Raw genomic sequence first — 57,671 nt, forward strand, 5'->3', positions numbered from 1 at the left:
AGAGCCAGAGCCAGAGCCAGAGCCAGAGCCAGAGCCAGCAGCTAAGGCTGGTTTCTTTGCTCGATTAAAGCAAGGACTCACTAAAACACGCCAAAATATTGGTGGTGGAATATTTACTTTATTCAGTGGCAAAAAAATTGATGACGAGTTATTTGAAGAACTTGAAACACATTTACTGTTAGCTGATGTGGGTATTGAAACGACCACAAAAATTATTAAATCACTTACAGAAAGTGCATCACGTAAACAGCTTAAAAATGCTGAAGCTTTGTATGATTTACTCAAAGAAGAGTTAAAGAAAATTATTGAGCCAGCAAGTGTGCCGTTAGAGATTAATAATGATTCAGGTCCTTTTGTTATCTTAATGGTCGGTGTTAATGGGGTTGGAAAAACCACCACTATTGGTAAATTAGCGAAAAAATTTCAAGCTGAAGGTAAATCGGTCATGCTAGCGGCCGGTGACACGTTTAGAGCAGCGGCGGTTGAGCAATTACAAGTGTGGGGCGAGCGCAACGATATTCCTGTTATTGCCCAGCATACTGGCGCAGACAGTGCTTCTGTTATTTTTGATGCGATTAGTGCCGCAAAAGCCCGTGGTGTTGATGTACTCATTGCCGATACGGCTGGCCGGCTGCAGAACAAAAGTCACTTAATGGATGAATTGAAAAAAGTTGTCCGTGTTATGAAAAAGATTGATGATAAAGCACCTCATGAAGTGATGTTAACTTTAGATGCAGGTACTGGACAGAATGCGTTAAGCCAAACAAAATTATTTAATGAAGCGGTTGGTTTGACGGGACTAACATTAACCAAGCTTGATGGTACGGCTAAAGGTGGTGTTGTGTTTGCTATTGCCGATAAAAATGCGATTCCTATCCGCTATTTAGGCGTCGGTGAAGGCATTGATGATTTACGTCCGTTTAACGGTGAAGATTTTATTGATGCATTATTCACCCAAGATAGCTAAGATTTACGGTATAGTTTTGATGCCCGACTACACTATGTGAATAATAACAAAAATAAGAGTATGGCCATTTTATGATCCACTTTAACAATGTCAGTAAAACCTATCCCGGTGGCTTTCTAGCACTTAAAAATGTTAGTTTTGAATTGGCTGCGGGGGAAATGGCATTTTTAACCGGACATTCAGGAGCGGGGAAAAGTACACTATTAAAGCTAATGAGCTTAATGGAAAAGCCGACCAGTGGTAAAATCCAAATTAACGGTAATGAAATATCAAATATAAAGTATAAAGATATTCCTTATGCTCGCCGAAAAATAGGAATGATTTTTCAAAACCATAATCTATTAATGGACAGAACTATTTTCGATAATGTTGCATTACCTTTAGTCATTGAAGGGTATAGCCACAAGGAAACCCGAAAACGCGTGGAAGCAGCGCTAGATAAAGTCCACTTGAGCGATAAATTACGTTGTTTTCCTAATATGTTGTCAGGTGGAGAGCAGCAGCGAGTTGGCATTGCTAGAGCATTAGTGAATAAACCATTAATCTTGCTTGCTGATGAGCCAACCGGAAACTTAGATCCTAAGCTTTCCTTGGATATTATTCGCTTGTTTGAAGAATTTAATGATTTTGGCGTTACCGTACTCATAGCTACGCATGATCTGGGGCTAATTGCTAGAATGAAATATAGAACGCTGACGCTTAAGCAAGGTTCAATGATCACCGATGGTATCGTTGAAGGTTTACAAGTTAGGCATGAAAACAATGAATAAACCTACCCGTTTTGGCCAACCTTCGCAGAAATTAAATTTTGCAGCAAAAATAACAGATAGATTAATTCGACATGTTCAACAAGCCGTAGGTAGTTTAGGCGATTTATGGCGTACTCCTTTCACCTCAATAATGACGGTTTTGGTTTTAGGTATCAGTTTAACCTTACCGGCTACGTTACATCTATTTGTCAAAAATGCTAAAGCCATCAGTGAACAGTGGGATACCGCCTCAGAAATCAGTTTGTTTTTGAAATTGTCAGTGACTGACAAAGCGGCACAAAACTTAGTTCATCGAATTGAACTTTATCCTGAGGTTGCCAAAGTTACTTACATCTCGGCAGAGCAGGCTTTACAAGAGTTTAAAACCTTATCTGGTTTTGGACAGGCGCTAGAATATTTAGATAAAAATCCCTTGCCAGCAACACTGTTAGTGACCCCAACAACGCGTGCTAGTCAAACACAGGCGGCTGGAGAGTTATTATTGAAGCTAGAAAAAGAACGAGAGGTTCAGCAAGGAAAATTAGACCTAGAATGGCTTTCTCGATTAGAAGCTATTGCTAAACTTATTGAAGATATCGTGGTAGGTATCGGTGCATTACTGTGTTTGTCTGTGGTGCTCATTATTGGCAACACTATACGCTTGGCTATTTTAAATCAAAAAGATGCGATTGCTGTGATGAAACTTGTCGGCGCGACGGATAGCTTTATTCAGCGTCCTTTTTTATATGCGGGCCTTTGGTATGGTATTTTGGGGGGTGTGGTCTCTTGGTTATGTGTGGCTCTGCTCGCTAAATATTTATCGGGAGCTCTCTCTGAATTAACCCATTTATATCAGAGTAACTTTATTATTAGTGGTTTAAGCTTTTCAGAAGCGATGACACTGATATTATTTGCCGTTATACTCGGTTTATCAGGAAGTTATATTTCAGTGCGTAAGCATATTCGTGCCATAGAGCCTACCGCTGATTAATAAAGCCGACTAAATGTCGATTTAAGTTCCACAGGCGATCATTTCGTCTGCCCATGACAGTGAGTCTTTATAAGCTTGAAAACAAAGTTCACTCTCTAAGGTAATTCTCTTAGCAATTTCTTCACCCTCTGCCCATAAGCCTTGTTCAATGTTTTTTACTAATGACAAGTAATCTCCAAGGTCACACTGCTCGCTTCTTAATGCCGATTTTATGCCTTGATGAATAGGTAATACACCTAATATATATTCTAATTCATGGTCTAAAATACCATCGATTAACGATAATATACCGGTGAGAAAAGCTTTAGGCGGATTTTCACTTTCAAAGCGGCAAAGGGCTATTTTTTCACAAAACTTAGCTCGTGCTAAAGAAAGACGCATAATTTCTGGATTTTTATCTGAGCTTAAATCTGACAGCGCAAGCAACGCAATAAATTTTTTCAGTTCAACTTGTCCTATATAAGCAAGAGCATGTTTTAACGAGGTTATTTCCTGGCTACTACCATAGGTAGGACTATTGATAAAACGCAGTAATTTATAGGTTAAGCCGGGGTCAACGGCAAAAATTTCACTGATTTTGTTAATGTTTAACTCTACTTGGCTTGCTTGGCTGATCAGTTCGAGGATGTTTTGTTTTGCCGTGGTAATTTTTCGCTGTTTTAGCATTTCTGGTTTTGCAAAAAAATAACCTTGAAAAAGTGTAAATCCCAGCATTTTTAATCGTTCAAATTGTTGTGAAGTTTCTACTTTTTCAGCTAATAGTGTTACGTTTAGTCCGGCAAGTTTTCTGACCAGCTTGCTAATTTCTAGAATAGAAAATTGTAGGACATCAATTTTGATAATGTCTATGATGGGGTAAAATGGTGCCCACTTTTCATCAAAATCAAAATCGTCTAAGGCTAATTTATAACCCTTCTCATGAAGTGACTGGCAAGCAGCTAATAGCTCAGGGGTTACCGGAACGTCTTCTAAAATTTCTAATACCACGTTTTTGGGATCAAGGAAGCTTGGGAAGTGAAAAATCAAGGTATCAGCATGAAAGTTAATATATGCGGGTAGATCACCAGTGACTTGCTCTATGCCTAAGCTTAAATGGTTATTAGTTAGTATGTTAGATGTTGCTTGGTTAGGATCAATATCAGGAAAACTGTTACTTTTACCATCGCGAAAAAGCAATTCATAGGCAACAACATTTTGTTTAATATCTAAGATGGGTTGACGAGCAACATATGAGTACAAATTATGACCCTCTAAAATTCATTTATAAGTTACTTAAATACAATTTATAAGTTACTTAAATACATAAAGTAATAGCCACATCCTTGTTAAATTACATCTTGACACAAAAGCTAAGTTATTGTTTTGTAAGTTTTAAGTGTTTTCTGATGCTTTTATGTTAACAAATGAACACAAAAAAAGCAGATAAATTTACTAGACTGAGTTGTTTCGTCTTGTGTTGTAAGGTAATGTGTGATGCGTTGCTCGCCTACACGGTCGATGTATGCTATTATAGCGAGCTAGAAAGTTAAAAATTATTTAAGAGTTATTAAAGAGCAATAAAGAGGGGTTTTTAAAATGAGTAAACCGATACAATCAATGGCGCTAACAGTTCCACGTAGCGGTAGTATTGAATCTTACATGCAGTCTGCTTATGGCATTCCTATGCTTACTGCACAGCGTGAGAATGAACTCGCCACTCGTTTATATTCAGAAAATGATTTACAAGCGGCACAAGAGCTTATTATGTCGCATTTACGTTTTGTTATTCATGTAGCAAAAGGTTATGCAGGTTATGGTTTACCTCAAGCTGATTTAATTCAAGAAGGTAACGTTGGTTTAATGAAAGCTGTTAAGCGTTTTAACCCGGAAGTGGGTGTACGCTTAGTGTCGTTTGCTGTTCATTGGATAAAAGCTGAGATTCATGAGTTTGTGTTACGTAATTGGCGTATTGTTAAAGTGGCAACAACCAAGGCACAACGTAAATTGTTTTTTAACCTTCGTAAAAACAAAAAACGTTTAGGTTGGTTCAGTAATGACGAAATTAATAATGTTGCAGAGACTCTAGGTGTTACGCCTAAAGATGTTTTAGAGATGGAATCTAGAATGAGTAATCAAGATCAGGCTTTTGAGCTGTCGTCTGACGATGTTGATAATTCTGCTGGTGGAGGTTACTCTCCAGCCTTATATCTTGAAGATCATCAGTCAGATCTCGCTGTTCAGGTTGAAGATGAAGATCACTCTTCTCATGCTAATAAGCGTTTATCTAATGCCTTGGTCATTCTTGATGAACGCAGCCAAGATATTATAAGAACCCGTTGGTTAACTGAAGATAAAACGACGTTACAAGATTTAGCTAACAAGTATCATATTTCTGCAGAGCGTGTCAGACAGTTAGAAAAAAATGCCCTTAATAAACTTAAAGGCTCAATGGCTGCTTAGTTATTGGATCATGTCTGTACCAACAAAAAAACCGATTTACGTCGGTTTTTTTATGTCTGCTTTTTGTAGACTTTCTCTTTTGAGCACTGATACTAGCTTGCTTATGTTAATCATTAACGGTCTTTTGTCCCTTTTTGGTAAACGTGCGCAACTCGTCAATTATAGTGTACAAAAAATAGACATATACTGTATTGATCTTATCAATTCAAATAAGGTACTAGCCAAGTGATATTAATTTGGTAGACTAACCGCTTAAAAATAATACTAATAACTAACTATGGAATCGCCTTGACGGAATTAAAGGCAAAGGAAGACATTCTGGCATTACGTCAGCTTCCCAAATTAAAGTCTCTACTTAAAAAGTATCGGCAGGTTAAAACCATGCAGTCGGGTTTGTTGCAGTTGTCTGAATTGGCAAGCACAGTTACCGATATGGCAGCCTTTTATGCTGAGCTTAAAACGGTGATTAAAACATTATTAATTACCGATAGTTTTCACATCACCCTGATCAATTCAAAAAATAATCTTGAGCTTGCTCATTGTCACAACCCCGAAGAAATTCGTTTACATGATCATTTAAAAGTTGCTGATTGGCGAAAATGCTTAACAGGTATGGTTTTTGAAAATGAAAAGCCGATGCATTGCTCTGCTAAAGAGCGTTTCGCATTAGCAAAATCAGGCGATATTTTTCTTTATGGTTCATCCTGTGTTGATTGGCTTGGTGTTCCGCTTAGACGTGGCAATCAGGTTATTGGTGTTCTGGCATTACAAAGTTACGATGATAAACTTTACTTTGATGAATATGATTGTCAGTTGCTTGAATTTATTGCCTTGCATTTAGTGACCGCTATTGATCGTGTACGTAGTCGTGAATTATTAGAAGAAAGTATTTTACTGCGTACTGAAACGCTAACCGAAATGAATAAGCAGTTACAAGTTGAAATTGCTGAGCGTAAGAAAGCGGTAAAAATGCATAAAGCCTTATTATCAATTTCAGAAATTACGGCTAATTCACAAGATATTGATTGCTTCTATCGAGCTATCCATCAAGAAATTAATACTCTATTACCCGCAAAGAACTTATATATTGCTCTGTTAGATACGGGTGATAACAAAGATAACTCTATCGTGACTTTTCCCTATTATGACGATGAAAATGTGCATACACCTTTGCCTCGAATGTTAGGTTTTGGGCTGACAGAATTAGCGATAAATGCTGTTGCACCGACATTGATCACCGAAGGTAAAGTCTTTTATTTATCTGAGCAAGGTGAAATAACGAGTGAACCGCTGACGATAGATTATCCTAAAAATAAGATGCCACAAGCATGGCTTGCTGCACCATTGATGGAAGATGGCAAGATATTCGGCATATTAGCTATTCAGCATTACCAAGATTCGCAAGCCTATCAACAGAGTGACCTAACCTTAATACGCTTTATTAGCCAGCACGTTGATACCGCTATCTTACGTAAGCGTTCGCAAGCAGAAATAAAAAAACACCATGAAAAATTAGAAAATACGGTTAATCAACGTACCCAAGAGCTACAAGCGAGTAATTTAAATTTGCGTATGCAAATTGATGAGAGACGAAAAGCAGAAGCGCAACTTTACTATGAAGCACACCATGACGGCCTAACAAAACTGCCCAATAGAGCGATGTTTTCAGACCGATTGAGCTACTCATTACGACATTTGAAGCGTCATCCCGATCAACGCTTTGCCGTGTTATTTATCGATTTAGATCGCTTTAAAATGATTAACGATACATTGGGACACCATGCTGGAGATGAGTTTCTTATTGAGATAGCACTAAGATTACAAGACTGTGTCAGAGATAATGATATTTTAGCGCGTTTAGGGGGAGATGAATTTGTTATTTTGCTTGATTCACTACAATGTCAAGATGATATTGAAGAAGTGGCCTCACGCATTATTACCGCTGTTGCCAAACCTTTCAGTTTAGGTGGTCATACACTTTACTCGAATGCCAGTATAGGTATTGCGCAATGTAGCAGTCATTATAAGGATTCTCATGAAATTTTACGTGATGCTGATGCCGCTATGTATCAAGCGAAAAACTTAGGTCGTGGTCGTTATGTCTTTTTTGATGAAAGCATGCGAGAACAACTTATGGCAAGTATGACTTTAGAGCAAGAATTACGCGTTGCCATTACCAAGAGTCAATTTGAACTGCATTATCAGCAAATATCCAACTTAACGTTAACAAATACCATTGGTTTTGAAGCTTTATTACGTTGGCAGCATCCAACTAAAGGCTTACTAACGCCAAGTGAATTTTTATATATGGCCGAAGAAACCGGCATGATATTAGACATCGAAGCTTGGGTTATTAAAGAAGTTAGTCAACAATTAAAAAGCTGGCAACAAAATACCGAGTATTTTAATGCTTTTATTGGTATTAACTTATCAGGACGTCACTTAGTTCAAGCGAATCAGCTCAATAAGCTGATCAAGCAAATTAAAGACGCAGGTATAGAGCCTCATCGTTTAATTCTTGAATTTAATGAATCTGCATTTGCTCAACAAAGTGAATTAGCCCTGAAGAACTTACGTCGATTAAAAGAATTTGGGGTTAAACTCGCTCTAGATGATTACGGCGCGGGTTCATCGTCATTAAATTTCTTACACAACTACCCGTTTGAATTTATCAAATTAGACAGAAGTTTTGTTCGTACGCTAAATACTAATAATAAAAATTTATCGTTAGTTAAGGCTTTGCATGATTTGGGCAGTAACTTTGGCTACCATTTAGTCGCTGAAGGAATCGAGTCAGAGGAAATGTTGAAAAAGTTACAGAACGCCGGTTGTGAATTTGGTCAGGGCTTTCATATTAGTCGACCGATAAAAATGCCACGTATAATAACCGAAAGTGAGGTTATAGTTAAAGTTAGCGCCTAATTTTTCGTCAACAATTAATTATATTTTACTAAAAAAACCTTCTATGCGTAATGCAATTCCGGGTGTGGTGGTGTAATTATCCTCTTTTGACCACTCTAAAAATGGTTCTACTTCAAAAAACAACCATTTTTCTAGTGCATTGAATCGATAACGATAACTCAGCGTATATCTGTCGGTAAAAAAACCATATTGACCATTACGCTCACCTTCAACTTGTAAACCAACAACGGAGGCCGTTGTTGAATCTAATTGATTTAATTGATAAAAGCCGTGTTTCCATCGAATGCCACTAAATGATTCAGAGCCGCGAATAGTATAATTGATCCTATATTGTGATTTTTCATTATATTGATAATTATATTCAAGAAATAACTTAGCTCCAAGACCGTCGCCTAAAAAGTAATAGGTTGAAGGTTCAACTTTAAAACCATGCTTTTCATTGAAGGTATACAACTTGCGCTTACGTATTTTTACAAAAATATCGCCGCCTGAAATTCCTAATCGAGTATCAACTAAGCTATCGCTCTTCTTTTTAACCACATAACGTAAGGCAGCGGCGAAGCTTTCTTCATTTATTTCTGGGCGAGTACCAATACCATCGAGGGGTAACTGGCCGTCTTCAACGTCATCTTCATCGGAAAGAATCAAGCTCATCTTATCTTTAAAGTGAGGTAACTTTACTTTTAATCGAAAACGAGAGTCAAGCTCCGCCAAATGACGTGCTTTGGGTATCCAGCCAAAACGTATTTTGGCTGTTGCTTTGGGTTCAATTTGTTGGCTATCTATATCGGTAAAAAAACTATCGAACCAAGTCGCTGATTGATAAACGGAATTAGCGATGGTGTCGTGTACCTCTTGCCCCCAGTCATCGGACACAAGTGTGGGTACAACATGCCTTTGTGGATGTTTGATAGGTTTTACTATTTGCTTTTCAGTGTCACTGTCCATGTTTTGATCTTGTTTAGCATTACTCTGAAAAGTAGTGAAAGTAATGCTGATCATCAACAAGCAACTCAGATAAATAAGGTGCTTTTTCTGCAAAGTTTGTCCTATCGCATTATTTTGTCTATCAAAGGATGATTTTTCATTTTAAAACTTTATAATGAATCCATTCTAAATAATAGGGGTTTATCATGGGAAATATGGGTATTTGGCAATTATTAATTGTTGCGGTTATTATAGTGTTGTTATTTGGCACAAAAAAATTACGTAATCTAGGTGGCGATTTAGGCTCTGCGGTTAAAGGTTTTAAAAATGCTATGACAGATAGTAACGCTAAAAAGGAAGAAGAAAGTGCAGAAAATATTGCTGATAAGTCTGTTACTACCGACACCGAAGATAAAGTAAAAACAAAAGAAAAAGATCAGGCGTAAGCGATGTTTGATATTGGCTTTTGGGAGCTGTCGCTGATTGCGATAATAGGTATGATCGTTTTAGGTCCAGAACGTTTACCTGTTGCTATTAGAACGGTGCGCGGTTGGATAAGTGGTGTTCGTAAATTTAGTGATAGTGTAAAAACCGAGCTTACCGAAGAATTACGCATACAAGAATTACATGCTAATTTGAAAAAAGCTGAACAAGCGGATATGAAAAATCTATCACCTGAGATTGCTGAATCATTAAAAACATTACAAGAAGCTGCTGAGATGGTCAATCGTCCTTATCAACTCGATAAAGAGCCTGAAAAAGTTGACTCACAAAGTATTGTCTCAGAAAATATTGGAAAAAATGATAAGGTGACTGAAGAAGCAGCAGTCACTGCTAACCTTTCATCTTCACAAGAAAATAAAAAGTAACACCATGAATCCATCTCCAGCAAGTAGTTATACTTTATTTGATCATTTACTCGAATTACGCAGCCGATTGTTGAACGTTGTGGTGGGCGTTTTGGTTGTCTTTTTAGGCTTATTCTATTTCGCTAATGAAATTTATGAATATGTTTCCAAACCCTTAATGGAAACCTTACCTGAAGGGGGGCAAATGATCGCAACCGATGTTGCCTCTTCTTTCTTTGCTCCTTTTAAATTAACCATGGTACTTTCTATTTTTATTGCCATGCCCTTTATTCTTTATCAAATTTGGGCCTTTGTTGCGCCTGGCTTATACAAGAATGAAAAACGCTTAGTTATTCCACTGATGTTCGGCAGCACCTTGCTATTTTATGGTGGTATTGCTTTTGTCTATTATGTGGTTTTCCCAATAATTTTTGCTTTTTTTACTTCTGTAGCTCCTGAAGGGGTAAATATTGCCACCGACATTACCAGTTATTTAGATTTTGTTCTAAAATTATTCTTTGCCTTTGGGATTGTTTTTGAAATACCCATTGTTATTATTTTACTGTGTTGGACCGGTTTTACCGATCCCGACAGTTTGCGTGCAAAAAGACCCTATGTTGTTGTTGGTGCGTTTGTGGTTGGCATGTTGTTAACACCGCCTGATATTATTTCACAAACATTATTGGCCGTACCCATGCTGTTATTATTTGAATTAGGCGTTTTTATAGCGTCTATTTACCAGAAAAAAAACGAATCTGAAGAAGCTTAGTTTGATGAAACTGGATAGCTAATGATCGATATTGGCGTTAATTTAACAAATACTCGTTTTGATAAAGACCGTGATGAATTAATCGCGCGGGCTAAATCTGCTGGTATCAGGGCTATGTTGGTTACCGGAACTAATATCTCTGAAAGTCATAAAGCTTTACAATTATCTGCACAATATCCTGATTATCTTTATACCACAGCGGGTATACATCCCCATGATGCCGATAATGTCAGTGATAACTATTTAGATGACATTCGATTATTAGCTAAAAATAAAGCGGTAAAAGCGATTGGTGAATGTGGTTTAGATTTTAACCGTAATTTTTCTACGCCAAAGCAACAAGAAAAAGTGTTTGCTGAACAAATATCATTAGCTGCAGAACTTCAATTACCACTTTTTTTACATCAACGGGATGCTTTCCCTGTCTGGTTTCAATTACTATCTCCTTACTTAACCGCTGTGCCCGCTATGGTTTCTCATTGCTTTACCGGTAATGAAAATGAGTTAAATCAATGCTTATCAGCTGGTATGTATATTGGTATTACCGGATGGGTGTGTGACGAACGTCGTGGAGAACCATTACAAGCGCTTATTCCATCAATCCCATTAGATAGGTTAATGATTGAAACAGATGCGCCATATTTAACACCTAGAAGCATTAAGCCTAAACCCAAAAGCAGTCGCAATGAACCAAGCTATTTACCTTACGTCATAGAAAAGCTCGCCCAATTGTACCAATGCCATAGCGACGACATTATTAATGCCACCAGTGAAAATGCGCGAAAAGTTTTCAACTTAGGTGAGCGTTAATGATCTCACTCTTTAATCGGTCAACTTCTTACCTTTTTATTGTTGCAATATTAGTGGTGATTTTATCGATAATTCAGTTAGTTGTGCAATTTTCATCGCTGACCTTATTGTTATTAATTATGGCTCTCTTTATGGCGTTGTTAGTCTTTTCACAAGAAAAAAACACTAAAAACGCTCTTGCTAGCAATGCAACAGATCAGCACGTTGAAAATGAAGTTCAAGATAACGATGAGCTTGAAAGTAAAGTACAAGAGCGTACTTTAGAGCTCAATATTGCTTTGCAAGAACTCGAAGAAGTTAATAAAGAGTTAGAAGAAAAGAATACGTTAGACGACCTTACCGGTTTGTATAACCGGAGATTTTATGATCAAAAAATACTCGCTGAATATCGACGTAGTCGCCGTAACTTAACGCCCTTGAGCTTAGTGATTCTTGACATCGATCATTTTAAAAAAGTAAATGATACTTATGGTCACTTAGCCGGTGATGAATGTTTAATCATAGTGGCTGCTTGCATTAAAAGTTGCTTGCGAAGAAGTGCAGACATCAGTTGTCGTTATGGCGGTGAAGAATTTTGTTTAATTTTGCCTGAAACCGATAGCCAAGGGGCATTAGCACTGGCTGAAGAATTAAGGGAAAGTATTGCTAGCTGTCAGGTTAGCTACAATAACACTATCATAAGTCTAACCATTAGCTGTGGTGTTAGCACTTATTTACAACAAAAAGATGTTCAAGCCGAGCATCTCTTTGCCGCAGCAGATCAAGCCTTATATCAAGCAAAACATAATGGCCGCAATCAAGTGAGACAACAAGACTTTGTCAAAGCTAGCGATAGTTAACCGCTAACTTATCAACTTTATTTATATAGGAAAATTTTATGAGTAACGCTTTTGGGCAATTTCCTGCCCGCAGAATGCGCCGCATGCGCCGTGATGATTTTTCGCGTCGTTTAATGTCAGAAAATCAATTAACCGTTAATGATTTAATTTACCCGGTCTTTGTTCTTGATGGTGAAAATCAGCGCGAAGCTATAGCGTCTATGCCTGGCGTCGAACGTAAAAGTATTGATTTATTATTAGAAGAAGCGCAAGAACTGGTTGATTTAGGTATTCCTGCCATTGCTATATTTCCTGTCACTCCAGCAAATAAAAAGTCATTAATGGCTGAAGAAGCCTATAACCCTGAAGGGTTAGCTCAACGTACTGTTCGTGCACTAAAAGCAAAGTTTCCTGAATTAGGGGTAATAACCGATGTTGCTCTTGACCCTTTTACGACCCATGGACAAGATGGCATTCTTGGCATAAAGGGTAAAGATGAGGGTTACGTATTAAATGACATTACCAAAGAAATTTTAGTTAAGCAGGCGTTGTCTCATGCTCAAGCGGGTGCCGATGTGGTTGCCCCTTCAGATATGATGGATGGTCGTGTTGGGGCAATTCGTCAAGAATTAGAAAAACATGGTTTTGTAAACACGCGAATTTTAGCTTATTCAGCAAAATATGCTTCTAATTATTATGGTCCTTTTCGTGATGCTGTTGGCTCTGCAAGTAACATTAAAGGCGGTAATAAATTCTCATATCAAATGGACCCAGCAAACAGTGATGAAGCATTACATGAAGTTGCTCAAGACATCGCCGAAGGTGCAGATATGGTCATGGTAAAACCGGGTATGCCTTATTTAGATATTGTGCGCCGAGTTAAAGATACCTTTCAAGTGCCAACATATGCTTATCAGGTGAGTGGCGAATATGCAATGCACATGGCAGCCATTCAAAATGGCTGGTTAGCTGAAAAACCCTGTGTTATGGAAGGTTTGCTGGCTTTTAAACGTGCGGGCGCCGATGGTATTTTAACTTACTTTGCTAAAAAAGTGGCTTACTGGTTAAAAGAACAATAATGTGATCGCCCGATCTTAAGGGGCTTATTGTAAAAATCTTAATTTGCAATGCTATAAGTAGATAGTAAAAATATATAGGCAAACGACTTATTCTATTAGCTGAGCTATTTTAGCTGGTAGAATGGCTTGTTTAATTTTACTAAATCGAGCATGAATGCCCAGTCACAAACAGTCATTATTTTCACTGCATAGTGCGGTGTTACTTTTCGCTATATCGGGTCTTTTTGCTAAGTGGCTAAATATGCCAGCCAGCCATATTGTTTTTGGTCGTGCTGCTTTTGCCGCGGCAACTATTGCGCTTTTTGTTTTACTGATAAGAAAGCAGTCTCTAAAAGTTGAAAAGTCACTACTATTGCCACTTGCTTTTACTGGTTTGGTTTTAGCTTTTCATTGGGGCAGTTTCTTTTATGCTATTCAGGTATCAAGTGTCGCAATTGGCTTGATCACTTTTGCAACTTTCCCTGTTTTTGTTAGTTTCCTCGAACCTATGTTGTTTAAAGAAAAATTCCATTATAAGGCGTTATTGCAGGCTTTACTCACGGTTGTTGGTATCTTATTTATTCTACCACTTGACCATTTAAGTGCAGGGGATATCGATGGTGTTATATGGGGAATGACATCGGCGATGAGTTTTGCTTTGTTAACACTGTTAAATCGAAAGTTTGTTGCCAAAACATCGGCTAAAAAAGTGGCCTTCTATCAAAACGCTTGTGCCACGGTATGTTTATTACCCTTAATGTTTTTATATCCGATCACCATATCTTACCAACAGTTGTCGGTATTAATTATTTTAGGTGTTCTTTTCACGGCAGTTGCTCATACATTATTTAATCATTCTCTAAAGGTGGTTAAAGCGCAAACAGCAAGTATCGCAGTAAGTTTAGAGCCTATCTACGGTTCTATAGCCGCGTATTTTCTTTTAGGTGAACAAATAACGTTCATGATGGTGATTGGTGGCAGTATTGTTATTTTTACCAATCTTTGGGCATCTAAAACTAATAGCTAATGATCATTAAATATTGATATTTAAGTGTGTTATTGAGTTTTCCATAGCCGATATTAAACGATAAATGAAGGGTTATTTAAGAGCTTCTTGAGTCTCACAAAAGATGTTAAGTGATAAATGAAGCGTTGTTAAATGGGCACTTTCTTGGAGCAGTTCGTCAGCGATGAGTGGGTGTGCAGCAAGCCAAGTCGTTGGTAAACATAAATTGATAATATCATCACCCGTACTTTTAATAATAGCGGTTTGATAATCGGGCAAAGCATCATCTTTGCGGCGTCGACATAAAATGATGGCTAAACGTAAAATAACTAACAGGTAGCTTGCTTGCTGAAAATTTACTGCCGTTTGATTTTCTAGTAAATCGACATCAATATTACCTTTGTGTAACCGGACTAAGGTGACGAGTAATTGTCGTTCAATTTGATTAAATCCTGGTAAATCAGCGTGTTGTAATATGTAGGCACCATGATGCTGATGCTGCTTAAACTCTAATAACAAACCAATTTCATGTAATTCACAGGCAGCATTCAATAATGCTAAGCTGTTTTCTTCATCTAATGACCAAGTTTCCTTATAGGTGTGAAATAAACTTGTCGCTTGTCTTTGAATTCGTACGGAATGTTGATTATCAATATGAAATTTTTCAGTGAGAGAATTAATCGTACTCTGACGGATACTCATATCTACCCTTTTAGGCAGCATGCTGTAAAGTAAACCTTCACGTAAAGCACCACTTGATAACTGAATGTTCTCAATGTTGAAGCTTTCAATGACGGCAATTAAAATAGCGACGCCACTGGCTATAACGGGCGATCTTTCCTGGCTGAGTCCAGCAATCTTAATTTCACTGATGGTTTTACATTGTATTAACTGTTGTTGAATAGTCTGTAAGAAAAGCAGATTAACACCAGTACTCTTATGGTTAAATTGTTGCATTTCGGTCAGGGCTTGCATGGTGCCAGAGCCACTTAACACTAACTTCCAACCCGTTTCTTTAAAACGCTCAACCAAAGGAAATATTACTTTTTTTGCTGCAGCTATAGCAAGAGCAAAATTTTCAGCCGTTAATTTATTATCCGAGAAATAACGGCTATTAAAAGTGACACAGCCAATATCTAAGCTTTCGACTTGCTTAGTTACAAAACCATCACCTAAAATAAGCTCAGTACTTGCGCCGCCAATATCAATAACAAAGCGTTGTTTAGCACCACAACTGGTATGTGCCACCCCTAAATAAATATTTTTGGCTTCTTGTTTGCCACTGAGTAGCTTTATTTTTTGTCCCAAAATTTTATTAGCTTGTGTTAAAAACTCTTCACGATTTTTAGCAAGACGCAGGGTTGCTGTCGCGACAATACGGACGTTTTTTTGAGGAATATCTTGCAGCCGTTCAGCGAAAAAGCTTAAGCATTCAAGGCCTCGAGCAATCGCGGCTTGGCTGAGTTGGTTGTCTGAATTTAAACCGGAGGCTAAACGAACTTTACGTTTAACTTTATCAACCACCTGAACGCTATTAGCTAGCTGTCGGGTGATCAACATATGAAAGCTGTTTGAACCTAAATCGATCACCGCATAAAGAGGTGTGGAAATCTCAGTATGGGTGATCGTCATAGTCGTCTAGTGGCGACGCTGGTTGTTGCCACCCGTTCTGCCACGATTTTGTCCACCATTTTGAGGCTTATGGCGACGAGGACGAGGCTTAGGAGTAGGAAAATCAGTTAATAATGCATCTTGATTATATTTACTTACCGGTAAGGCATGTTCAATATAGGTTTCGATAGGAGGTAAGTTAAAAACATAGCCTTCACATGCGAAACTAATTGCATGACCTGTTGCACCAGCACGGCCAGTACGGCCTATACGATGTACATAATCTTCACAATCATCTGGTAAATCATAATTAAATACATGACTTACGCTAGGAATATGTAAACCGCGTGCGGCTACATCAGTGGCAACTAAGATATCTAGTTCACCGGCACTAAATTGCTCAAGAATCTTTAAACGTTTCTTCTGAGGTACATCGCCAGTTAATAAACCAACGCGGATGTTATCAATTTCTAAATGTGAATAAACTTTTTCACAAACATGCTTAGTATTGGCAAAGATGATCGCTTTTTCAGGCCATTCTTCTTCAATTAATGTTTGTAACAAAGCCATTTTATCTTCGTTAGAAGGATAAAATAATTCTTCAGAAATTCGAGTGTTTGTTTTTTGTTCTGGCGCGATTTCAACACTTTCTGGCTCATTCATGTGTTCAAATGCAAGTTCTTTTACACGAAAAGATAAGGTTGCTGAAAATAACATGCTTAAACGTGCTGTAGCGGCAGGCATACGATTAAACATATATCTGATATCTTTAATGAAGCCTAGATCAAACATACGATCGGCTTCATCAAGCACAACAACTTCGATATTGTTTAGGTTATAAATACCTTGTTTCATATAATCGAGCAAACGACCACAGGTACCAATAAGAATATCTACACCAGCTTCAAGCTCTAAGCGTTGGCTTTCATAGCCTTCACCACCATAAACTACGCCTAAGCGTAAGCCAGTGCTTTTTGCCATTTCTTTAGCATCACGGTGAATTTGTACGGCTAATTCACGTGTTGGTGCCATGATTAAGGCACGAGGTTGATTATGCTTTGGATCTGGTTTTTGTAATAAGTGATGAAAGGTTGCAGCTAAAAAGGCGATTGTTTTACCTTCGCCTGTTTGTGCTTGGCCTGCAATATCAGTACCTTTCAATAAAATGGGTAAAGATTGCTCTTGAATTGAAGTGCAATACTCAAAGCCCATAGCGTCAAGACCTGCGACAACTTTAGTGTCGAGGTTAAGTTCTGAGAACTTAGTTTCAGTTAAGTGTGTTTTATTCATGCGCACAGCTTAACAGGTTATATAGTTAATAAAAAACGGTATCGAGTAAATGTATTCATAAATACTCAATTAATGTTAGAAATAGCCAACAGTTATAAGATCAAAGTTGGTAATTCATAATGATGGCGTTATAATCCCCACCAATTGGCAAAATGCCACCATTTAACGGAGATAGAAATGAGCGATAGAATTGTTCAGTTAACAGACGACAGTTTTGATACTGACGTAATTACCGCCTCAGGCCTTATATTAGTCGATTTTTGGGCTGAATGGTGTGGTCCTTGTAAAATGATCGCACCTTTATTAAATGACATTGCAGAAGAATATGCAGGTCAAGTAACTGTTGGTAAATTAAATATCGATCAAAACTCAATTACTCCACCTAAATACGGTATTCGTGGTATTCCTACGTTATTGTTATTTAAAGATGGCGCAGTCGCTGATACTAAGGTTGGCGCTTTATCTAAAACTCAATTAAAAGAGTTTATTGATAATAATTTATAAGTTTTCATAAAAAGGTTCGTATTTACGAGCCTTTTTTGTATATATTAGCTTATTAATTAAAGAAGAAAGCCATAGATCAAATTTTGATCCTTTACCTGATTAAATTTTAGTGCTAAATTTAGCTTTCTAATGAACCACATTTCAAACCAAACTCCAATTTCAATGATGCCAACAGGCAAACTCACTTCAATATAAATAGTTAAAGAACCCCACTATGAACCTGATCGAACTTAAAGAAAAACCAATAAGCGAACTTGTCGAGCTTGCCGCATCTATGAAGCTTGATAATTTAGGCCGCAATCGTAAACAAGACATAATTTTTGCTATATTAAATGCTCATGCCGAAAACGATAATGATATTTTTGGTGGCGGTGTTCTAGAAATTTTACAAGACGGCTTTGGTTTTTTGCGTTCTTCAGATTCCTCATATTTAGCAGGACCTGATGATATTTATGTTTCACCGAGTCAAATTCGCCGTTTCAGTATGCGAACGGGTGATACTATTCACGGAAAAATCCGTCCACCTAAAAAAGGTGAACGTTATTTCGCGTTATTAAAAGTAGCAGAAGTTAATTTCGACAAGCCAGAAAATGTTCGCAACAAAATACTCTTTGAAAATTTAACCCCAATCCATCCTGATGAACGTTTAATCATGGAACGTGGTAATGGTTCAACTGAAGATATTACCGCACGTGTTTTAGATTTGGCTTCTCCAATTGGTAAAGGGCAACGTGGTTTAATTGTTGCTCCACCAAAAGCGGGTAAAACATTATTACTTCAAAACATTGCGCAAAGTATTGCTCATAACCATCCTGATGCCGAGTTAATGGTATTGCTTATCGATGAACGTCCGGAAGAAGTGACAGAGATGCAGCGCTTGGTAAAAGGCGAAGTCATTGCATCAACGTTCGATGAACCAGCAAACCGCCATGTACAAGTAGCTGAAATGGTTATTGAAAAGGCTAAGCGTTTAGTTGAGCATAAAAAAGATGTTGTTATTCTACTTGACTCAATTACACGTTTAGCTCGAGCTTATAACACGGTTATTCCATCATCTGGTAAAATTCTTACCGGTGGTGTTGACGCCAATGCTTTACACCGTCCAAAACGCTTTTTTGGTGCCGCGCGTAATATTGAGCACGGTGGTAGTTTAACGATTATCGCGACAGCTCTAGTAGAAACCGGCTCTAAAATGGACGAAGTTATTTACGAAGAGTTTAAAGGTACCGGTAACATGGAATTACACCTTTCTCGTAAAGTGTCTGAAAAGCGTGTTTTCCCAGCGATTAATATTAATCGTAGTGGTACTCGTCGTGAAGAATTGATCACTAAACCTGCAGAATTACAGAAAATGTGGATTTTACGTAAAATTGTTCATGAAATGGACGAAGTTGGTGCAATTGAATTCCTCATCGACAAACTAGCAATGACTAAAACGAATAACGAATTTTTTGATTCTATGAAACGTAAATAGTTTATTGGTCGCTTATTCACATCCGTGTGATTGCGACATACCGTACATCCTGTACATAAACGCCAGTGTTAGCAATAACAGCTGGCGTTTTTGCTTAAAACACTGTCAAACTATTAAGCGGATGAGTGATTTAAATTTATGAAATATAGTGACTTAAGAGACTTTATAAAACAGTTGGAAAAAATAGGCCAGCTCAAGCGTATTTCCCAGCCTATTTCTACAGATTTAACGATGACCGAAATCAGTGACCGTACGCTACGTGCTGAGGGGCCAGCGTTATTATTTGAAAACCCCGTCGACAAAAATGGTGTACCACATGGCATGCCAGTACTAACTAATTTATTTGGTACGCCTGATCGTGTTGCCTTGGCTATGGGACAACCTGATGTGCGTGCTTTACGTGATGTTGGTAAATTACTTGCCATGTTAAAAGAGCCTGAACCTCCTAAAGGTTTTCGAGACGCGATAAGTAAAATCCCGGTTTATAAGCAAGTCTTAAATATGCCGGTAAAAATGATTAAAAAGCCGTTGTGTCAGCAAGTTATTATTGAGGGTGCCGATGTAGATTTAAATAAACTACCTATTCAAAAATGTTGGCCAGGTGATGTTGCTCCTTTAATTACTTGGGGGTTAACGGTTACACGAGGTCCCCATAAAGAACGTCAAAATTTAGGTATTTATCGACAGCAATTAATCAGTAAAAATAAAATTATTATGCGTTGGTTATCACATCGTGGTGGTGCATTAGATTTTCAAGAATTTAAGCAAACCAATCCAGGTGAAAAATACCCTATTTCTGTTGCTTTAGGTGCAGATCCTGCCACTATTTTAGGCGCGGTAACGCCTGTTCCTGATACTTTATCAGAGTACGCTTTTGCTGGATTACTACGTGGTGCTAAAACAGAAGTGGCAAAATGTATTAGTAACGATTTAGAAGTACCGGCGACGGCTGAGATTATTTTAGAAGGTTATCTAGACCCCGCTGAAGTTGCTCCAGAAGGACCATACGGCGATCATACCGGTTACTATAATGAAGTTGATAACTTCCCTGTGATGACGGTAACCCATATTACTCATCGTAAAGACCCCATTTATCACAGTACTTATACTGGCCGTCCACCGGATGAACCCGCCATTTTAGGTGTGGCATTAAATGAAGTGTTTGTGCCTATTTTACAGAAACAATTTCCTGAAATTCAGGATTTCTATTTACCACCCGAAGGATGTTCATATCGTTTGGCGATTGTTACTATTAAAAAGCAATATGCCGGACATGCAAAACGCGTAATGATGGGTGTTTGGTCTTTCCTACGTCAATTTATGTATACTAAGTTCGTTATTGTTTGTGATGATGATATTAATGCTCGTGATTGGAAAGATGTAATTTGGGCAATGACCACGCGGATGGATCCAAGTCGAGATACAGTATTAATTGAAAACACACCGATTGATTATTTAGACTTTGCATCTCCTGTGTCTGGTTTAGGTTCAAAAATGGGTATGGATGCAACAAATAAATGGCCAGGTGAAACAAATCGCGAATGGGGTGAACCTATCGTGATGACCGAAGAAGTTAAAACAGATGTTGATAATATTTGGGATGAACTTAATATATTTCCAACAACTGATAAAAAGAATTAGTAACTGTTATCCTGAACATGTTTTAGGATCTGAATAATGAAAGGTTTAAATAAATGAATAAAATTAAGTGTCAGGTAGAATCATTAACATCTCTGACAGAGTTTGTTTATAAAGTGCTATTAAAGCCAAGTGAGCAAATCGATTTTCAAGCCGGCCAATACTTAAATTTTGTGATGAGTGAGGATGATAAACGTCCTTTCTCTATTGCCAGTGCACCCAATGCTGAATTAATTGAACTACAAATTGGTGCTTCAGGTGCTGACAGTTACCCAATGCAAGTTATTGAACATATTAAAGCCAATAATACCGTTACTGTAGAAATGCCACTAGGCAATGCGCAGCTGCGCAGTGAAAGCGAACGTCCGCTTTTACTTTTGGCGGGTGGTACAGGGTTTTCTTATATAAAATCTATGTATGAATTGTTAGCGTCACAAAGGTCATCGCGAAAGATTACTGTTTATTGGGGTTTGCGTGATCAAAGTGCTTGTTATGAACTAGAAAAAACAGCTAAAATTATTGCAGGTCTAGAAAATGGTACTTTTCACCCGGTGGTAGAGAACCCTGATGACAATTGGCAAGGTCAAGTTGGCATGGTTCACCACGTTGTGATGAAAGATATTAAAAATTTAGCCGATTATGATATTTATTTGGCCGGACGTTTTGATATGGTAGGCGCAGTTCGCACCGACTTTTTAGCGCAAGGAGCCTTAGTTGAACATATGTTTGCTGATGCTTTTGCCTATATTTAATATTAGATAAAGTTTTTAAATGAATAACCGATAAAGCCATCATACCGATGGCTTTTATTATTGAAGAGTAAAATTAATGAGTAAAAATAAACAGGGTCAAGTATTGCAAAATACTTTAGCAACAGACTTAGGACGAGGGAAAATCAAAGATAATTTTTTCGCGGCTCTTGTCACATCGAAAGTTTATAAACTGCAGGTGGTGCAGGCTAAAAAAGGTAAAGGTTCATTCAAACGTAGCAACAAACATCAAGGTAGAGAACCTTATTTAATGAATGCTTAGTACGTTAGTATTTATTAAATAGGGCTTTGTGAAGATAGTCATCATGGCGTAGGTGCCGATGACTATTTTATTTTTTATAATGACTGACTAGATTAAGTGGCTATTTATTCGCGATTCTATTGATACTTAAACCATCAATTAAAAAGCCATGACTCGCTAACCAAGTTGATGCATCTTTAGCATTGGTAAACACTTGCCGTTCATAAGACGCATCAGTATGGGGTATTAGCCTTTCTAATTGCATTTCTTTGGCTGCGCTCTTTGTGTAAATATGACAATCTTTGCTGCAACCATTGTCCTTGAACCACTGGCAATGTTCTTCAATATGTTTATCAATTGCAGGAACACCTAACTCCCAATCCTCAAAAGAAGAAACAATAGCCCAAGGACTACCTTTAAGCGGGCTCGCTTTAGCACGAAACTCTTTAACATAAGCAATAATAGCTTCTTCGTTCCAAGTGCCAGAAAACCATTGCACAACAACATTGCCACGAACTTCAATTTTCCATTCTCCGTGAATGCTAAACATAATAGGCCTCTTTTATTTGCTTTTGATATAATGTGCTTAAGCTGAAAATATTTTTAGATTGAGTCTTTTAATATACTTTGTGGGCTAGCAACAAATATTTGATAGGGTAAAGGCTCAGCCAGTAAACTTTCGTCAACAGTAAACTCAACGAAGCCACTTTTAGTAAAAAAGTGAGTGAGATCATCTATCGCCACTTTTTCAGTTTGCAAATCAGCCGCTTGATAATAAGCTTTAATACCTTCATCCTCACATTCATCGGCATCAACAAAGAGATGCATTGGCATACTTAAGACCGTAATAGATTGAGCCTTTTGATGATGTTTAACAATTTCTTTAAGCAGGTATTGCCCAATCGCTTGTTTACGATATTGTGGCAGAACACTGATCGCTTCAAGTAAAATATGTGTTTTAGCTTTTTTGGTCTCAGCAGTAATGCTTAATTGTTCACATAAGCCTTGTTCAAGGTTTTGGCCTTTAAAATAAAGGTTAAGTGGAATTTCCCAGTCAGTATCTTCGTTGGCTAATAAAGTATAAGAGCCAACAGCATCACGGTGTTTATTGAGGGTGATTAGCTCAATTTCAGCTTTAGCAATAATATCGCCTTGCTCGTTTTTTACATTGATTTCTTGGCATAATTGCCAATCAAAAGCACCGGCAATTTCAGGTTTTCTAAAGTCGACTGTTAAATTCATTTTTGTTCGTTTCCGTTATTTATAACTAAGGTATTATTCTTAAAGCTGCCAATTTGACCTAAAGCTTTATTTAATACTTGATTGGCTTTTTTATATTCGCCTTGCTGCTCTAATACTTGAGAAAAATTCAGCAGATCAATAACATCATATTGTGTACCTGCTAAATTAATTAGGCTATTAAAGGCTTTTTCTGCCATCGGCAGTTGTTGAGATTTTGCGGCTAAATTAGCTAAACAACTTAACCATTTTCCGCTGTGAGGATCATTATGTAACTGTTTTTGAACGGCACTGATTAATTCATCAGTCGCCGAAATAGGTAGCTGGCGAATATTCTTTAAAAAAGTATCGTCTGCGCCTTTTTTAATCACGGGTAATAATATTTTATTGAGTGGTTCAGTGATCTTGTGCTCGGCTAATACTTGACAATAAGCCCAGAGAATAACTTCATTATGTTTTAATTTTCGAGTAAGTTTGTGCCACCGCTGTGCCAATGAATCGTTATTTTCTTTGCGTATTGTTTCATTAAAAGCACCATAGAAAGCGCTTGCTTCCCATAATGCTATTTTTTCATTCGTAATGGTTTTTTGTTTACGGGCTGAAACAAGTTGCTCTATTACATAATCAAAACGTTTTTCTTGCAAGCTTAAGATGATCTCTAAGCTTAATAACCTTGCATCATGACCAATTTGTTTGTGATGTTTATCAATAATACTCCGTGCCTGTGCAAAGTCTTCCTGAGAGATTAATAACTTAATCGTCACGAGTACTGATTCTAAACCAGAGCCTTTAACGCTATTGTCTTCTTGTGCTAATAAAGCTAAGTAGTGATTAGTGTTTGATCGCAGCGATTGTTTCGACGATGCTGCAGCAGCCAATAGATAAGACGTATGTGTAAATCTTGAGGGTTCAGCCGCTTTAGCAAACAAATGCTCTGCTTGTTGGTTGTCTTCAAGAATAAAAGCAGCAATGCCGCGATTAAAGTCCCTTAAACCTCGACGGCGATTAGCAAAAGCAATTTTGTTCCAGCCGCCAAAACCCAAACGTAGACTGCCACGCACAAGTGTCATCGATAACCCTAAGGCGATAAATAATAGCGTTAACATAATACATGCCATTACTACGGTTGATTCTATGGTTAAATCGCCCATCGCAATTAAGATATAACCTTTTTCATTTATTAGTAGTGGGCTAATAGCAACCGCAGCAAAAAATATTAATATCCACAGTATTAATTTTTTCATTATAAGGCCTCATTCGTGCTGTTAGGCTGCACTTTTGACTCTTGTGGTGCAACTTCTTCAGGTGGTGTTTGAGATGAGCCATTTAGGGCTTTTTCTTTGCCCTCGGGTAATTTATCAGGCATTACTTGAGGCGTTAATTGTTCAAGTGTTGGTTTTAAAGGCGTTTCTGCTAGCACTTTACTCATCGCTTTTAGCGATAAAAGCGTACTGGGGTAATCATAAGTGATTATCTTACCTTTTAGTTTTTGAATAGCTTGATAAAAGCTTTGATTTTCAACTTTTTGCATATCAAAGTATTCTGTTAACCATAGTTGAATGTCATTTAAGGTTTGATTATAAATCTTCTGTTTTTTCTCTGTCACTGCCCACTGAGCTAATTGTAGCTTTAAGCTAAGGTTCTCAATAAGGTTTTGTTGATGTTGTGGCGACATTAATGGTTTTACATTACCACTACTTCTGCGGACAGTAATAAAATCTGCAAGAATTTTTTGCCATGTTTTAGCGAGGTTTTCTCGCCAATCATTGGTGCTTTCAGATAATGTGAAATCACTGCTCTTGTTGTCATTATCTGGAATTTTAACCATAGCCAAGGGTAAGTTTGCCAGTTGATGACTCATCGCCATTAAGGTCATAACGGTTTCTTCGTTGTCTACAACAGGTATTAATGTTAACTGTGCGATGTCTTGACGAATTAATTGACGAATAGGTAAAAACTGCGGATCTTTAAGTTCTTTGAGACGCATATCCGCATCTTGTAACAAGCCAATTGCAGCTCTTGTATCTTGCTCTAGCCACATCGTGCGAGTGGCAATACGAATAAGGTACTCTGCTTCGTGTAATAACCAATCACTGGGTTGATTTTGTGATAATCGTTCAACAGTCTTTTCAAGTTGAGCGATTTTAACTTGGCTGTCTGTTGTTATTGTTGCAATCTCACGGTTTAAGCGCTGTGAAAACATGGTTTGTTGCTGAGCAAATAACTGCTTAACTTTTTGCTCACTACTGGCCAAACTTTGTTGGGTTTTTTGCTCACTAGTGGCTAAAATTTGCTGAGTTTGTTGTAAAAACTCTGCTTTGCTCTGTGCTTGTTGCTGTATATCCCAGTAATATAAACCGCCGACACCAACACTTGCTGCTAAAGCTATGATTAAGGAAACTACAGCAGTCTTAGATAATTTTTGTTTATTCATCTTTGTATCATTTGCCACCGGTGATTTAGCTTTTTTTTCCGAGGTTTTAATGGCTGGTTTTTTCTCGTTAACCACAGCTGAGGCTTTATTTTTTTCAGGGGACTTCTGTTCTTCACTCGAGGATGCTGTTGTCGCTGACGCTAGTGAAATAGAAGTTGAAAAACCTTGCTCTGACTTTTCGTCAGTCGCTTTTGTTTCTGAAGTATTTGACTCGTTTAGCTTTTTATCAGTCATTATTTTTTCCATATGAAGTGATTGCACTAAGCATGGCTTGATCATTAGCACCGTTAGCATTAATGATATTGAGTAATCCTAGTTGTTTCGCTTGTTCGGCAATGCGCTCACTAGCGACAATCCATAAACAAGTAGTTTGCCAATAACTCTCTGAATGCTTTATTAAGTGTACTATGCTTTCTAGCAAAGCGTTACTGGTTATGACAATACAATTTATTCGCTGATTTCGCCATTGTTGAACCTGTTTTTGCGTGACGGGAAGCCAGACTTTTTTATAGCTTTCTAAATAGTGAACTTTGGCGCCTCGCAAGGTGAGTTGCTGGGCAATATGCTCTCGACCACCGTCACCACGAACAATAATAATGGTTTCGCCACTGATTGTTTTTTCATCAAGTATATTAAGTGTTAATAAACCTTCGCTGGTATGAAGTTCAGGGGAAACAGCACTAAGCCCTTTTGCTTTTAAAGCGTTTAGTGTTGCGCTACCGATAGCAATAATGCGTTTTTGTTGCCATTGAGAAAAATCAACAGCGCAATGAGCAAACTCAACCGCAGCGACACTAACAAAAATAACAATGGCTTGCGGATATTGTTTGATGAGCTTTTTAGTGGTGATTTTACAAGCAAGTGATTGATAGTCAAAGAACGGTTGGCAGTGACTGTCAATGCCGATACTTTTTAACTGTTGCGCTAAAGCACGTCCTACTTTTTCAGGACGTGTGATTAAAACGTGTGTGTTACTGTTGTGCATAAACCTGACGCAATATTCTATCAGCGCCTTTTTCAAGGAGTTGCTCAGCCAGTGTATTACCTAGTTGTTCAGCATTTTTACTATCACCAGTTATTTCACTGGTCAGTATTTCACTACCGTCAGTTGCGCCCACTAAACCACGTAAAAAAACTTGACCATTGTTTTGAATAACAGCGTAGCTCCCAATAGGGACCTGGCAACCACCTTCTAAAGCCCGGTTCATCGCTCGTTCTGCTAACACTCGAATACGGGTAGTTTCACAACCTAATGGCGCAAGTAAAGCTTTAAGGGTTTCATCGTTCGTTCTACATTCAATTCCGACAGCACCTTGTCCGTTTGCTGGCAACATGACCTCAGGTTCAATAAACTCTTGAATTCGCTCAGGCATCGCTAAACGTATTAATCCGGCTGCGGCAAGTATAATGGCATCATATTCGCCATTATCTAATTTTTTTAAACGGGTATTTACGTTACCGCGCAAATCACGAATGTCTAAATCTGGGCGCATGGCTTTAATTTGGCATTGACGACGTAAACTTGAGGTACCAACAACAGCACCCTGTGGCAGTTCGGCTAAACTGTTAATGGTGTTGGAGACGAAGGCATCACGAGGGTCTTCACGAGGACAAATTACTTCTAAGCCTAGCCCTTCAGGAAATTCTACGGGGACATCTTTCATTGAATGAACCGCGATGTCAGCACGGTCTTCTAACATGGCAACTTCGAGTTCTTTAACAAATAAACCTTTACCACCGACTTTAGCTAAAGGTGTATCTAAAATAATATCGCCTTTGGTGGTCATGGGAACAAGTTCAACAATAATGCCAGCGTGGAAATGCTCTAATTGTGCTTTTACATATTCGGCTTGCCATAAAGCGAGTGCACTTTTACGTGTGGCAATGCGTACGGTTGTTGTGCTCATTAAATTATCCTGCGCTAATAGTTATTTCGGTGTCGGCCTGAATACTGATCGCTTTTGATAAGAATTGCCAAAGTTCGCCACCACCACGTTTGTCTGTCCATTGGCCATCTTCACACTGAAAATGATGACCATTAAATTTAGTTGCTACCCATATTTCCTGCAAGGGTGCTTGTTTATTAATGATGACTTTGCTGCCACTTTTAAAGGTCAGTGTTAACATGCCACCCACACCCTCATAATCAATGTCGGTACCACAATCTTCAATGGCTTCTTCTATTTGAAGAATAATTTCATCGGCAAGTAAATTGTATTGGCTGTCGTTCATTAATGCTTCCTTTTCTAGCGCAATGAAATTTATTCATCTTTGCTAGCTATTTGTTGGTCATGAGATTATAAAACGTCTATCATGAGAAAAAAATCGAATAAATCAAGTATGCGTAAACAAAATTCAATTATTTTAGCGTTTTTTATTATATCAGTGCTTTTAAGTGGATGTGGAATTAAAGGTCCACTAACGCAAAAATCTGTGCAAGTAAAAGTACAGCAGCAAACTGAACACGCTAATACACAGCCAAAACAAAACTCACCAGCACCAAAATCGCAGGAAAATTAATCGTGGATTTTTTCAATTACAAAAACACTTCTCTGTATGCTGAAGATTGTGCCGTTACTCAACTTGTTAAGCAACATGGTACGCCGTTATATATATATTCACGAGCGACTATTGAGCGCCACTGGCATGCGTTTGACCAAGCGGCCGGTGATAAACCACATTTAGTGTGTTATGCGGTGAAAGCCAACAGTAACATTGCCGTACTCAATGTGATGGCACGTTTAGGTAGTGGTTTTGATATCGTTTCAAAAGGCGAACTTGCTCGTGTATTACAAGCTGGCGGTGATGCCCGCAAAGTGGTGTTTTCGGGCGTTGGCAAAAAGTCAGATGAAATTGCTTTTGCCTTAGAAAAGGGTATTTACTGCTTCAATGTTGAATCAGCAGCAGAGCTAACGCGTATTCAGCAGGTAGCCGAGCGCATGAAAATGACTGCACCGGTCTCTTTAAGAGTAAACCCTGATGTAGATGCTGGTACGCATCCTTATATATCGACAGGCTTAAAAGAAAATAAATTTGGTATTAGCATTGATGATGCCTTTGAGCTTTACCAACACGCCAATAGTTTATCGAATATTGCGGTAAAGGGCATTGATTGCCATATTGGTTCGCAGTTAACTGAAGTACAACCCTTTTTAGACGCACTTGACCGAGTACTCGCACTCGTTGACCGCCTCGCAGAGGTAAATATTGCCTTATCGCATATCGATGTTGGCGGTGGTTTAGGCGTATGTTATAACGACGAAACGCCACCTCATCCTAATGAATACGCGAAAGCGATTGCGGATAAGTTAGCTGATCGTGATATTACGCTGATTTATGAGCCCGGTCGTGCCATTATGGCTAATGCCGGAATTTTAGTGACCGAAGTTGAATTACTAAAAACGAATCAAGATAGACATTTTGCGATTGTTGATGCCGCGATGAATGATTTAATTCGTCCGTCGCTTTATCAAGCATGGCAAGCGATTATCGAAGTTGAAAAAAATGAACTCACCAGTAAAAAAACTTACGACATTGTTGGTCCTATTTGTGAAACGGGTGATTTTCTGGGTAAAGCTCGAGAACTAAGTATCGTGGCCGGTGATCTCTTAGCGATCCGCTCTTCGGGTGCCTATGGTTTTTCGATGAGTTCAAATTATAATAGTCGCCCAAAAGCGGCTGAAATTATGGTCGATGGTGAAGAAAATCATTTGATCCGTGCTCGGGAAACACTTGAGCAATTATGGCAAGGCGAGTCTTTGTTACCAAAATAAGTATCAAATTGAATATGGGAAGTAAATGTTAGTTAATTTTTCAAAAATGCACGGTTTAGGTAATGACTTCCTAGTACTAGACAATGTTACCCAGAATGTTTATTTGTCTAATGAGCAAATAAAGCAGTTATCCGATCGTAATTTCGGTGTCGGTTTTGATCAAGTGTTAGTGGTTGAGCCACCGTACGATCCCGATTTAGATTTTCATTATCGCATCTTTAATGCCGACGGTAGTGAAGTTGGGCAGTGTGGCAATGGTGCTCGTTGTTTTGCTAAATTTGTGCGTTTAAAAGGCTTAACGAATAAAAATAAAATTAAGGTGTCGACACAGTCAGGCAAGATGACCTTATTTGTTGAGCGCGATGGTAACGTTTCAGTGAATATGCCAACACCTAAGTTTGAACCAAGCCAAATTCCATTTACTGCCCAAAAAGTAGAAGGTACTTACATTCTTCGCAGTGATGAAGATACCGTATTGTGTGGCGTGGTTTCTTTAGGTAATCCGCATTGTGTGCTGACAGTTGACTCGGTTGATGAGGCTCCTGTTGAGACGTTAGGTAAAGCCTTGTCACATCACGAACGCTTTCCCCAGCAAGTGAATGTTGGCTTTATGGAAATTGTTGCCCCTGACTATATTAAACTTCGTGTTTATGAACGTGGTTCAGCTGAAACGTTAGCCTGTGGTAGTGGTGCTTGTGCAGCAGTAGTTATTGGCCAAATACAAAATAAATTAGGTCGAGATGTTACGGTGGAATTACCGGGCGGTAACTTAAAGGTTTATTGGAAAGGACCGGGTAATTCAGTCAAAATGACTGGCCCAGCCGTACATGTATTTGACGGGCAATTAAATTTATAATCAGCATAAAGTTAGCTTATTTAACTATTCAAGATATAGAGAATTAATTTGAACGACTCAACCCCAATGCAATTAGATGAAGTAAGTTTAACGGATGATCTCATTGTTGATTACTTACATGATAACCCAGAATTTTTTAATCGTAATCCTGAGCTGATCACTAGTCTACGTTTATCCGATGTTAATCGTGGCACCGTCTCGTTAGTGCAAAGACAACAAAGCCAGCAACGTCAAAAAATTCATGGTCTAGAAGAAGAAATCACTCAACTTATGGCGATAGCTAACCATAATGAACAGCTTTTTGCTTTGTATAGCGACTTGTATTTACGCTTGTTAGATTGCAGCTCCGCACCTGAGTTGCTTGACTGTTTGTATCAAGCAACCACAGAATTATTGTCATTATCGGGTTTGAAAGTCTGGTTAAAAGAGCATACTGAGGTTGACCATGCTAGCATCGTTAAAAACGATTGTGCAGGGGTGATGAATAATCGTTTATCCAAAGATGATTATTATTTTGGGCGCTTACAAAAAAGCGAGCAAGAACTTATTTTTTCGCAACATCAAGAAGGCTCTGTGGTCTTAATTAAGCTAAATCATATTAATGATGACATTGGTTTTATGGCAATAAGCAGTGCCGACGCCGACCACTTTGATCCACGCATGGATACTTTATTGCTTAGTCAATTTAGAAAGCTGGTGGCAAAATTACTTTTTCAACAACTGTATAAATAACACAGACAATGAAATTTTATCGTCGCTTAGCCCCCTTTCAAGCCATTAGTTTTGACCTTGATGATACCCTGTATAGTAATTATCCGGTAATGATGGCAACAGATGCCAAAATGGTTGCTTATTTTTCGGCACTTTTCTCATTACAGATCATCGCCACTCATGCGACAAAAAATACTCTTTTTGATTACCGGTTTTGGTCACCTTTTCGCGAGCAAGCCATAGCCGCGAATCCACAATTAATACACCATGTGGGTGATATACGTTTAGCCACTTACACCCTAGGCATGAAAGCATTGGGTTTAGCTGATGACATTGCGAGTGACCAAGCACAAAAAGCGTTAGATTATTTTGTTCAACAACGCAGTGATTTTGTGGTGCCAGAAGCTGTGCATCAATTATTGCAAAGCTTACAAAAAAAATATCCCTTGGTGGCCATCAGTAACGGCAATGTTGATACTGATAAAATAGGTATTTCAGCTTACTTTAGCTATCGATTTCATGCCGGGGATTTATCAACAACAGCTTTAAATAAAAATCAACGACTACGGCAAAAGCCCGCAGCAGATATGTTTGTTGAAGCTTGCGAAAAATTAATAATAAAACCGTCACAACTATTACATGTTGGTGATTGTGGTCGCTCTGATATTTTAGGTGCTATCGATGCTGGCTGCCAAACCGCATGGATTTCCTGCTATGATGTTGGTAAACCACTAACTGTTTTACCTAATATTGAGCTAGCAGATATTAGCGAATTGTGTCACTTGTTATAATTTTATCTATACTTACTTTCTACTTTTCTAAGGTTATTTTTCCGTTATGGACGTTTCTGAACTACTTGAGTCACTCAATGAAAAACAACGAGATGTTGTCGCCGCTCCACTACAAAATATGTTGGTATTAGCTGGCGCAGGAAGTGGTAAAACTCGGGTGTTAGTGCAGCGTATTGCCTGGTTAATGCAAGTTGAAAACGCCTCTTCTCATAGTATTTTAGCCGTTACTTTTACCAATAAAGCAGCAGCAGAAATGCGAGTGCGTGTTGAAAAAACAGTTGAAGGTAATGTTCATGGTATGTGGGTCGGTACTTTCCATGGTTTAGCTCATCGCTTACTTCGTATGCATTTTCAAGAAGCTAAATTACCACAAAATTTTCAAGTACTTGATTCAGACGATCAACTGCGCTTAGTGAAGCGTATCGTACGTTCGTTAGGTATTGACGAAAAACGTTGGCCACCCAAGCAGATGCAGTGGTATATCAATGGAAAAAAAGATGAAGGCATTCGTCCACAGCACATAGAGGTTTACGATGATCCCACTGAGCAAACATTTGTTAAAGTTTATCAAGGATATCAAGAAGCTTGTGATCGAGCCGGTTTAGTCGATTTTGCCGAGTTATTATTGCGTGCTCATGAACTTTGGTTGAATAACCCCGTTTTGCTTGCCCATTATCAGCAACGCTTTAAACATATTTTAGTCGATGAATTTCAAGACACCAATGCCATTCAATACGCCTGGTTAAATATTCTGGGTAATGCATCGAGTAAGGTGATGATTGTTGGTGATGACGACCAATCAATTTATGGCTGGCGTGGCGCAAAAATTGAAAATATTCAGCGTTTTCTCAATGAATTTGACGACACAAAAACTATCCGTTTAGAGCAGAATTATCGCTCCACAGCCAATATTCTTAATGCGGCTAATAAACTTATCGCCAATAATAATAACCGCTTAGGTAAAAAGTTATGGACCGAAGATGAAGCGGGCGAAAAAATATCTATTTATACGGCATTCAACGAAATAGATGAAGCTCGCTTTATTGCGGGTCGAATTACGGATTGGCGTAAAGAAGGCAGCTTAGATGATGTCGCTATTTTATATCGCAGTAATGCGCAATCTCGTTTACTCGAAGAAGCGCTCTTGCAGAGTCGCTTACCTTATCGTATTTATGGTGGTCAACGCTTCTTTGAACGTTTAGAAATTAAGGATGCACTTGCTTACTTACGCTTATTAAATAATCGCGATGATGATGCGGCTTTTGAACGTATTATTAATACCCCAACACGTGGCGTTGGTAATACTAGCCTGTCGTTAATACGTGACGCTGCGCGCAGTTTAGAAATGACATTATGGCAAGCGTGTCAATTCATGCTAAAAAATGATGAATTGAAAGGACGAAGTGCGAAAGTTATTCAAAATTTTATTAATATTATCGACACCCTCGAAGATGACTCTAGCCACCTTGACCTCGACCAACAGGCCAACTATGTTATTCAACACAGTGGTTTAAAAGCCATGTATCAAGCTGAAAAAGGTGAACGTGCCGAGGCAAGAATAGAAAACTTAAATGAGCTTGTTACCGCTTGTCAGACCTTCGAAGCGGACCCAGAGTTAATAGAAGAACAAACAAAACTCACCTCATTTTTAACCCATGCTGCCCTTGAGGCTGGCGAGTCACAAGCCGATGATTATGAACCCGCTGTGCAGTTAATGACTATGCATTCTGCGAAAGGTTTAGAGTTTCCATTAGTGTTTATTGCCGGCTTAGAGGAGGGAATGTTTCCCTCACAAAAATCAGTAGAAGAAATAGGACGTTTAGAAGAGGAAAGGCGTTTATGTTACGTCGGCATGACACGTGCTATGAATAAGCTATACTTGTGTCATGCAGAAAGCCGTCGACTTTATGGACAAGAAAAATTCCATAAAGCCAGTCGCTTTTTACGTGAATTACCTCCTGAGTGTACCGAAGAAATAAGATTACAAAACCAAGTGACTCGTCCATCAACTAAAGGTAAGTTTTCTTCGACTTTTACACTGGAAACGTTTGAGAACAGCGGCTTTAGTTTAGGACAGTCAGTCGTTCATGCTAAATTTGGCGAAGGCGTTGTCTTAAATTATGAAGGTTCTGGAGCTCAAAGCCGTATTCAAGTTAATTTTGCTGGTGTAGGTAGTAAATGGCTGGTGGTCGCCTATGCTAACTTACAAGCCAACGTTTAATATCACATAAAAATCATTGGTTCTTTCATGTGATGCCATTATAAAAATAAGGTATGAAATTATATGTCAATGCAGTTACTCGTAGTAGAAGACAGTAAGCCTATTGCTCGTGTTATTAAGCAAATTGGCGAGGCATTAAATTATCAGGTAACTATTGCTACCACACTTGCTGAAGTAGAAGAAATTTTACAGGGCAAAAATGACTTTTTTGCTGCCACTATAGATTATGCCTTACCAGATGCTCCCAATGGCGAAGCAATAGCTTGTGTGCTCTCCCATGGTATACCAAGTGTCGTTATGACAGGTAAAATGGATGAAACGACTCGACAGCAAATACTTGCTCAGCCTGTTGTTGATTATATCCCTAAAGAGAATAGCCAAGCTTTCCTTTATTTAAAACGTATTTTACATTGGCAAATAACTAACAGCAGCACAGGTATTCTTGTTGTTGATGACTCTTTAGCGGCACGAAACTATGTTTCTCAGCTCTTAAAGCGCCGCAACTTTAATGTTTATTTAGCCAATGACGGTGTGCAAGCGCTAGAACGCTTAAAGCAGCACAAAGACATTAAATTGGTGATCACCGATCTGGAAATGCCCATCATGGACGGTATCGAATTAACCAATGAAATCCGTAAAATCTATAGTCGTGATCAACTCGCTATTATTGGTATATCTGGAGCAGACAACGGTATGCATTCGGCACGCTTTATTAAAAATGGTGCTGATGACTTTTTACGTAAACCTTTTTGCCCAGAAGAGTTTTATTGTCGAATTACCCAAAATATTGAGAATTTAAACAATATTGAACAAATCCAAAAAGCAGCAAACGTAGACTATTTAACAGACTTACCTAACAGACGGGCTTTTTTCTCTAAAGCAGAACAACTGGTACCGCAATATATTAAAAGAGACATGCCTTATTGTGTTGCTATGCTCGACATTGATTTTTTCAAAAAAATCAATGATAACTACGGAAATGATGCTGGCGATCATGTCTTAAAAGTACTGGCATTATATATGCGTAAACATCTAGGATCAGGTTTGTTGGCCCGCTTAGGTGGTGAAGAGTTTGCCGTCTTAATGTACGGTACTGATGAGGATCAACTTTACACTAAATTAGACGATCTTCGTCGAGACATTTCTGTTTCTCAGCTAACTTTTGAAGAGCACCATATTGCCTTTAACATCAGTATAGGCTTGGTTTGTAATAGTACAGAGACGTTTGCTAAACAACTGAATCAAGCGGAAAGTGCGCTTTATAATGCTAAAGAAAATGGCCGCAATCAATTGAGTCTTTTTGGCGTCGATGATTAACGCTTTAGTTAAAATGTAGATGTTAAAGTTATGCCGAGCTTGAATTAACTTAAAGGTGCTTTTTTTTATAAAAAAAAGTAAAGTGGTTAAACTATTTTAACAACAGGGTGCACTAAATGAAGAAAAAAATAATGCTCATGAGCAAACATTTGCTGATGTTGTTTTGTTTTTTTATTAGCACCTCAAACTCAATTTTTGCACAGCAAATTGATAGTGAGCAAGTTAAAGCCGCTTATATTTACAATTTTATTAAACATGTTAGCTGGCAAAATGAAAATAACAAACAGCAATTTGTTGTTGGTGTTTATGGTGATGATATCTTTGCTGCCTTGCTTAATAAAACTTTGGCTAAGCGTGTCATTAGAAACAAGCCAATCAAAGTTATTGTCATAAAAAATATCGAAGCGGGTAAACAAACTGACTTGTTTTTTACTGCGGCCAATACCAATACTGAAATAGCCGATATTGCTGCCATTCTTCGCAGTAGCAGCACACTTTTGATTACTGATAACAGTATTGATAAGCATAATGTGATGATCAACCTAGTTAACGATGTTGAAAATTCTGCGATAGATTTTGAAGTGAATAAATCAAATATTGTCTTTGAGGGTTTGGTGATGTCTGCTGAATTATTATTGTCAGGTGGGACTGAACTTCAGGTGGCTACCTTGTATAGAGAAACAGAGTTGGCATTACAAGTCATTAGGGCGCGTGAAGCAAGGTTGAACCAAAAGTTAACCGATCAAGAAAATCAAATATCCTCAGCAAAAGAAAAGCTTAATACCTTAAATAAGAATTTAACACAGCAAGAAAAAATGGCGGGTAAGCGTCAGCAAGAGCTAAATATCCTAAAAATAGATACTGAACAACAGCAACGCTCGATAAAAACCAAAGAGCTGCAATTACAGCAAGTAGCAACCCAGTTAAAAGTAGCAAAAACAAACTTAGAGAACCAGCAAAGCTCGGTTGTCAATAAAGAACAAGAAAATAGGGCTATGGCTGAAAAAATATTGACTAATAAAGATATTTTGCAACGGCAACAGCAACAAATAAGTTTTCAAGGCATGCAATTAAATAAAAAAAATGAAGAGTTAGATAATCGCGAAGAACGCATTGATAAACAGCGACTTTATTTGATTGTAATGGCGTCCTTTCTTACCCTGTTAGTAGTGATTTCAGGATTGGTAGTCGTACTTTTTGTTAAAAATAGGCAGACAACACGAACATTAACTCGTACGCTCGAAAATTTACAAAAGATGCAAAAACAATTAATTCAATCTGAAAAAATGGCGTCGTTAGGCACCTTAACTGCAGGGGTTGCCCATGAAATTAATACCCCGCTTGGTATTGCAGTAACATCAACAAGTACAGCTTTAGAAAGTACTCTCAAGATTCGTAAAAACTTTGAAACAGGCAACTTAACCCGCACGGCAATGCAACATTACTTTAGTGGTATGGAGAAGGCTTCTAACTTGAATACTAACGCTTTAGAGCGTGTTATTGAGTTGTTGAATAACTTCAAGCAAGTCGCAGCCGATCAAATGGTGGGAGAAGAGCGAGAAATTGATTTAGTCAGTTATATTGAAGAGGTCATGTCTACGTTATCGGCAGAAATGAAGCGCTTTAGGGTGAGTTATCAATATAGCGGTGAAAGTGAATTGAAAATAACCACCATTCCAGGAGCGTTAGCGCAGGTGCTAACAAATTTAGTCACGAATGCGTTAAAGCACGCTTTTGAAAATAAAGCACAGGGCAATATTGCTATCAACTTAACGAAAACCCAAGACGGTCATGTTGTTATCGTCTTTAAAGATGATGGCCATGGCATGACTCAACATGTGCTAGATAATATTTTTGAACCTTTCTTCACCACCAAAAGAAATTCTGGCGGTACTGGCTTAGGAATGAATATTGTTTATAATATTATATGTCAAAAACTACAAGGCAATATCAAAATTAAAAGTAAACTAGCCCTAGGGTCTAGTTTGCAGATCACCCTGCCAATAAAGCTTAAAGCCAATACTTAACTTAACTAAATGACATCGTCTTTTTAAATAGTCTCTACAGCATTGCTAACAGTTAAAAACTACAAGATAAGATCAAGATTGAAAGTAAACTAGCACTAGGGTCTAGTTTTCAGATCACCCTGCCAATAAAGCTTGAAAGTAAACTAGCACAAGTTTCTAGTGTTCAGCTTACTCTGGCAAAAAAGCTTAAGGCCAGTACTTAACCAACCTTAGATATAATCCCGGTAATACAATTAACGGCTTAATCCTTCATTCAATGCTAATTTACGTTTTTCATTTCTGGCTTTTAGTGAGTCAAGGCTATAAATAACTAAAGCTAACCAAATCGCAGCAAAGGTGACTAATTTAGCAGGTTGCAATGTTTCTTGATAATAGAAGGTTGCTAAAAAAAACATAATACTGGGTCCAATGTATTGAAAAAAACCTAGCGTTGATAATGTTAATCTCTTTGCCGCAGCAGTAAAACATAACAGTGGCGCTGTAGTAACTACGCCTGCAGCGATCAATAGCAGGTTTAAATTTGAGCTGTTTTCAAACATGTTAGCGGTATTAGTATTAACAAATAACAACCAATAAACAATCGCGAGCGGTAGCATCATGCTTGATTCAATTAATAAACCAACAAAAGAATCAAGGTGCATTTTTTTACGTAACAAGCCATAAATACCAAACGTTCCAGCAAGTGCTAATGAAATTACCGGTAATGAACCTAATGCAACCAGTTGAATTAACACGCCACATAATGCCAGCGCAACGGCAAACTTCTGCATTTTTCGCAAACGCTCACCTAAAAAAATAACACCGAGTGCGACACTAAATAAAGGATTGATAAAATAACCTAAACTCGCGTCTAGTAGATGATCATTATTTATCGCCCAGATGAATAAAAACCAATTTACTAATAGAAAAGTAGCGGATAAGGCAAGTTTAGCCAATAACCTAGGTTGTTTGAGTGTATCGATTAATACCCGAAATCTTTTACTGATGATAACGATTAGAAATAACAGTAGGCTCGACCAAATAATACGATGAACCATAATTTCATCAGGGCTGATAGAAGAAATTAATTTGAAATAGATGGGCGCTAAACCCCAAAGCAGATAAGCACTAATCGCGTTAATTACGCCATTACGGTCTTTGTTATCAGTTACAGTCATGATTTTCAGTAAACTTTAGCAGCAAAAATAAAGAGCCGAATTATAACACAATGATTTTAATTTCAGCGCTTTACTTGTTCGATAACCGCAAACTGTCGGCTGTATATTGATAATACTTTTGCTAACGTTATTCACTTTAATTAGCTAATAACTACTCATTTACAATGAATATCTGTTGTACGTTTTTAAATAGACCTGAATCTAGCTATCGTATGAACACAAAGCCAGCACTTTAAAAATTAACGGGTGAATATTAACCAACTAGATAAGTACCGGTGCCAAAAGCAATGTGGTCACCTTTTTCGTTATGTAATTCCATGCGAGCAACCGCGACTTTATTGCCACTACGAATAATATGAGCTGTAGCGATAAACTCCTCACCACGACCTGGTCGTAAATAATCGGTACGCAGATCTATCGTTCCTAGGCAGCTCAAACTTTGTTGAATTGTTGTTGGTGTTTTGTGCTCAAGTTGTTCAATCATATTCGCTGCCACGACAACACCACCAGCAAAATCAAGGGCTGATGCAGTGACACCACCATGTAGCGTTTTCTGTAATGGGTTGCCCATTAACTTATCTTGCCATAAAAAACGTACTTCAGAGGTATTACAATCAAATTTACTAACGGTTAGGCCCAGTAATTTATTAAAGGGAAGGCTGTGTGACCAAAAATGAGTAAGTTGCTCAATCATTTGTTTTTCATCTAAATTATTTGTCATAATCCTTCCAATTTAACCAGCAGATTCTTCTAACTGGTCTAATGTCTTCATTGTAGCTTAGCACTTATCTTTCTAAGCATTCAATAAATACTAAAATAGTGCTCTCGACTTTTTTTGTGGCTGGGGTAAAATAACAATAATTGTCGTTTAATAAAGTTTACTCCGTTGCTAAAAGCTCCCCCCACAGTCTCACAAGCTCAGCTTGAAGATGCGTTAAAGCATCATTTTGGTTATCAAACTTTTCGAAGCGGACAATTAGAAATTATTCAGCAATTATTTCAAGGTCGAGACAGTTTAGTACTTATGCCAACGGGTGGTGGTAAATCGATGTGTTATCAACTGCCTGCCGTATTATTACCAGGAATAACCATCGTTGTTTCACCCTTAATAGCTTTAATGAAAGATCAAGTTGATGGTTTGACTCGACAAGGTATTTCAGCGGCTTTTGTTAATTCGAGTTTAGATCAAGAAACAATCAATGATATTTTTGAGCGCTTATCTCGTAGTGAGCTTAAGTTGTTATACATAGCTCCAGAGCGTTTAAAAAATTATTATTTTATGCAACGCTTGGCAAGCATACAGATAAGTTTATTTGCTATTGACGAAGCACATTGTATTTCACAATGGGGACATGATTTTCGGCCGGCATACACACAACTTCATACAATTAAACAACGATTTCCATCGGTACCGGTTATGGCGTTAACAGCAACTGCCGATGTTACAACCCGAAGAGATATTCTTCTTCAACTCGCATTGACTGATCCTTATATTCATCTTGATAGCTTTGACCGGCCTAATATTCGTTTTACCTTAGCGGATAAATATAAGGGCGATCACCAGGTGTTACGCTACATTAAAAAGCGTGGTGATGATTGCGGCATTGTTTACTGTAGTAGCCGCTGGCAAGTTGAGAAATTATCTAAAATGTTAGCAAGTGCGGGTATAAATTGTTCTGCCTATCATGCTGGCATGGAAACAGAGATGCGCAATATTGTCCAAGATGGTTTTGCCAAAGATAATATTCAAGTGGTTATTGCCACCGTAGCTTTTGGATTGGGCATCAATAAATCAAATATCCGCTTTGTGATTCATTTTGAACCTCCAAGAACACTCGAGTCATATTATCAAGAGATTGGCCGTGCTGGCCGAGACGGTTTAGCGGCAGAAGCGTTATTTTTGTATGATGAAAAAGATGTAGAACGCATTACCAAGTATATAGCTGATGGTGATAATGAAGAAAGGGTGAACGTTGAACAACAGCGTTTTCAAGCGTTAAAAGGCTTTATTGAAGCTCAAACCTGCCGTCGACAAGTTGTACTTAATTATTTTGCAGAATTTACCACTAAAAAATGTGGTAACTGTGATATTTGTTTAGATCCACCCACTCAATTTGACGCTACTGAAGCGGCACAAAAAGTCTTATCTTGTGTGTTTCGTATCCAGCAACAAGGTGATATTGAACATGTTGTGCAAGTGCTCAGAGGGGAGTTAACTGAAAAAGTTAGGCAACTGCAGCATGAAAAAGTGTCCACTTTCGCTATCGGTAAAAGTAAAACTCCGGGATATTGGTTTGCTATTATTAGACAATTGATTCATTTGGGATTTTTACAGCAAGATATTTCTCAACAATCTGCGTTATTTTTAACACAAGCATCGCGCTCGGTGTTGAAAGGGGATGAACCCTTAATGTTAGCTTCACCAAGGTTGCAAAAAGCGAGTTATTGGCAACAAGATAAAACCGATAAACGTTATGACCGTGTCTTATTTGTTAAATTAAGAAGTTTGCGTAAAACGATTGCAGATGCAGAGGATATTGCGCCATTCATTGTTTTCAATGATGCAACGTTGTCAGAGCTTGCGCGTATAAAGCCAAAAACATCACAGCAAATGCTAAATATTAATGGTATTGGTGATACAAAACTTGCCCGTTATGGACATGACTTTTTGCAAGTTATTCAACAGCATAATGCTTAAAACAAAAAACGCTCAATTGAGCGTTTTTTAATTTTATTTTTGATGAACCAGGTTCAACAATAATTACTGAGTTTATTTTAAACTAGCGTAATAAGCCGAAATATTTGCGATATCTTCATCACTTAAACCCATAGCCATAGGTCCCATAACAGGATCTTTACGTTTACCCGCTTTAAAGTCTTTCAACTGTTTAGCAAGATAAGCTTCTTTTTGACCAGCAAGGTTTGGGTACATAGGTACCGCAGAGATACCAGCAGCACCATGACAAGCAGCACACATACCAGTTTTTGCTTTACCAGCAGCAGCATCACCAGCAAAAACAGGAGACGCCATCATTAAAGTAGCAGCAACAGCTAAAGTAATTTTTTTCATAAATTATTTCTCTCTTAGTCGTTAGGAATTTTACACTGCATTCAGTATATGAGAAAACAAGGAGGCTGTCGTCGACTATTTTTAGCTAAGCACTCGCAATGTAATCTTCTTTGATTTACCACCGAGTATATTAAGATTATTACCGATTATATTGAGTAAAGTTGGGCATACTATCACTGATATTATTTATTGAAGTGAAAATATCAGCGAGAGAAAAATGTCATCAAGCAAAAAGTATCTTGTTGAGCGATTAAGAACTTAATGTATTATTTTTTTTGTATAAATCGGGTAGTAACAGGCGTGATTTTTTTAAGATACTGCTGGCATTTTCAGCAATATTAAAGGTGTCTACACCAGTAGACAATGTCATTTGAGGTAATCTAATACCAGACTTACTACTAACAAAGCGCAGCTTTTCAACGCCATGTGTTATTTTACTGGCAATTTCTCGAGCACTTTCTTTGTCAATATCAGGTAACAGAATTAAAAATTCATCGCCACCTGAACGTATTGGTAGACCGCTGCCATCAACATAACTACTCACTTTACTGGCTATTTTTGATAAGAGAACATCACTAATTAAATGACCGAATTGCAGATTAACTTCTGAAATTTGATCAACACAGACGACAATTGCGGCAACTTGCCGACTTGGATCTTCTGTTAGCCATAAATCTAAATGCTTAGACATAGCTTTACGATTATAAAGACCGGTAAGTGGATCCATGTAAATTTCTTCACGTACTTCTTTTAATTCAACTTTTAACGCCTGGGTCTTTTTACGGGTAAAAGAAATATGTTCAGCAAATTTTTGTTGGTGTAGTTTAAAGGCTTTAGATGCCTGGCGAATGCTATTTACCGCAACGACTATTTTTTCTTTATCGGCAGATTGTAGATCAGAAATATTGCCGTCTAGCGTGGTAATCAGTTTATTAATACTCTGCGATGATTTTTGGCTGTTTTTTTCAACATGGGTGACAACGTCATCTAGGTCGTCAATGAGTTCATCTCTGAATTTACTTTGGCCTAAAATGAATTGGCGATAGTTTTCTTCAATGAAAAAATCATCAAGCTTTTTACCCGTGGCAAGTTTATTTTCAATGGCAGTATTAAGAAGAATGTTTTTTTTATTAATATATTCGTAGCTAACTGAATAATTAATTGGGCTGACAGGTAAAAACCACCGCTGTAATTGTTTTACGGCCATGTTCATTTTTAGTTCAGCTTGTTTTATGGAATCATGATATTTCATTGTTCCATCTCAATTTGCACACCCAATTAATAATATCAATAGACCATTTTCTAGTATAAACAAGTAAAGTACCACATATATTTTTTGTCTATAAAAAACATATATTTAGTTATATAGTATTTTAAATGAAGGTAATATATGACAGAAAATAATTAAAAATAAGGGAAGGACCGCAAAGTATACCGAAAGCAAACTGTTCAAAATAAAGACAAGCCCCCACTATATCTATACTTGGCAGTTCCGCTATCCTAGGTTTCCCCTTAGACCGGTAACTTTGCGTCTCTAGCTTTCACTAGATTTGCCCTTTTCGAGTTTTAGAAACTCTAAATTCATTATAAGCGTTGAACTATGCTTGTAAACCTTTATTATGAATAATTTGTTGAACCGTAACGAAAACCTATAAGTAATAGATAAATTTATAGGTTATGGCTGATCACTCTACTGATCATTAGATAAAGGATTTTAGTTAATAATGCCCTGTAAACTGTTGTTGATCCTTTGTTTTTTTATAGCTCCTTTATTTTGTTTTGCCAATGATGCTTTAAACGTTGAGCAAAACATTAAAGATGTTGAGCGCTATTTTTTACAAGACGCTGAAAACCTTCCCTACGAAGAGATCATTACACTTTCAAAAAAAATTTTGGGATCTCAAGAAAATTATACCGTCCAAATTCGTGGAAAAACCTTCATCCTTCTTGCTGATGTTGCCAATAATAAGGGTGAAAATAGCGAAGCATTTCATTTTGCGCAAGATGGAATTTCTCTGCAAGGACTTGAACCAGCCATAAAGTTTAATTTATTGCTGAAAGTTGCAGATGGCTATTATTTACAAGAGAAGTATGAACAAACTCAAAATATGGCAACCAATGTTATTTTAATGGCAGATTCTCCACAAGTGCTAAAATATCGTTTAATTGCTTTGAGTTATCGAGCTGTTACCTATGCGTTGCAAAATAAAAACGATTTATCGATGAATGATCTTAATCAAGTTAAGGTGCTGATTTCGGTAAATCCTCAGTATGAGGATCACCTTTGTCTTTTAGAAATTTTAGCAACGGCATATTATTATTTAGGCGATTATCAAACATCGCTAACCATGCAAAATAAGCTATTAACGTTAAAATTTGATTTAGACAAACTGGCTAATATTGACCAAACTTATTTACACTTAGGCCGTGCTTATTTTCAGTTAAATTTATTTGATGATGCTTACAATGCTTTTTGGGAAGCACAAAAACACGGCAAAAATAAAAATGCTCCAATTAGTGCTGCCTATGCTGAATTAGGATTGGCAGAGGTGTTATTAAAGCAGGGAGAATTTAGTGACTCACATAATTGGCTATTATCAGCCAGTGCTACATTTAATGAAAAGAGCTTAAATAAGCCTTATTTAACCTCGTTAATTCTATTAGCAGAGACCTCAAGTCTATTAAACAATAAAGCTGTATACCAACATTACCTTCAATTAGCTGAATTAACTGCTAAACACATAAAGCTATCAAAAAAGCAGGCTAAATTATTACTTTTATTAAGTCATATGTATCAGCAAAACGGTGATTATAAAAATGCGTTAATGGCCCATAAAAATTATCTTGAATTACTTCAACAGTTTCAGAAAAAGGCTGAACCCTCTTTAATTATTGACTCCAGTCAAATGTTAAGTGCAAATGATAAAAGTCGAAATTTAATCCTGAATCTCGCTGAACAGAGTAAGCTACAAACTCAATTCAGTGCAAAATTTATCGCGCAAAAAGAAGTTATATATTTATTGATTGTGATCGTTATTTTATTAGTCATTACGTTGGTTTTTTTTGGGTTAAGACAAAGAACGTTGCGCTTAAATCAAGTATACGATGAAGAGGAACAGCCATTATCTTATTTGGTAACGCCCTCCCAAACGAAAAGAAATTATCAACTGAATTATAAAATGGCGAGGAAATACGACTATCCCTTAGCGATTGGCTACTTATCAGTTGTTAACTGGCAAGAGCTTACCTTTCACTTTAATGATAAAATTATGCTCGAAGTTTCAAAAACATTAGCGACCTTACTTAATGAGTCAAAAGGTGAATTTGATGAAGCGGGTACGATTAACGATGGTGAATATTTACTGATAGGTCCTCACCAAACTCAAGCTGAAATAGCGATTAAGTTAAATAGTTTAGCTAATGCAATTAAACTGAGATTCTTCGCTAATTTAGGTGATTATTCACTTAAAATTGGCTACGCCTATGGCTCACCCACAGCACAAGATATTGACCCTTACATATTTTTATCGCGTTTAAGTGAAACCACTAAAGCGTAGTCAATATTACTTTTTATTTTAATAGGCTTAATATGATTTTTGTATTGTCCATTGCTGCTATTTTTGTAGCTTTGAGTATTTATTTTTATTTTCGAGCAGAAGGTCTGCAACGCGAATTATTTAGTGTGAAAAAAGAGCTCAGTAGTAGTCAGAAAGAAAATAAGTTTTATATAGACTCTATGGCAATAATTGCCAAGCGACACGAAGATTTTGTTAAAAATCGATTACAAATAATTAAAAATTGTCAGGCATTAGAACCTGAGACGATTGAAATTATTTCACCACTGGTTAATAACTATGCCTCGATTTTTATTGAGTGTTTAAAAGGAAAAGGTAAACTGCAGTCAATCACTAAAAAGTGTTATGGAAATTTTGACGACGGCGCTTTTAAAAGGTTCGCGGCGCATGTTGCTAAGCAAGATGCCAGCGTAAGACGTATGTGGTCAAGTAATAATTTGACGGGGTATATTTCTTTAATTGAAGCTTTATTACTGACTAAAACTAAAAAAGATGCCTAATAGGGGCATCTTTTCATGTATCTCTGAAAGTAGGCTAGGTATTTGCCTTTAATCAAGGATGAATAACTAAGGACGAATAATTATACTTGGTGTTGAGTCTACTTCACCTTCACCGTTAATGGTTGCTGTTTTACCATTGCATTGTAATATGGCTAAGCTGCCGTTATTGCTATTTCTAATAAAAGATAAGTCGTAACCAAACTGAGTCATGCTACTGGCGGCAAATTTTTGTGCAAGAGAAAGCCTGTCCCATAGCGACTGTTCCTCATTACTACCTTGCCTTCTTTCTAACAATACTTCTCTTTCTAATAGCGCTTCCATTGAGATCTCTTCGTATTTTTAGTCAATAATTTTCTTATTCCCTAGATACTACCTTGCAGCGTATGAATTTTCAACAATTTTAAAATGTCGCTAAAGATATAAATTATAAATATGCTATAGTCAAAATTTTATATCAGTGAGTGCTAAATATTATGAGTCAAGTGTTGGATGATTTATCTTCATTATTAGAATTAGAGGTAATCGAACAAGGAATTTATCGTGGTCAAAGCCAAGATTTAGGCTTTCGTGCGCTGTTTGGTGGTCAAGTAATGGGACAAGCTGTTTCTGCCGCTCAAGAAACAGTTGATTCAGCACGTAATGTTCACTCGCTTCATTCTTATTTTCTACGTCCAGGTGATGCCAGTAAGCCGGTTGTTTATGAAGTCGAAAATATCCGTGATGGTAAAAGTTTTAGCACCCGGCGTGTTAAAGCAATTCAAAACGGTAAAGATATATTCTATATGACGGCCTCTTTTCAACAATATGAAAAAGGCATTGAGCATCAAGATCTTATGCCCGATGTACCCGCACCTGAAGATTTAGCGTCTTACACAGATTTCATTTTCGACAACCAAGATAAAATACCTGAAGAAATTAGAGGTAAATTTTTAGCTGAAAAGCCCATCGAAATGCGTCCTGTTAAACCTTATAATTGGCTGCAACCCGAAAAGACAGCACCTAAGTCTCAGATGTGGATAAAAGCAAACGGCACCTTATCTGATGATTTACGTATTCATACCTATATGCTGGCTTATACTTCTGACTTCTTGTTTTTACCAACGGCTTTATTTCCACACGGCTTGAGTCATTGGCAACCCAATTTACAGATTGCCACTATTGACCATGCCATGTGGTTTCATCGCCCATTTCGTTTTGATGATTGGCTGCTTTACGTTATGGATAGTCCGTCAGCAAGTGGCGGTCGAGGCTTAGTTAAAGGGCAAATTTTTAATCGTCAAGGACAGCTTGTTGCCTCAACGATGCAAGAAGGCGTAGTTCGTCAACGTTAAAGTTGTCGACTCGAGCGACTTTTTTGCCAGTCATAGCCGGTAGGATGTTGAAAAACACGTAAACTGAATACCGGCGCCATAGCGAATAAATGGTCAAAAATATCGGCTTGTATACCCTCATAATTCTTCCAGTTTTGGTCATTACTGAAACAATATATCTCCAGCGGTAAGCCTGAGTCGGTTGCCGCTAATTGCCTGACCATACAAGTCATCTCATCATGTATTTTTTCATGTTTAGCTAAATAAGCGGTAATATAAGCGCGAAAAGTTCCGACATTGGTTAACTGCCGGCTATTAACATTATCGTTAGATAAATTAGCCGTTTTTAAACTCGTGGTGATTTCATCAGATTTTTGCTGTAAATAATCTTTTAATAAACTGATTTCTTTAAGTTTTTCAATCTCAGCACTTTGATAAAATGAAATACTGTTGATATCAATAATAATGCTACGCTTAATGCGTCGACCACCTGAATTGAGCATGCCTCGCCAATTCTTAAATGAGCCGTTTATTAAGGCGTACGTAGGAACAGTTGTCACTGTATTATCAAAGTTTTTTACTTTAACCGTATTTAAACCAATCTCAATAACATCGCCATCAGCACCATAATTAGGAATTTCAATCCAGTCACCAGGCGCGACCATTTTGTTTGCTGATATTTGAATACTAGCGACTAAACCTTTAATCGTGTCCTGAAATACTAATAATAAAACAGCAGTTAATGCACCTAAACCACTGAGTAAATAAATAGGTGACTTATCTAAAATAAATGAAATAGATAGAATCGTAGCAACCAAATAAATAACCAGTTTTATCACTTGTATCGTTGAGCTTAAGGGTAAGTAGCGGTCACGCGCAGTATTTTGATAGAGACTTCTAATGACGTTTAAAATAGCACTAATAGAACGTGCAATTTGAAAGCTGAGAGCTATTTTTACAAAAACCACTAAAACGGCGCCAAGTAATGCTTGTTCGGGCAGTAAAATAGGCGTTAAAAACAGTAGTACGAATAACGGAATTAAAAAAGCGAAGCGAGAAAAAACATTATGCTCTAATAAAACATCATCCCAAGTATTTTTTGTTCTGCTGACCATTTTGTTAACAAAAGCTAATACCTGATATTTTGCGAGGTAGTATCCCAATGCTGAAATGACAAAAATGAGCATGCAACCAACAAAAATGGTGGCCATCGCTAAATACGCTTCGGCGATACCTTGGTTAGTTAACCATGTGCTAATGAGTTCACTCATTTAAGTTTCCTTTTTCAATTTCAATGTTATTTAGCGGTATTATCATTATTAAACTCGATAAGTTTTTGGTCTTTATCAAGCCATAATTGATTAACCCACTTTTGAAATTTTATTTTAAAATGTCGATCGCGCACATAGTCGCCAACAAGATCATCCCCAATGTTTGAAACCTCTACATCGACATTTACCTGTTTAATTTTTCCCGCTAAAAAATCACTAAAAGTAGGGATCCCCTCTGGGTAATGAATGGTAACATTGACTATTTTATGCAAGTTGCCGCCCATGGCTTCTAGCACAAAACCTATGCCACCAGCTTTAGGTTTAAGTAGATGTTTAAACGTGGAATTTTGCTTATCGTGCTTTTCGTTAGTGAAGCGAGTTCCTTCTATAAAGTTCATTATACTGACGGGTTTATGCTTGAATTTAGCACAAGCTTTACGTGTGGTTTCAACGTCTTTGCCTTTTAAATGAGGGTTCTTTTTAATGAAAGATTGGCTATAACGCTTCATAAATGGAAAGTCGAGGGCCCACCAAGCCAAGCCTAAAAAAGGCACAAAAATAAGTTCTTTTTTTAAGAAGAATTTCAAAAAAGGAATTTTGCGATGCATGACTCGCTGCAAGATAACAATATCAACCCAGCTTTGGTGATTACAGACTACCAAATACCATTCTTTCATGGTTAGTTGATCTAAGCCGGTTACCTTAATTTCTGTTTTATTAAAGAGCTTTTGAATGAAGGTGTTAACACCCACCCAATTGCTTGCCATTTGATCTAATAAATAGCTGAATATTTTTTTAGCAAAGGTTAAGGGAATAATAGCCTTAAAAAATGAAAATATAATAATAGGTATTAACCAGAAAAGCGTATTAACGGTATAAATTGTTAGCGAAATAATATGAATAAGTAGCGGAGGTAAAAAATTCAACATGGAATACTTGCTCAATATAACAAAAATAAATAGATGTCCGATCATAATCTGATTTGAAGTAATTTTCAGCAAAAACAGTGAAATAAATTAATCACGATTAACAACCGTTTGAAAACGATTATTCATCAAGTTGTTGAAATGAGTGAAAGTTAACGAGACTTAATGTTAATAATTAGCAGAGAAAGGCGTTTTAGGCGTCTATTATTGATATTTTAGAATGAGGTAAAAAACACCATCTTGTTATTTCAAGTTAAGTAACTCGCCATTTCTTAAGTTTTAAAGGATATAAATACCGAATTAATTCGATATAACAAGTCAACAGCCTAAAAAGGATAAACTCATCTATATTATGGCAAAAAGTTGATTGCAAATTACCTGCATATCGAGGCATGCTATGGGCTGGATCATAGGGGAACAACAATGAATTTTAATCGTGCGGTAATTAAAGTAGGCAGTGCTTTAGTTGCACCAGACAATAAGGGCTGTAGTGGTAAGTATATTCTTGCTATTGCTCGTTTTATTACCGAATGCCAACAGGCAGGTAAAGAAATTATTATCGTTTCATCGGGCAGTGTTGCTGCAGGACGACAATTAATTAAGCACGGCTCTCCCGTACCCTCTATTCCCACTAAACAAGCGATGGCATCTGTTGGGCAAATGAAAATGATGGCGAATTGGCAGCGATTTTTTGATGTTCCTTGTAGCCAGTTACTTATTACCCATGGAGATTTAAAAGATCGCCAGCGCTACATCAATATTAAAAACACCCTACGCATTTTATTGGAAAATGGTGTTATTCCTATTGTTAATGAAAATGACACGGTCGCGACCGATGAATTGAAAGTCGGTGATAACGATAATTTAGCCGCCTTAGTCGCTTTAGTGAGTGAAGCTGACTGCTTATTCATCTTAAGCGATATCGACGGTGTTTATGATCAAGACCCGCGTGAAAACCCTAAGGCAAGGTTACTCCCTGAAATTCACGAAATTACCGCTGAAATTCATGCCATGGCTGGAACAACAAATAACGTTATTGCCACCGGTGGTATGAAAACAAAAATTCAGGCCGCCGAAAAAGCGGTTGAAAATGGCATAGAGACTTATATTTTAAATGGTAGTCGTAGTGAAGTTTTTCAACAGATATTAAAAGGTGAAAACCCAGGTACACATTTTAGTGCCAAACAAGCGGCGACAAAAGCACGCAAACACTGGTTAAAACATACCTTAAAAAGCAGTGGAAAAGTACATCTTGATGCGGGTGCAGTGCATGCTGTGGTTAATGAAGGTGCTTCGCTATTACCCTCAGGTGTCAGTCAAGTTGACGGTGACTTTGTCGCTGGAGAGTCTGTTGATATTATTGACGCACATTCTAAAAAGCTGATTGCTAAAGGTATTTGCCAATACAGTCAACGAGATTTGTTGCGTATTATGGGGTGTAATAGTGAACAGATAATCACTTTATTAGGCTGTTGTCCCAGTAAAGTGATTATTCATCGTGATGATATGGTTGTTTTATAAGGCTAGGTAACGGGATAATTAACTGAGGCTCTAGCGGCCAAACTGTTTACTTTGTGTTGGCTTTTGCTTAGTCACTCTTAATTTTAGACGTTCAGGCCATTGACCACTATGGTCACGTAAGCAAGACTCTTCACTATCTAAATGGACATTGTGGCGAACGTTTTTTAAGACAATACCCACTTTGAGTAACTGCTTTTGAATGACATCACGCAAGTGATCATCAACTTTTTGTTCTTTGGCTGCAATCACTTCTGCATCGATATCGAAAATACAGGTCACCACTAAACTTGCGGGAAAATTAGTGTAATTAGCACGGTGGGTTAACCAACAGAAACCATCAACTTCGTTAGTGAAGTCTTCGCAGGCTAATTTAAGTGCTTTACAAACATTATTATCGATTTTTTGCGTGGTTTTATTGAGTTTCATTATTTATATTCAGCAATGGCTATTAAAGATGATTTTTTCATTAAATGAGTATTATTGATAGTAAATCAGCAATGTTTTTAGTGGCGAGGTGTTAAATAAGGTTTAGCGGTTATCGGCAAGAGCGAGTTAAATTATAATGATAACTTAACGTTAAATGTCGAAGTCCGTTTTAAGAAGGTGTCACTTTTAAGGTATCAGTGAGTTTTTGTCGATAATGGTGACTTAAGCTAATGATAAGCACCTCCATTATCTTCGGAGGTACTGTTAAAGCCAATAGATGTGGCTTTATGCTGCTATATAAGAACAGCAATAATCAGCTAACGTTTTTACTTTGATATCAAATTTAGCATCGGCGTCGACATAAAAGTGTCCACCTGCAGAAATGCTTTGCCATTGCGTCTCATTAGGTAATAATATTTCAACCTCACCAGCGATAATTTCCATCAATTCTTTTTCTGCCGTAGCAAAGGTATACTCGCCAGGCATCATAATGCCTAAGGTTACTACTGAACCATCTGCTAGCGTTACTTTTCTGCTAGTTACGTTGCCGTCAAAATAAACATTAGCGGCCTTGGTCAGTGTTACATTCTTTAATTCTGTCATGATAATTTTCCTCTTTGATATAAAATAAAGCGCTGCAGTGTAGCACTTGCTGGCCAGAAAATAATACCATTAGACTCTCTGGCCTAAGTGTTTACCTTTAGTGACCTACAACGCTCGTTTTATTTTATTGATTTGACTCTACAATGCGTTTCATATCTGTCATGTAACCACGTAATTTTTTACCTACGCTTTCGACACCATGGCTGCGAATTGCTTCGTTAACTTCAATTAAGCGTACGTTATCAACACCATTTGAGCTTTCTTTTAAGCCTTCACCTAATTCTTCAAGTGACAATTTGCTGGCGAAATCGCTAAGTAAAGGTTGTGCAGCATGGGTAAATAAATAGTTACCGTATTCAGCGGTATCTGAAATGACTACGTTCATTTCGTACAATTTGTTACGGGCAATACAGTTAGCAATTAACGGTGTTTCGTGTAATGACTCGTAATACGCTGACTCCTCAATGATACCCGCAGCAACCATAGCTTCAAAGGCTAGTTCAACACCGGCTTTTACCATAGCAACCACAAAGATGCCTTTGTCGTAGTATTCTTGTTCGGTAATTTCAATGTCGCAATCAGCTGCTTTTTCAAAAGAAGACTCAGCTGTTTCTTCACGCCATTTTAATAAGTTCACATCATCATTTGCCCAATCTTCCATCATAGTGGCAGAGAAGCGACCTTCGATAATGTCGTCCATATGTTTTTCAAATAACGGACGTAAGATGACTTTTAATGCTTCAGACATATCAAACGCTTTAACTTTAGCAGGGTTTGATAAACGGTCCATCATATTGGTGATACCGCCATGCTTTAAGCCTTCCGTTGTTGTTTCAATGCCGTATTGTAATAGCTTACGTGCATACGCAGCATCCATACCTTGCGCAACTAACTGCTTATGGCCAAGTACTGCTGCGGTTTGCAACATGCCACATAAAATAGTTTGCTCGCCCATTAAGTCAGACTTCACTTCAGCAATAAATGATGATTCAAGTACGCCGGCACGATCGCCACCGGTAGCTGATGCGTAAGCCTTAGCTATTGCTAAGCCGTTACCTTGTGGATCATTCTCAGGGTGAACAGCAATTAAAGTAGGTACACCAAAACCACGTTTGTATTCTTCACGTACTTCAGTACCTGGACATTTAGGGGCAACCATGACTACAGTAATATCTTCACGAATTTTCATGCCTTCTTCAACGATATTAAAACCGTGTGAGTAGGCTAAAGTTGAACCCTGTTTCATATGAGGCATAACAGCAGTAACAGCAGAGGTATGTTGCTTGTCTGGTGTTAAATTAAGCACTAAGTCAGCTTGTGGAATTAATTCAGCGTATGTACCTACGGTAAAACCGTTCTCTGTTGCCCATTGCCAAGATTGACGTTTTGATGAAATGGCAGCTTCGCGTAATGCGTAAGAGATATTTAAACCCGAATCACGCATGTTCAAACCTTGGTTTAGTCCCTGCGCACCACAACCAACAATGACAATGTTCCAGTCTTTAATAAAATTACAGCCATCGCTGAATTCTTCACGCTGCATAAAACGACATTTGCCTAACTGACCTAATTTTTCGCGTAAACTTAACGTATTAAAATAATTGCTCATTGGGTTATCCTTTTGTCTCAAATCGACTCAACGTAATGCTGGCGATGTGATCATTAAATGGCTTTATCGGTCTTTCCGACGATGAAGTTATCATAGCGCAAGATTAATGTTGCTTAAAATGATATATTCGCAAGATGGTGTTGCATAAAGTGCAACGATTGGTGGGAAAAATGTTGTCAATGAATGGTAAGAGTAAATAATGGATCTTAAATCGTTAAAAATGTTTGTGCATTTAACCCACAGTCTTCATTTTGGGAAAACCGCTGAAGCGCACCATGTCAGTACTTCTACCTTAAGTCGAATTATTCAAAGGCTGGAAGATCAGTTAGGTTGTTTGCTATTACATCGTGATAATCGTTCAGTCGTGCTAACTGAGGCAGGCATGTTATTTTATAAATATGCCGAACAGCAACTTGAACAATGGCAATTATTGCAATTGTCGCTCGACCAAAAGCAGGCTGAACTACAGGGTAAACTTCACATTTATTGTTCTGTTACTGCCGCTTATAGTCATTTACCACCGCTATTGGAACGCTTTCGCCAACAACACCCGCTAGTTGAAATTGTATTAACGACCGGTGATGCTGCTGATGCCTTTGACCAAGTACAGCAAAAGTTGGTAGATTTTGCTTTTGGTGTAAAACCTGAAAGCTTATCAAGAATGTTTTATTTTCAGCATATTGCTACTGTGCCGTTGGCCGTTATTGCACCAACGATGGCTTGTCGAGTTCAGCAACAATTACAAGACGAAACAATTATTTGGTCTGAAGTACCGATTATTTTAGCTGAGCATGGTGCGGCGCGTAAGCGTTTTGAACTTTGGTATCGTAAAAAGCAACAAGGTAAACCCAATATTTATGCAACAGTTTCGGGTCATGAAGCGCTTGTTAGCATGGTTGCTTTAGGTTGTGGTGTCGGCATGGCCCCAAAAGTTGTTGTTGAAAATAGCCCGGTAAAAGACCGGGTGCAATATTTACAAAATGTTGGCGACATTGAGCCGTTCGACCTCGGCATTTGTTGTTTAAACCAAAGTCGAGAACAAACCTTAGTCAAAGCCTTCTTTGAGGCAATTAAATAGTCTCAGCAACCGCTTTATCGCTAGAGAATAGCCATTGTTATTGGCTAGAAGGCTTTTTGATAAGATGCTAATGCCAGATATATTCAATATGACGACTTTAATCTTATTAATTGTGATGTCCGGTTAAAAAGAAACAGCATCGGTTAGGTGTCTCAGTAATCGGTCCATTGCGCGATAAGACAGCGCTTCAATGATATGTTCATGTTGAATATCTTCAATACTATTCATGTCTGCCAAGGTGCGCGCTATCTTTAATATTTTATGGTGGGCGCGGGTAGACAAACCAAGTTTTTCAACGGCAAGCTCTAAAAACTCATGCTCATCAGTACTCAGTTTGCAAAATATCCGTGTTTCAGCACTCCCTAAGTGAGCATTTGCTTTCCCTTGCCGCTCTAATTGTAATTCTCTACACAGCGCAACCCTTTTCTGTATTTGCGCAGAACTTTCATTGTTATGATCATCCTTTGCCCACATACCTTTGGGTAAACGGGTCACCTCAATTTGAATGTCAATTCGGTCAAGAAAAGGCCCCGATAGGCGATTTAAATAACGTAGCACTTGTTCGGGTGTGCTGCGGTTATCATTGTAAAATCCGGTTGGGCTAGGATTCATCGCAGCTACTAATTGAAATTTTGCTGGAAAGGTTTGTTTGTACATTGCTCGAGAAATGGTGACTTCGGCTGATTCCATGGGTTCACGTAAAACATCGAGCACTTTACGAGCAAATTCTGGTAATTCATCCAGAAATAATACGCCATTATGCGCTAATGAAATCTCTCCCGCTTGTGGTTGGCTGCCACCACCAACCAGTGCCGCAGAAGAAGCCGTATGATGGGGAGCGCGAAAGGGGCGAGTTAACCAAGATTTATGATTGATTTTTTGATGGCTAATCGAAGCGATAGCTGCTGCCTCTAACGCTTCACTTTCGCTCATTGGTGGTAATATTCCAGGTAAACGGCTCGCTAGCATGGTTTTGCCCGTACCAGGTGGCCCAATAAAAAGTAGGTTGTGCGCGCCACAAGCGGAGATTTCTAGAGCTCTTTTTGCCAGTGGTTGGCCAATAACATCAGCAATGTCTTTGCTGGTAGGCACTTGATAATGCTCTACTGCTTTTGCAGACACCAAAGGTAGCGAGCGTTGCTTTAAAAAATGTGGGTATAATTGACTTAAATGTTCTATTGATAAAATATTGGCCTGCTTAACCCAACTCGCTTGCTCAGCATTTTGTTTAGGAATAACTAAGGTTCTTTTAGCGTTAGCGCAAGCAATTGCCATTGGAATTTCACCAATAATTTCACGTAATTCACCAGAAAGCGCAAGTTCGCCAGCAAACTCATATTGGCTTAAATCTGTATTAGGCAGTTGCTTACTGGCAACCAAAATACCAAGCGCTATCGGTAAGTCGAAGCGACCTCCTTCTTTAGGTAAATCAGCGGGTGCTAGATTTATGGTAATTCGCTTTGCTGGGAACTGATAACCACAATTGATGATAGCACTGCGCACCCGATCTTTTGATTCACGTACCGAGGTTTCTGGTAAACCGACAATATTAAATACCGGCAGTCCATTGGCTAAATGCACTTCGACAGTGACAAGGGGAGATTCAAGCCCAACCCGGGCTCTGCTATAAATACAAGCTAAGCTCATAACAAATCCATTTAGTTAGCATCCTGTAAGTTAAGTTTAGGCAGGATTTATCTAAAGTGCTAACGCATCATATAACTAAATTATTTATTTCAATTAAAAAACGCTAGTAAAAAAACTTGCACTTAATATTAGAGCTATGGTACTAATTTAAATAGGCAGCGCAATAGCCAACAAATTTAAAAGTTTTTCATTTTGTTTTTATAAAGAATCAAGGTAATTGAATAAACATGCAAAAATTTAGTTCAGTGATTATTAACATTCTCGTCGTGGTGATTATTAAATCATCGCGAGGTTGTTTGTTGAGCTAAGAAAAACTAAAGCAAAAAACAAACCCTCGCTCCGAAAGGAACGGGGGTTTTTTTATAGATAAAGATGAAAATAATGATGGTCAGTTTTAATATCAATATTTTATATCAATAAATCATACCAACTCAGCGCAAAGGAGAAAGCTCAAACTAACGGTTATGCAAAATGTATTCAGTTGGGTGGGTTAAAAAAAAGATGACAAGTGAAAAGAAACAAACAGGCGGTTCATTACTTTTTGACGTACTTCAGCAGCACGGTGTTGAGCATGTTTTTGGTTATCCTGGTGGCGCTATAATGCCAATTTATGATGCACTTACCGACAGTGACATCCAACACTTCTTGTGTCGTCATGAGCAAGGTGCGGCATTTTCAGCAGTAGGTTATGCAAGAGCATCCGGTAAAGTAGGGGTTTGTTTTGCGACTTCTGGACCGGGGGCAACTAATTTAATTACTGGCCTTGCTGACGCCCTTGCCGATTCAATTCCTATTGTTGCCATAACTGGACAAGTTGCTACTTCGGTGATGGGCTCTGATGCTTTTCAGGAAATCGATATTTTTGGTTTATCACTCGCCTGTACTAAGCATTCTTTTCAGGTAACAGATATTAATGATCTTGAAAAAGTTTTACATCAAGCCTTTGCTATAGCATTGGAAGGGAGACAAGGTCCTGTTCTTGTCGATATCCCAAAAGACATTCAAATTGCGCATGTGGTTAGCCAAGGCAGTGTAGTTTCAACCTTGAAAAATAAAGTTAATTTACCACCGGCTAATGTTGGTTCTGCAATCGCTATGCTTTGTCATGCAAAACAGCCTGTTTTGTATGTGGGTGGCGGTGTAGGTATGGCAAACGCGGTCGATGAATTACGCGATTTTATTGATATTACCCATATACCGAGTGTTTCAACATTAAAAGGTTTAGGTGCTATTTCGCCTAATAATGAAAACTATCTTGGCATGTTAGGCATGCACGGCACTAAAGCGGCAAACTTAGCGGTACAAGAAAGTGATTTATTGGTTGTTGTTGGTGCACGTTTTGATGATCGAGTTACTGGGAAATTAACTGAGTTTGCGCCCCATGCGAAAGTTATTCATTTTGATATAGATACAGCCGAGATTAATAAACGCCGAGCCGCTGATTCAGCGATCTTAGGTGATTTAAAAACTAATTTACCTGCCTTATCGATTCCTTTAGAAATCAAAAGTTGGCAACAAAAATGTCAGCAAATGAAAGCTGATTTTTCTTGGGATTATAATCATCCTGGCAGCACTATTTTTGCACCAGCGGTACTTAAAGAGTTGAGCGATAAAATGCCGCTAAACAGTTGTGTTACCACTGATGTTGGTCAACATCAAATGTGGGCGGCACAGCATATGTCATTTGATCACCCTAGTAACTTTTTAACCAGTGCTGGAATGGGCACCATGGGCTTTGGCTTACCGGCCGCGATCGGTGCACAAGTTAGCCGACCAA

The 57,671-nt window shown here is 37.9% G+C and carries 54 protein-coding genes and 1 riboswitch (1 of these 55 running past the window's edge); of the genes, 32 read left to right on the plus strand and 22 right to left on the minus strand.

Annotated features, from left to right (window positions below):
* The 3 genes from ftsY to ftsX all read left to right on the plus strand — a co-directional run.
* Nucleotides 1–967: signal recognition particle-docking protein FtsY (ftsY, locus tag H4J69_RS13625; protein ID WP_182251974.1), on the plus strand; the 967-nt coding region annotated here is incomplete at its 5' end.
* 71 nt (nucleotides 968–1,038) lie between these two features.
* Entirely contained in the window at nucleotides 1,039–1,737 is a 699-nt protein-coding gene (gene ftsE, locus H4J69_RS13630; RefSeq protein WP_182217164.1) for a cell division ATP-binding protein FtsE, read from the plus strand.
* Nucleotides 1,721–2,707 carry a permease-like cell division protein FtsX gene (gene ftsX, locus H4J69_RS13635; protein WP_404842489.1) on the plus strand — a complete coding sequence of 329 codons (987 nt, stop codon included), beginning with the start codon at nucleotides 1,721–1,723 and terminating at the stop codon, nucleotides 2,705–2,707. Before ftsE ends, ftsX begins: the two co-directional genes overlap by 17 nt.
* Nucleotides 2,708–2,728: 21 nt before the next feature.
* Here ftsX and H4J69_RS13640 read toward each other — a convergent pair whose 3' ends face one another.
* Entirely contained in the window at nucleotides 2,729–3,946 is a 1,218-nt protein-coding gene (locus tag H4J69_RS13640; protein ID WP_259367755.1) for an EAL and HDOD domain-containing protein, read from the minus strand.
* 336 nt (nucleotides 3,947–4,282) lie between these two features.
* Here H4J69_RS13640 and rpoH point away from each other — a divergent pair, with 336 nt between their 5' ends.
* Both rpoH and H4J69_RS13650 read left to right on the plus strand, forming a co-directional pair.
* Complete coding sequence (rpoH, locus tag H4J69_RS13645; protein ID WP_182175927.1) at nucleotides 4,283–5,146, plus strand: RNA polymerase sigma factor RpoH; 864 nt, start codon at nucleotides 4,283–4,285, stop codon at nucleotides 5,144–5,146.
* 288 nt (nucleotides 5,147–5,434) lie between these two features.
* Complete coding sequence (locus H4J69_RS13650) at nucleotides 5,435–8,068, plus strand: EAL domain-containing protein (RefSeq protein WP_182244647.1); 2,634 nt, start codon at nucleotides 5,435–5,437, stop codon at nucleotides 8,066–8,068.
* 18 nt (nucleotides 8,069–8,086) lie between these two features.
* Here H4J69_RS13650 and H4J69_RS13655 read toward each other — a convergent pair whose 3' ends face one another.
* Complete coding sequence (locus tag H4J69_RS13655; RefSeq protein WP_182244646.1) at nucleotides 8,087–9,109, minus strand: hypothetical protein; 1,023 nt, start codon at nucleotides 9,107–9,109, stop codon at nucleotides 8,087–8,089.
* Nucleotides 9,110–9,201: 92 nt separating this feature from the next.
* On the opposite strand from H4J69_RS13655, the gene tatA reads away from it, so the two are divergent.
* The 7 genes from tatA to H4J69_RS13690 all read left to right on the plus strand — a co-directional run bounded on the left by tatA (nucleotide 9,202) and on the right by H4J69_RS13690 (nucleotide 14,325).
* Nucleotides 9,202–9,441, plus strand: coding sequence for a Sec-independent protein translocase subunit TatA (gene tatA, locus H4J69_RS13660; protein ID WP_070375334.1), 240 nt, complete (start codon nucleotides 9,202–9,204; stop codon nucleotides 9,439–9,441).
* 3 nt (nucleotides 9,442–9,444) lie between these two features.
* On the plus strand, nucleotides 9,445–9,864 hold the full coding sequence (gene tatB, locus H4J69_RS13665) for a Sec-independent protein translocase protein TatB (RefSeq protein WP_182230308.1): 420 nt from the start codon (nucleotides 9,445–9,447) through the stop codon (nucleotides 9,862–9,864).
* 4 nt (nucleotides 9,865–9,868) lie between these two features.
* Complete coding sequence (tatC, locus tag H4J69_RS13670; RefSeq protein WP_182217156.1) at nucleotides 9,869–10,612, plus strand: twin-arginine translocase subunit TatC; 744 nt, start codon at nucleotides 9,869–9,871, stop codon at nucleotides 10,610–10,612.
* A 21-nt stretch (nucleotides 10,613–10,633) separates the two neighbouring features.
* Nucleotides 10,634–11,422, plus strand: a complete 789-nt coding sequence (locus tag H4J69_RS13675; protein ID WP_182221389.1) for a TatD family hydrolase — start codon at nucleotides 10,634–10,636, stop codon at nucleotides 11,420–11,422.
* Entirely contained in the window at nucleotides 11,422–12,261 is an 840-nt protein-coding gene (locus H4J69_RS13680; protein WP_182244645.1) for a GGDEF domain-containing protein, read from the plus strand. Before H4J69_RS13675 ends, H4J69_RS13680 begins: the two co-directional genes overlap by 1 nt.
* Before the next feature lie 38 nt (nucleotides 12,262–12,299).
* Nucleotides 12,300–13,319 (plus strand): porphobilinogen synthase, encoded by a 1,020-nt coding sequence (gene hemB, locus H4J69_RS13685; RefSeq protein WP_070375340.1) that lies wholly within the window; start codon nucleotides 12,300–12,302, stop codon nucleotides 13,317–13,319.
* 154 nt (nucleotides 13,320–13,473) lie between these two features.
* The gene (locus H4J69_RS13690; protein ID WP_182221386.1) at nucleotides 13,474–14,325 is read left to right on the plus strand and encodes a DMT family transporter; all 852 of its coding nucleotides are present in this window, start codon (nucleotides 13,474–13,476) and stop codon (nucleotides 14,323–14,325) included.
* A gap of 72 nt (nucleotides 14,326–14,397) precedes the next feature.
* Here H4J69_RS13690 and H4J69_RS13695 read toward each other — a convergent pair whose 3' ends face one another.
* Both H4J69_RS13695 and rhlB read right to left on the minus strand, forming a co-directional pair.
* Entirely contained in the window at nucleotides 14,398–15,936 is a 1,539-nt protein-coding gene (locus tag H4J69_RS13695; protein ID WP_182230310.1) for a guanosine-5'-triphosphate,3'-diphosphate pyrophosphatase, read from the minus strand.
* A gap of 6 nt (nucleotides 15,937–15,942) precedes the next feature.
* Complete coding sequence (gene rhlB, locus H4J69_RS13700) at nucleotides 15,943–17,205, minus strand: ATP-dependent RNA helicase RhlB (protein ID WP_070375343.1); 1,263 nt, start codon at nucleotides 17,203–17,205, stop codon at nucleotides 15,943–15,945.
* A 177-nt stretch (nucleotides 17,206–17,382) separates the two neighbouring features.
* On the opposite strand from rhlB, the gene trxA reads away from it, so the two are divergent.
* From trxA to arfA, 5 genes are all read left to right on the plus strand, one after another.
* Nucleotides 17,383–17,709: a thioredoxin TrxA gene (gene trxA, locus H4J69_RS13705; protein ID WP_070375344.1), complete on the plus strand. Its 327-nt coding sequence runs from the start codon at nucleotides 17,383–17,385 to the stop codon at nucleotides 17,707–17,709.
* Between the two features lie 214 nt (nucleotides 17,710–17,923).
* A complete protein-coding gene (gene rho, locus H4J69_RS13710) occupies nucleotides 17,924–19,183 on the plus strand; it encodes a transcription termination factor Rho (RefSeq protein ID WP_070375345.1) in 1,260 nt (419 codons plus the stop codon).
* Between the two features lie 138 nt (nucleotides 19,184–19,321).
* Nucleotides 19,322–20,824 (plus strand): 4-hydroxy-3-polyprenylbenzoate decarboxylase, encoded by a 1,503-nt coding sequence (gene ubiD / locus H4J69_RS13715; protein ID WP_070375346.1) that lies wholly within the window; start codon nucleotides 19,322–19,324, stop codon nucleotides 20,822–20,824.
* 53 nt (nucleotides 20,825–20,877) lie between these two features.
* Nucleotides 20,878–21,573, plus strand: coding sequence for an NAD(P)H-flavin reductase (gene fre, locus H4J69_RS13720; RefSeq protein ID WP_070375347.1), 696 nt, complete (start codon nucleotides 20,878–20,880; stop codon nucleotides 21,571–21,573).
* Nucleotides 21,574–21,649: 76 nt separating this feature from the next.
* Nucleotides 21,650–21,853: an alternative ribosome rescue factor ArfA gene (gene arfA / locus H4J69_RS13725; RefSeq protein ID WP_070375348.1), complete on the plus strand. Its 204-nt coding sequence runs from the start codon at nucleotides 21,650–21,652 to the stop codon at nucleotides 21,851–21,853.
* Between the two features lie 100 nt (nucleotides 21,854–21,953).
* On the opposite strand, the gene H4J69_RS13730 is transcribed toward arfA, so the two are convergent.
* The 7 genes from H4J69_RS13730 to cyaY are packed head-to-tail and all read right to left on the minus strand — an operon-like array spanning nucleotide 21,954 to nucleotide 27,737.
* Nucleotides 21,954–22,382, minus strand: a complete 429-nt coding sequence (locus H4J69_RS13730; RefSeq protein WP_182217170.1) for a hypothetical protein — start codon at nucleotides 22,380–22,382, stop codon at nucleotides 21,954–21,956.
* Nucleotides 22,383–22,435: 53 nt separating this feature from the next.
* Nucleotides 22,436–23,074 carry a hypothetical protein gene (locus tag H4J69_RS13735; protein ID WP_182230311.1) on the minus strand — a complete coding sequence of 213 codons (639 nt, stop codon included), beginning with the start codon at nucleotides 23,072–23,074 and terminating at the stop codon, nucleotides 22,436–22,438.
* Nucleotides 23,071–24,315 carry a heme biosynthesis HemY N-terminal domain-containing protein gene (locus tag H4J69_RS13740; RefSeq protein ID WP_182244644.1) on the minus strand — a complete coding sequence of 415 codons (1,245 nt, stop codon included), beginning with the start codon at nucleotides 24,313–24,315 and terminating at the stop codon, nucleotides 23,071–23,073. The genes H4J69_RS13735 and H4J69_RS13740 overlap by 4 nt, the downstream gene beginning before the upstream one ends.
* Nucleotides 24,315–25,739, minus strand: coding sequence for a uroporphyrinogen-III C-methyltransferase (locus H4J69_RS13745; RefSeq protein ID WP_182230313.1), 1,425 nt, complete (start codon nucleotides 25,737–25,739; stop codon nucleotides 24,315–24,317). Before H4J69_RS13745 ends, H4J69_RS13740 begins: the two co-directional genes overlap by 1 nt.
* Complete coding sequence (locus tag H4J69_RS13750; protein WP_182221380.1) at nucleotides 25,732–26,490, minus strand: uroporphyrinogen-III synthase; 759 nt, start codon at nucleotides 26,488–26,490, stop codon at nucleotides 25,732–25,734. Before H4J69_RS13750 ends, H4J69_RS13745 begins: the two co-directional genes overlap by 8 nt.
* Nucleotides 26,477–27,412 carry a hydroxymethylbilane synthase gene (hemC, locus tag H4J69_RS13755; protein ID WP_182230314.1) on the minus strand — a complete coding sequence of 312 codons (936 nt, stop codon included), beginning with the start codon at nucleotides 27,410–27,412 and terminating at the stop codon, nucleotides 26,477–26,479. Before hemC ends, H4J69_RS13750 begins: the two co-directional genes overlap by 14 nt.
* Nucleotides 27,413–27,416: 4 nt before the next feature.
* On the minus strand, nucleotides 27,417–27,737 hold the full coding sequence (gene cyaY / locus H4J69_RS13760; RefSeq protein ID WP_070375355.1) for an iron donor protein CyaY: 321 nt from the start codon (nucleotides 27,735–27,737) through the stop codon (nucleotides 27,417–27,419).
* Nucleotides 27,738–27,818: 81 nt separating this feature from the next.
* Between cyaY and H4J69_RS13765 the strand changes: the two genes are divergently transcribed.
* The 8 genes from H4J69_RS13765 to H4J69_RS13800 all read left to right on the plus strand — a co-directional run bounded on the left by H4J69_RS13765 (nucleotide 27,819) and on the right by H4J69_RS13800 (nucleotide 37,201).
* Entirely contained in the window at nucleotides 27,819–28,025 is a 207-nt protein-coding gene (locus H4J69_RS13765) for an LPS translocon maturation chaperone LptM (protein ID WP_070375356.1), read from the plus strand.
* A gap of 2 nt (nucleotides 28,026–28,027) precedes the next feature.
* Nucleotides 28,028–29,278, plus strand: a complete 1,251-nt coding sequence (gene lysA / locus H4J69_RS13770; protein WP_182221378.1) for a diaminopimelate decarboxylase — start codon at nucleotides 28,028–28,030, stop codon at nucleotides 29,276–29,278.
* Between the two features lie 25 nt (nucleotides 29,279–29,303).
* A complete protein-coding gene (dapF, locus tag H4J69_RS13775) occupies nucleotides 29,304–30,134 on the plus strand; it encodes a diaminopimelate epimerase (RefSeq protein WP_182221377.1) in 831 nt (276 codons plus the stop codon).
* 48 nt (nucleotides 30,135–30,182) lie between these two features.
* Nucleotides 30,183–30,866: a DUF484 family protein gene (locus tag H4J69_RS13780; protein WP_259364684.1), complete on the plus strand. Its 684-nt coding sequence runs from the start codon at nucleotides 30,183–30,185 to the stop codon at nucleotides 30,864–30,866.
* A gap of 8 nt (nucleotides 30,867–30,874) precedes the next feature.
* A complete protein-coding gene (locus H4J69_RS13785; protein WP_182221376.1) occupies nucleotides 30,875–31,636 on the plus strand; it encodes an HAD-IA family hydrolase in 762 nt (253 codons plus the stop codon).
* 46 nt (nucleotides 31,637–31,682) lie between these two features.
* Nucleotides 31,683–33,857, plus strand: a complete 2,175-nt coding sequence (gene uvrD / locus H4J69_RS13790) for a DNA helicase II (RefSeq protein WP_182221375.1) — start codon at nucleotides 31,683–31,685, stop codon at nucleotides 33,855–33,857.
* Between the two features lie 63 nt (nucleotides 33,858–33,920).
* Complete coding sequence (locus H4J69_RS13795; RefSeq protein WP_182221374.1) at nucleotides 33,921–35,174, plus strand: diguanylate cyclase; 1,254 nt, start codon at nucleotides 33,921–33,923, stop codon at nucleotides 35,172–35,174.
* Between the two features lie 116 nt (nucleotides 35,175–35,290).
* A complete protein-coding gene (locus H4J69_RS13800; protein ID WP_182244643.1) occupies nucleotides 35,291–37,201 on the plus strand; it encodes a YfiR/HmsC family protein in 1,911 nt (636 codons plus the stop codon).
* Between the two features lie 233 nt (nucleotides 37,202–37,434).
* Here H4J69_RS13800 and rarD read toward each other — a convergent pair whose 3' ends face one another.
* Complete coding sequence (rarD, locus tag H4J69_RS13805) at nucleotides 37,435–38,358, minus strand: EamA family transporter RarD (protein WP_182217127.1); 924 nt, start codon at nucleotides 38,356–38,358, stop codon at nucleotides 37,435–37,437.
* 253 nt (nucleotides 38,359–38,611) lie between these two features.
* Complete coding sequence (locus tag H4J69_RS13810; RefSeq protein ID WP_182230316.1) at nucleotides 38,612–39,079, minus strand: thioesterase family protein; 468 nt, start codon at nucleotides 39,077–39,079, stop codon at nucleotides 38,612–38,614.
* Nucleotides 39,080–39,244: 165 nt separating this feature from the next.
* On the opposite strand from H4J69_RS13810, the gene recQ reads away from it, so the two are divergent.
* Nucleotides 39,245–41,056 carry a DNA helicase RecQ gene (recQ, locus tag H4J69_RS13815; RefSeq protein ID WP_182217126.1) on the plus strand — a complete coding sequence of 604 codons (1,812 nt, stop codon included), beginning with the start codon at nucleotides 39,245–39,247 and terminating at the stop codon, nucleotides 41,054–41,056.
* A gap of 72 nt (nucleotides 41,057–41,128) precedes the next feature.
* Here the strand turns inward: recQ and H4J69_RS13820 are convergent, their stop codons facing one another.
* Both H4J69_RS13820 and H4J69_RS13825 read right to left on the minus strand, forming a co-directional pair.
* On the minus strand, nucleotides 41,129–41,428 hold the full coding sequence (locus H4J69_RS13820; RefSeq protein WP_182217124.1) for a cytochrome c: 300 nt from the start codon (nucleotides 41,426–41,428) through the stop codon (nucleotides 41,129–41,131).
* A 250-nt stretch (nucleotides 41,429–41,678) separates the two neighbouring features.
* A complete protein-coding gene (locus tag H4J69_RS13825) occupies nucleotides 41,679–42,680 on the minus strand; it encodes a GGDEF domain-containing protein (protein WP_182230318.1) in 1,002 nt (333 codons plus the stop codon).
* A gap of 230 nt (nucleotides 42,681–42,910) precedes the next feature.
* Nucleotides 42,911–42,993: riboswitch (cyclic di-GMP riboswitch) on the minus strand.
* A 159-nt stretch (nucleotides 42,994–43,152) separates the two neighbouring features.
* On the opposite strand from H4J69_RS13825, the gene H4J69_RS13830 reads away from it, so the two are divergent.
* Both H4J69_RS13830 and H4J69_RS13835 read left to right on the plus strand, forming a co-directional pair.
* Nucleotides 43,153–44,985: a hypothetical protein gene (locus H4J69_RS13830; protein ID WP_182244642.1), complete on the plus strand. Its 1,833-nt coding sequence runs from the start codon at nucleotides 43,153–43,155 to the stop codon at nucleotides 44,983–44,985.
* Between the two features lie 32 nt (nucleotides 44,986–45,017).
* The gene (locus H4J69_RS13835; protein ID WP_182230320.1) at nucleotides 45,018–45,503 is read left to right on the plus strand and encodes a hypothetical protein; all 486 of its coding nucleotides are present in this window, start codon (nucleotides 45,018–45,020) and stop codon (nucleotides 45,501–45,503) included.
* A gap of 66 nt (nucleotides 45,504–45,569) precedes the next feature.
* Here the strand turns inward: H4J69_RS13835 and H4J69_RS13840 are convergent, their stop codons facing one another.
* The gene (locus H4J69_RS13840; RefSeq protein ID WP_070375371.1) at nucleotides 45,570–45,824 is read right to left on the minus strand and encodes a hypothetical protein; all 255 of its coding nucleotides are present in this window, start codon (nucleotides 45,822–45,824) and stop codon (nucleotides 45,570–45,572) included.
* Between the two features lie 152 nt (nucleotides 45,825–45,976).
* Here H4J69_RS13840 and tesB point away from each other — a divergent pair, with 152 nt between their 5' ends.
* Entirely contained in the window at nucleotides 45,977–46,834 is an 858-nt protein-coding gene (gene tesB, locus H4J69_RS13845; RefSeq protein ID WP_182217117.1) for an acyl-CoA thioesterase II, read from the plus strand.
* Here tesB and H4J69_RS13850 read toward each other — a convergent pair.
* Together H4J69_RS13850 and H4J69_RS13855 are read right to left on the minus strand one after the other, a co-directional pair.
* A complete protein-coding gene (locus H4J69_RS13850; RefSeq protein WP_182217116.1) occupies nucleotides 46,831–48,084 on the minus strand; it encodes a mechanosensitive ion channel family protein in 1,254 nt (417 codons plus the stop codon). The genes tesB and H4J69_RS13850 overlap by 4 nt on opposite strands.
* A 26-nt stretch (nucleotides 48,085–48,110) precedes the next feature.
* Nucleotides 48,111–49,013: an acyltransferase gene (locus tag H4J69_RS13855; RefSeq protein WP_182244641.1), complete on the minus strand. Its 903-nt coding sequence runs from the start codon at nucleotides 49,011–49,013 to the stop codon at nucleotides 48,111–48,113.
* Between the two features lie 420 nt (nucleotides 49,014–49,433).
* Here H4J69_RS13855 and proB point away from each other — a divergent pair, with 420 nt between their 5' ends.
* The gene (proB, locus tag H4J69_RS13860) at nucleotides 49,434–50,531 is read left to right on the plus strand and encodes a glutamate 5-kinase (RefSeq protein ID WP_182221367.1); all 1,098 of its coding nucleotides are present in this window, start codon (nucleotides 49,434–49,436) and stop codon (nucleotides 50,529–50,531) included.
* A gap of 30 nt (nucleotides 50,532–50,561) precedes the next feature.
* Here the strand turns inward: proB and H4J69_RS13865 are convergent, their stop codons facing one another.
* From H4J69_RS13865 to ilvC, 3 genes are all read right to left on the minus strand, one after another.
* Complete coding sequence (locus H4J69_RS13865; RefSeq protein ID WP_182214593.1) at nucleotides 50,562–50,957, minus strand: Fis family transcriptional regulator; 396 nt, start codon at nucleotides 50,955–50,957, stop codon at nucleotides 50,562–50,564.
* A gap of 285 nt (nucleotides 50,958–51,242) precedes the next feature.
* Nucleotides 51,243–51,560, minus strand: coding sequence for a pyrimidine/purine nucleoside phosphorylase (locus H4J69_RS13870; RefSeq protein WP_070375377.1), 318 nt, complete (start codon nucleotides 51,558–51,560; stop codon nucleotides 51,243–51,245).
* 124 nt (nucleotides 51,561–51,684) lie between these two features.
* Entirely contained in the window at nucleotides 51,685–53,169 is a 1,485-nt protein-coding gene (gene ilvC, locus H4J69_RS13875) for a ketol-acid reductoisomerase (RefSeq protein WP_070375378.1), read from the minus strand.
* Between the two features lie 199 nt (nucleotides 53,170–53,368).
* Between ilvC and ilvY the strand changes: the two genes are divergently transcribed.
* Nucleotides 53,369–54,247 carry an HTH-type transcriptional activator IlvY gene (gene ilvY / locus H4J69_RS13880; protein WP_070375379.1) on the plus strand — a complete coding sequence of 293 codons (879 nt, stop codon included), beginning with the start codon at nucleotides 53,369–53,371 and terminating at the stop codon, nucleotides 54,245–54,247.
* Nucleotides 54,248–54,370: 123 nt separating this feature from the next.
* Here the strand turns inward: ilvY and H4J69_RS13885 are convergent, their stop codons facing one another.
* Nucleotides 54,371–55,894, minus strand: a complete 1,524-nt coding sequence (locus H4J69_RS13885) for a YifB family Mg chelatase-like AAA ATPase (RefSeq protein WP_182244640.1) — start codon at nucleotides 55,892–55,894, stop codon at nucleotides 54,371–54,373.
* A gap of 501 nt (nucleotides 55,895–56,395) precedes the next feature.
* Here H4J69_RS13885 and ilvG point away from each other — a divergent pair.
* Nucleotides 56,396–57,671 carry the 5' portion of an acetolactate synthase 2 catalytic subunit gene (ilvG, locus tag H4J69_RS13890; protein WP_070377107.1) on the plus strand. The gene runs 389 nt beyond the window's last position, so the window shows 1,276 of its 1,665 coding nt (coding positions 1–1,276); it begins with the start codon at nucleotides 56,396–56,398; the stop codon falls past the right edge of the window.

This window comes from Colwellia sp. BRX10-9, assembly GCF_014077405.1.
Taxonomy (GTDB): Bacteria; Pseudomonadota; Gammaproteobacteria; order Enterobacterales; family Alteromonadaceae; genus Colwellia_A.

Coding starts and splice junctions, on each gene's coding strand:
- uvrD (WP_182221375.1), top strand. CDS start 31,683: ATGGACGTTTCTGAACTACTTGAGTCACTCAATGAAAAACAACGAGAT.
- H4J69_RS13850 (WP_182217116.1), bottom strand. CDS start 48,084: ATGAGTGAACTCATTAGCACATGGTTAACTAACCAAGGTATCGCCGAA.
- H4J69_RS13730 (WP_182217170.1), bottom strand. CDS start 22,382: ATGTTTAGCATTCACGGAGAATGGAAAATTGAAGTTCGTGGCAATGTT.
- rho (WP_070375345.1), top strand. CDS start 17,924: ATGAACCTGATCGAACTTAAAGAAAAACCAATAAGCGAACTTGTCGAG.
- rpoH (WP_182175927.1), top strand. CDS start 4,283: ATGAGTAAACCGATACAATCAATGGCGCTAACAGTTCCACGTAGCGGT.
- ftsX (WP_404842489.1), top strand. CDS start 1,721: ATGAAAACAATGAATAAACCTACCCGTTTTGGCCAACCTTCGCAGAAA.
- H4J69_RS13855 (WP_182244641.1), bottom strand. CDS start 49,013: ATGTTGAATTTTTTACCTCCGCTACTTATTCATATTATTTCGCTAACA.
- H4J69_RS13680 (WP_182244645.1), top strand. CDS start 11,422: ATGATCTCACTCTTTAATCGGTCAACTTCTTACCTTTTTATTGTTGCA.
- ubiD (WP_070375346.1), top strand. CDS start 19,322: ATGAAATATAGTGACTTAAGAGACTTTATAAAACAGTTGGAAAAAATA.
- trxA (WP_070375344.1), top strand. CDS start 17,383: ATGAGCGATAGAATTGTTCAGTTAACAGACGACAGTTTTGATACTGAC.
- H4J69_RS13795 (WP_182221374.1), top strand. CDS start 33,921: ATGTCAATGCAGTTACTCGTAGTAGAAGACAGTAAGCCTATTGCTCGT.
- H4J69_RS13800 (WP_182244643.1), top strand. CDS start 35,291: ATGAAGAAAAAAATAATGCTCATGAGCAAACATTTGCTGATGTTGTTT.
- H4J69_RS13830 (WP_182244642.1), top strand. CDS start 43,153: ATGCCCTGTAAACTGTTGTTGATCCTTTGTTTTTTTATAGCTCCTTTA.
- H4J69_RS13785 (WP_182221376.1), top strand. CDS start 30,875: ATGAAATTTTATCGTCGCTTAGCCCCCTTTCAAGCCATTAGTTTTGAC.
- tatB (WP_182230308.1), top strand. CDS start 9,445: ATGTTTGATATTGGCTTTTGGGAGCTGTCGCTGATTGCGATAATAGGT.
- H4J69_RS13825 (WP_182230318.1), bottom strand. CDS start 42,680: ATGAAATATCATGATTCCATAAAACAAGCTGAACTAAAAATGAACATG.
- H4J69_RS13745 (WP_182230313.1), bottom strand. CDS start 25,739: ATGACTGATAAAAAGCTAAACGAGTCAAATACTTCAGAAACAAAAGCG.
- hemC (WP_182230314.1), bottom strand. CDS start 27,412: ATGAGCACAACAACCGTACGCATTGCCACACGTAAAAGTGCACTCGCT.
- H4J69_RS13690 (WP_182221386.1), top strand. CDS start 13,474: ATGCCCAGTCACAAACAGTCATTATTTTCACTGCATAGTGCGGTGTTA.
- dapF (WP_182221377.1), top strand. CDS start 29,304: ATGTTAGTTAATTTTTCAAAAATGCACGGTTTAGGTAATGACTTCCTA.
- H4J69_RS13765 (WP_070375356.1), top strand. CDS start 27,819: ATGAGAAAAAAATCGAATAAATCAAGTATGCGTAAACAAAATTCAATT.
- H4J69_RS13735 (WP_182230311.1), bottom strand. CDS start 23,074: ATGAATTTAACAGTCGACTTTAGAAAACCTGAAATTGCCGGTGCTTTT.
- H4J69_RS13740 (WP_182244644.1), bottom strand. CDS start 24,315: ATGAAAAAATTAATACTGTGGATATTAATATTTTTTGCTGCGGTTGCT.
- H4J69_RS13835 (WP_182230320.1), top strand. CDS start 45,018: ATGATTTTTGTATTGTCCATTGCTGCTATTTTTGTAGCTTTGAGTATT.
- tatC (WP_182217156.1), top strand. CDS start 9,869: ATGAATCCATCTCCAGCAAGTAGTTATACTTTATTTGATCATTTACTC.
- H4J69_RS13870 (WP_070375377.1), bottom strand. CDS start 51,560: ATGACAGAATTAAAGAATGTAACACTGACCAAGGCCGCTAATGTTTAT.
- rarD (WP_182217127.1), bottom strand. CDS start 38,358: ATGACTGTAACTGATAACAAAGACCGTAATGGCGTAATTAACGCGATT.
- tesB (WP_182217117.1), top strand. CDS start 45,977: ATGAGTCAAGTGTTGGATGATTTATCTTCATTATTAGAATTAGAGGTA.
- H4J69_RS13675 (WP_182221389.1), top strand. CDS start 10,634: ATGATCGATATTGGCGTTAATTTAACAAATACTCGTTTTGATAAAGAC.
- H4J69_RS13820 (WP_182217124.1), bottom strand. CDS start 41,428: ATGAAAAAAATTACTTTAGCTGTTGCTGCTACTTTAATGATGGCGTCT.
- tatA (WP_070375334.1), top strand. CDS start 9,202: ATGGGAAATATGGGTATTTGGCAATTATTAATTGTTGCGGTTATTATA.
- ilvY (WP_070375379.1), top strand. CDS start 53,369: ATGGATCTTAAATCGTTAAAAATGTTTGTGCATTTAACCCACAGTCTT.
- H4J69_RS13865 (WP_182214593.1), bottom strand. CDS start 50,957: ATGAAACTCAATAAAACCACGCAAAAAATCGATAATAATGTTTGTAAA.
- hemB (WP_070375340.1), top strand. CDS start 12,300: ATGAGTAACGCTTTTGGGCAATTTCCTGCCCGCAGAATGCGCCGCATG.
- fre (WP_070375347.1), top strand. CDS start 20,878: ATGAATAAAATTAAGTGTCAGGTAGAATCATTAACATCTCTGACAGAG.
- ilvC (WP_070375378.1), bottom strand. CDS start 53,169: ATGAGCAATTATTTTAATACGTTAAGTTTACGCGAAAAATTAGGTCAG.
- ftsE (WP_182217164.1), top strand. CDS start 1,039: ATGATCCACTTTAACAATGTCAGTAAAACCTATCCCGGTGGCTTTCTA.
- proB (WP_182221367.1), top strand. CDS start 49,434: ATGAATTTTAATCGTGCGGTAATTAAAGTAGGCAGTGCTTTAGTTGCA.
- H4J69_RS13750 (WP_182221380.1), bottom strand. CDS start 26,490: ATGCACAACAGTAACACACACGTTTTAATCACACGTCCTGAAAAAGTA.
- H4J69_RS13810 (WP_182230316.1), bottom strand. CDS start 39,079: ATGACAAATAATTTAGATGAAAAACAAATGATTGAGCAACTTACTCAT.
- H4J69_RS13885 (WP_182244640.1), bottom strand. CDS start 55,894: ATGAGCTTAGCTTGTATTTATAGCAGAGCCCGGGTTGGGCTTGAATCT.
- H4J69_RS13695 (WP_182230310.1), bottom strand. CDS start 15,936: ATGACGATCACCCATACTGAGATTTCCACACCTCTTTATGCGGTGATC.
- rhlB (WP_070375343.1), bottom strand. CDS start 17,205: ATGAATAAAACACACTTAACTGAAACTAAGTTCTCAGAACTTAACCTC.
- arfA (WP_070375348.1), top strand. CDS start 21,650: ATGAGTAAAAATAAACAGGGTCAAGTATTGCAAAATACTTTAGCAACA.
- cyaY (WP_070375355.1), bottom strand. CDS start 27,737: ATGAACGACAGCCAATACAATTTACTTGCCGATGAAATTATTCTTCAA.
- H4J69_RS13840 (WP_070375371.1), bottom strand. CDS start 45,824: ATGGAAGCGCTATTAGAAAGAGAAGTATTGTTAGAAAGAAGGCAAGGT.